49 protein-coding genes, 1 tRNA gene and 1 riboswitch (1 of these 51 running past the window's edge) are annotated in these 57,671 nt (G+C 42.1%); of the genes, 32 read left to right on the top strand and 18 right to left on the bottom strand.

The features are described 5' to 3' along the window. The 11 genes from xylA to WKU26_RS09035 all read left to right on the top strand — a co-directional run. On the top strand, positions 1-1,008 hold the 3' portion of the coding sequence (xylA, locus tag WKU26_RS09085) for a xylose isomerase (protein ID WP_178266141.1). Its footprint begins 309 nt before the window's first position; only the last 1,008 of its 1,317 coding nucleotides appear in the window; its start codon lies beyond the left edge, outside the window; the stop codon is at positions 1,006-1,008. Between the two features lie 110 nt (positions 1,009-1,118). Continuing rightward, positions 1,119-2,606 (top strand): D-xylose transporter XylE, encoded by a 1,488-nt coding sequence (gene xylE, locus WKU26_RS09080; RefSeq protein ID WP_340321735.1) that lies wholly within the window; start codon positions 1,119-1,121, stop codon positions 2,604-2,606. Positions 2,607-3,019: 413 nt separating this feature from the next. Next, a riboswitch (TPP riboswitch) is annotated at positions 3,020-3,118 on the top strand. A gap of 65 nt (positions 3,119-3,183) precedes the next feature. Further along, the gene (gene thiS, locus WKU26_RS09075) at positions 3,184-3,384 is read left to right on the top strand and encodes a sulfur carrier protein ThiS (protein ID WP_178266143.1); all 201 of its coding nucleotides are present in this window, start codon (positions 3,184-3,186) and stop codon (positions 3,382-3,384) included. Positions 3,385-3,390: 6 nt separating this feature from the next. Further along, a complete protein-coding gene (locus tag WKU26_RS09070) occupies positions 3,391-4,011 on the top strand; it encodes a thiamine phosphate synthase (RefSeq protein ID WP_340321734.1) in 621 nt (206 codons plus the stop codon). Positions 4,012-4,083: 72 nt separating this feature from the next. Continuing rightward, the gene (locus tag WKU26_RS09065) at positions 4,084-4,863 is read left to right on the top strand and encodes a thiazole synthase (protein ID WP_178266145.1); all 780 of its coding nucleotides are present in this window, start codon (positions 4,084-4,086) and stop codon (positions 4,861-4,863) included. A 21-nt stretch (positions 4,864-4,884) separates the two neighbouring features. After that, positions 4,885-6,576, top strand: a complete 1,692-nt coding sequence (gene thiC, locus WKU26_RS09060; RefSeq protein ID WP_178266146.1) for a phosphomethylpyrimidine synthase ThiC — start codon at positions 4,885-4,887, stop codon at positions 6,574-6,576. Between the two features lie 38 nt (positions 6,577-6,614). Further along, positions 6,615-7,733: a 2-iminoacetate synthase ThiH gene (gene thiH / locus WKU26_RS09055; protein ID WP_178266147.1), complete on the top strand. Its 1,119-nt coding sequence runs from the start codon at positions 6,615-6,617 to the stop codon at positions 7,731-7,733. A 128-nt stretch (positions 7,734-7,861) separates the two neighbouring features. Then, complete coding sequence (locus WKU26_RS09050; protein WP_178266148.1) at positions 7,862-8,554, top strand: ThiF family adenylyltransferase; 693 nt, start codon at positions 7,862-7,864, stop codon at positions 8,552-8,554. A gap of 44 nt (positions 8,555-8,598) precedes the next feature. Then, positions 8,599-9,207, top strand: a complete 609-nt coding sequence (locus WKU26_RS09045) for a thiamine phosphate synthase (protein WP_340321733.1) — start codon at positions 8,599-8,601, stop codon at positions 9,205-9,207. A 109-nt stretch (positions 9,208-9,316) separates the two neighbouring features. Continuing rightward, positions 9,317-10,255 carry a ribose-phosphate pyrophosphokinase gene (locus WKU26_RS09040; protein WP_178266150.1) on the top strand — a complete coding sequence of 313 codons (939 nt, stop codon included), beginning with the start codon at positions 9,317-9,319 and terminating at the stop codon, positions 10,253-10,255. A 73-nt stretch (positions 10,256-10,328) separates the two neighbouring features. Beyond that, positions 10,329-11,978, top strand: a complete 1,650-nt coding sequence (locus tag WKU26_RS09035; protein ID WP_340321732.1) for a B12-binding domain-containing radical SAM protein — start codon at positions 10,329-10,331, stop codon at positions 11,976-11,978. A gap of 66 nt (positions 11,979-12,044) precedes the next feature. Here WKU26_RS09035 and WKU26_RS09030 read toward each other — a convergent pair whose 3' ends face one another. From WKU26_RS09030 to ileS, 5 genes are all read right to left on the bottom strand, one after another. Further along, positions 12,045-12,389 (bottom strand): hypothetical protein, encoded by a 345-nt coding sequence (locus WKU26_RS09030; protein WP_340321731.1) that lies wholly within the window; start codon positions 12,387-12,389, stop codon positions 12,045-12,047. A 2-nt stretch (positions 12,390-12,391) separates the two neighbouring features. Then, a complete protein-coding gene (locus WKU26_RS09025; protein ID WP_340321730.1) occupies positions 12,392-13,297 on the bottom strand; it encodes a DUF4296 domain-containing protein in 906 nt (301 codons plus the stop codon). Then, positions 13,290-13,934, bottom strand: a complete 645-nt coding sequence (locus tag WKU26_RS09020; RefSeq protein ID WP_178266154.1) for a lipoprotein signal peptidase — start codon at positions 13,932-13,934, stop codon at positions 13,290-13,292. The genes WKU26_RS09025 and WKU26_RS09020 overlap by 8 nt, the downstream gene beginning before the upstream one ends. Positions 13,935-14,051: 117 nt before the next feature. After that, on the bottom strand, positions 14,052-14,432 hold the full coding sequence (locus WKU26_RS09015) for a TraR/DksA family transcriptional regulator (RefSeq protein WP_178266155.1): 381 nt from the start codon (positions 14,430-14,432) through the stop codon (positions 14,052-14,054). Positions 14,433-14,498: 66 nt separating this feature from the next. Further along, positions 14,499-17,987: an isoleucine--tRNA ligase gene (ileS, locus tag WKU26_RS09010; protein WP_340321729.1), complete on the bottom strand. Its 3,489-nt coding sequence runs from the start codon at positions 17,985-17,987 to the stop codon at positions 14,499-14,501. Positions 17,988-18,256: 269 nt separating this feature from the next. On the opposite strand from ileS, the gene WKU26_RS09005 reads away from it, so the two are divergent. Next, positions 18,257-18,328: transfer RNA gene (locus WKU26_RS09005), tRNA-Cys, on the top strand. 298 nt (positions 18,329-18,626) lie between these two features. Here the strand turns inward: WKU26_RS09005 and WKU26_RS09000 are convergent. Together WKU26_RS09000 and WKU26_RS08995 are read right to left on the bottom strand one after the other, a co-directional pair. Next, entirely contained in the window at positions 18,627-19,751 is a 1,125-nt protein-coding gene (locus WKU26_RS09000; protein ID WP_340321728.1) for a glutathionylspermidine synthase family protein, read from the bottom strand. A gap of 15 nt (positions 19,752-19,766) precedes the next feature. Beyond that, a complete protein-coding gene (locus WKU26_RS08995; protein ID WP_269876369.1) occupies positions 19,767-20,108 on the bottom strand; it encodes a hypothetical protein in 342 nt (113 codons plus the stop codon). Between the two features lie 130 nt (positions 20,109-20,238). Here WKU26_RS08995 and rfbA point away from each other — a divergent pair, with 130 nt between their 5' ends. From rfbA to WKU26_RS08960, 7 genes are all read left to right on the top strand, one after another. Further along, on the top strand, positions 20,239-21,120 hold the full coding sequence (gene rfbA, locus WKU26_RS08990; protein ID WP_340321727.1) for a glucose-1-phosphate thymidylyltransferase RfbA: 882 nt from the start codon (positions 20,239-20,241) through the stop codon (positions 21,118-21,120). A 23-nt stretch (positions 21,121-21,143) separates the two neighbouring features. Beyond that, positions 21,144-21,716 carry a dTDP-4-dehydrorhamnose 3,5-epimerase gene (gene rfbC / locus WKU26_RS08985; RefSeq protein ID WP_178266160.1) on the top strand — a complete coding sequence of 191 codons (573 nt, stop codon included), beginning with the start codon at positions 21,144-21,146 and terminating at the stop codon, positions 21,714-21,716. Beyond that, positions 21,713-22,711, top strand: a complete 999-nt coding sequence (locus WKU26_RS08980; RefSeq protein ID WP_269876367.1) for a PhoH family protein — start codon at positions 21,713-21,715, stop codon at positions 22,709-22,711. Before rfbC ends, WKU26_RS08980 begins: the two co-directional genes overlap by 4 nt. A 29-nt stretch (positions 22,712-22,740) precedes the next feature. Continuing rightward, positions 22,741-23,688, top strand: coding sequence for a phosphoribosylaminoimidazolesuccinocarboxamide synthase (locus WKU26_RS08975; protein ID WP_269876366.1), 948 nt, complete (start codon positions 22,741-22,743; stop codon positions 23,686-23,688). A 75-nt stretch (positions 23,689-23,763) separates the two neighbouring features. Continuing rightward, positions 23,764-24,504 (top strand): bifunctional demethylmenaquinone methyltransferase/2-methoxy-6-polyprenyl-1,4-benzoquinol methylase UbiE, encoded by a 741-nt coding sequence (gene ubiE, locus WKU26_RS08970; RefSeq protein ID WP_340321726.1) that lies wholly within the window; start codon positions 23,764-23,766, stop codon positions 24,502-24,504. Between the two features lie 32 nt (positions 24,505-24,536). Next, positions 24,537-25,280 carry a shikimate dehydrogenase family protein gene (locus tag WKU26_RS08965; protein WP_340321725.1) on the top strand — a complete coding sequence of 248 codons (744 nt, stop codon included), beginning with the start codon at positions 24,537-24,539 and terminating at the stop codon, positions 25,278-25,280. A gap of 10 nt (positions 25,281-25,290) precedes the next feature. After that, complete coding sequence (locus WKU26_RS08960) at positions 25,291-26,238, top strand: alpha/beta hydrolase (RefSeq protein ID WP_340321724.1); 948 nt, start codon at positions 25,291-25,293, stop codon at positions 26,236-26,238. Positions 26,239-26,375: 137 nt separating this feature from the next. On the opposite strand, the gene WKU26_RS08955 is transcribed toward WKU26_RS08960, so the two are convergent. Further along, a complete protein-coding gene (locus WKU26_RS08955) occupies positions 26,376-26,747 on the bottom strand; it encodes a DUF3127 domain-containing protein (protein WP_178266440.1) in 372 nt (123 codons plus the stop codon). Between the two features lie 155 nt (positions 26,748-26,902). Between WKU26_RS08955 and dnaN the strand changes: the two genes are divergently transcribed. Genes dnaN through WKU26_RS08925 form a run of 6 tightly spaced genes read left to right on the top strand, consistent with a single transcriptional unit; the run spans position 26,903 to position 34,207 of the window. Continuing rightward, positions 26,903-28,027 (top strand): DNA polymerase III subunit beta, encoded by a 1,125-nt coding sequence (dnaN, locus tag WKU26_RS08950; protein ID WP_340321723.1) that lies wholly within the window; start codon positions 26,903-26,905, stop codon positions 28,025-28,027. A 28-nt stretch (positions 28,028-28,055) separates the two neighbouring features. Further along, complete coding sequence (locus WKU26_RS08945; RefSeq protein WP_338158761.1) at positions 28,056-28,832, top strand: exonuclease domain-containing protein; 777 nt, start codon at positions 28,056-28,058, stop codon at positions 28,830-28,832. Positions 28,833-28,836: 4 nt separating this feature from the next. Further along, positions 28,837-30,030 (top strand): bifunctional phosphopantothenoylcysteine decarboxylase/phosphopantothenate--cysteine ligase CoaBC, encoded by a 1,194-nt coding sequence (gene coaBC / locus WKU26_RS08940; protein WP_340321742.1) that lies wholly within the window; start codon positions 28,837-28,839, stop codon positions 30,028-30,030. 15 nt (positions 30,031-30,045) lie between these two features. Further along, positions 30,046-31,710, top strand: a complete 1,665-nt coding sequence (gene recN / locus WKU26_RS08935) for a DNA repair protein RecN (RefSeq protein ID WP_340321722.1) — start codon at positions 30,046-30,048, stop codon at positions 31,708-31,710. Positions 31,711-31,731: 21 nt separating this feature from the next. Beyond that, positions 31,732-32,487 (top strand): 23S rRNA (guanosine(2251)-2'-O)-methyltransferase RlmB, encoded by a 756-nt coding sequence (gene rlmB / locus WKU26_RS08930; RefSeq protein WP_178266444.1) that lies wholly within the window; start codon positions 31,732-31,734, stop codon positions 32,485-32,487. Positions 32,488-32,506: 19 nt separating this feature from the next. After that, entirely contained in the window at positions 32,507-34,207 is a 1,701-nt protein-coding gene (locus tag WKU26_RS08925) for a tetratricopeptide repeat protein (RefSeq protein WP_340321721.1), read from the top strand. A 399-nt stretch (positions 34,208-34,606) separates the two neighbouring features. On the opposite strand, the gene WKU26_RS08920 is transcribed toward WKU26_RS08925, so the two are convergent. The 7 genes from WKU26_RS08920 to pheT form a co-directional block, all read right to left on the bottom strand. Beyond that, positions 34,607-37,480: a PD-(D/E)XK nuclease family protein gene (locus WKU26_RS08920; protein ID WP_340321720.1), complete on the bottom strand. Its 2,874-nt coding sequence runs from the start codon at positions 37,478-37,480 to the stop codon at positions 34,607-34,609. Between the two features lie 31 nt (positions 37,481-37,511). Further along, on the bottom strand, positions 37,512-40,754 hold the full coding sequence (locus WKU26_RS08915; protein ID WP_340321719.1) for a UvrD-helicase domain-containing protein: 3,243 nt from the start codon (positions 40,752-40,754) through the stop codon (positions 37,512-37,514). Between the two features lie 66 nt (positions 40,755-40,820). After that, the gene (locus WKU26_RS08910) at positions 40,821-41,111 is read right to left on the bottom strand and encodes a hypothetical protein (protein WP_340321718.1); all 291 of its coding nucleotides are present in this window, start codon (positions 41,109-41,111) and stop codon (positions 40,821-40,823) included. Between the two features lie 142 nt (positions 41,112-41,253). Beyond that, positions 41,254-41,499 carry a TIGR03905 family TSCPD domain-containing protein gene (locus WKU26_RS08905; RefSeq protein ID WP_340321717.1) on the bottom strand — a complete coding sequence of 82 codons (246 nt, stop codon included), beginning with the start codon at positions 41,497-41,499 and terminating at the stop codon, positions 41,254-41,256. A gap of 115 nt (positions 41,500-41,614) precedes the next feature. Further along, positions 41,615-42,346: a YebC/PmpR family DNA-binding transcriptional regulator gene (locus tag WKU26_RS08900; RefSeq protein ID WP_340321716.1), complete on the bottom strand. Its 732-nt coding sequence runs from the start codon at positions 42,344-42,346 to the stop codon at positions 41,615-41,617. 24 nt (positions 42,347-42,370) lie between these two features. After that, positions 42,371-42,610 carry a hypothetical protein gene (locus WKU26_RS08895; protein ID WP_340321715.1) on the bottom strand — a complete coding sequence of 80 codons (240 nt, stop codon included), beginning with the start codon at positions 42,608-42,610 and terminating at the stop codon, positions 42,371-42,373. Positions 42,611-42,624: 14 nt separating this feature from the next. Further along, positions 42,625-45,087 carry a phenylalanine--tRNA ligase subunit beta gene (gene pheT, locus WKU26_RS08890; protein WP_340321713.1) on the bottom strand — a complete coding sequence of 821 codons (2,463 nt, stop codon included), beginning with the start codon at positions 45,085-45,087 and terminating at the stop codon, positions 42,625-42,627. A 249-nt stretch (positions 45,088-45,336) separates the two neighbouring features. On the opposite strand from pheT, the gene WKU26_RS08885 reads away from it, so the two are divergent. Further along, entirely contained in the window at positions 45,337-46,305 is a 969-nt protein-coding gene (locus WKU26_RS08885) for an alpha/beta hydrolase (RefSeq protein WP_340321711.1), read from the top strand. Positions 46,306-47,115: 810 nt separating this feature from the next. On the opposite strand, the gene dnaB is transcribed toward WKU26_RS08885, so the two are convergent. Continuing rightward, complete coding sequence (gene dnaB / locus WKU26_RS08880) at positions 47,116-48,675, bottom strand: replicative DNA helicase (RefSeq protein WP_340321710.1); 1,560 nt, start codon at positions 48,673-48,675, stop codon at positions 47,116-47,118. 43 nt (positions 48,676-48,718) lie between these two features. Further along, entirely contained in the window at positions 48,719-49,195 is a 477-nt protein-coding gene (locus WKU26_RS08875; protein WP_178266471.1) for a DUF456 family protein, read from the bottom strand. Positions 49,196-49,307: 112 nt separating this feature from the next. On the opposite strand from WKU26_RS08875, the gene ispE reads away from it, so the two are divergent. Together ispE and WKU26_RS08865 are read left to right on the top strand one after the other, a co-directional pair. After that, positions 49,308-50,129: a 4-(cytidine 5'-diphospho)-2-C-methyl-D-erythritol kinase gene (gene ispE, locus WKU26_RS08870; protein WP_269876349.1), complete on the top strand. Its 822-nt coding sequence runs from the start codon at positions 49,308-49,310 to the stop codon at positions 50,127-50,129. A gap of 5 nt (positions 50,130-50,134) precedes the next feature. Continuing rightward, on the top strand, positions 50,135-51,805 hold the full coding sequence (locus tag WKU26_RS08865) for an RluA family pseudouridine synthase (protein ID WP_340321709.1): 1,671 nt from the start codon (positions 50,135-50,137) through the stop codon (positions 51,803-51,805). Positions 51,806-51,866: 61 nt separating this feature from the next. Here the strand turns inward: WKU26_RS08865 and WKU26_RS08860 are convergent, their stop codons facing one another. Beyond that, a complete protein-coding gene (locus WKU26_RS08860) occupies positions 51,867-54,830 on the bottom strand; it encodes an AsmA family protein (RefSeq protein WP_340321708.1) in 2,964 nt (987 codons plus the stop codon). A gap of 270 nt (positions 54,831-55,100) precedes the next feature. Here WKU26_RS08860 and WKU26_RS08855 point away from each other — a divergent pair, with 270 nt between their 5' ends. The 4 genes from WKU26_RS08855 to WKU26_RS08840 all read left to right on the top strand — a co-directional run. Next, the gene (locus WKU26_RS08855; protein WP_340321707.1) at positions 55,101-55,493 is read left to right on the top strand and encodes a DUF2721 domain-containing protein; all 393 of its coding nucleotides are present in this window, start codon (positions 55,101-55,103) and stop codon (positions 55,491-55,493) included. Between the two features lie 99 nt (positions 55,494-55,592). Next, positions 55,593-55,997: a hypothetical protein gene (locus WKU26_RS08850; RefSeq protein ID WP_340321706.1), complete on the top strand. Its 405-nt coding sequence runs from the start codon at positions 55,593-55,595 to the stop codon at positions 55,995-55,997. Next, entirely contained in the window at positions 55,994-57,295 is a 1,302-nt protein-coding gene (locus tag WKU26_RS08845) for a DUF3440 domain-containing protein (protein ID WP_340321705.1), read from the top strand. Before WKU26_RS08850 ends, WKU26_RS08845 begins: the two co-directional genes overlap by 4 nt. After that, positions 57,286-57,671, top strand: a 386-nt coding sequence (locus WKU26_RS08840; RefSeq protein ID WP_340321704.1) for an IbrB-like domain-containing protein, incomplete at its 3' end; no start/stop codon positions are given. The genes WKU26_RS08845 and WKU26_RS08840, both read left to right, overlap by 10 nt.

Below are 57,671 nucleotides of genomic sequence, written 5' to 3'. Positions count from 1 at the left end.
GATGTAGACTTGTGCGATGAAGCAGAAACCATCGAAGAATACGAACAGAATCTCAAGGAAATAGTTGCTTATGCGAAGAAGAAACAGGAAGAAACCGGTATCAAACTTCTTTGGGGTACTGCCAATGTATTCGGCCATGCCCGTTATATGAACGGAGCTGCAACCAACCCTGATTTTGATGTAGTGGCACGTGCAGCCGTTCAGATAAAAAATGCAATCGATGCCACCATTGAGCTGGGCGGTACCAACTATGTATTCTGGGGCGGACGTGAAGGTTATATGTCGCTTCTGAATACTGACCAGAAACGTGAAAAAGAACATCTTGCACAGATGCTGAAAATGGCGCGCGACTATGCACGCAGCAAAGGCTTTACAGGAACATTCCTTGTAGAACCCAAACCAATGGAACCAATGAAACATCAGTATGATGTAGATACAGAAACTGTGATTGGCTTCTTGAAAGCACACGGTCTTGACAAAGATTTCAAGGTAAATATCGAAGTTAATCATGCTACATTGGCCGGACATACTTTCGAACATGAATTGGCTGTAGCAGTAGACAATGGTATGCTGGGTTCTATTGATGCCAACCGTGGCGACTATCAGAACGGATGGGATACAGACCAGTTCCCTATCGATAACTTCGAACTCATTCAAGCTATGATGCAGATTATCCGCGCTGGTGGTTTGGGTAATGGCGGTACCAACTTTGATGCAAAAACACGCCGCAACTCTACCGACTTGGAAGATATTTTCATCGCTCACATTGCGGGAATGGATGCAATGGCCCGTGCTTTGGAAAATGCAGCCCGTCTGCTCGAAGAATCTCCTTACAAGAAGATGCTGGCAGACCGTTATGCTTCCTTCGACAGTGGTAAAGGAAAAGAATTCGAAGAAGGAAAACTTTCTTTGGAAGATGTCGTTGCTTATGCCAAGACTGCAGGTGAACCTAAACAGACAAGTGGTAAACAAGAGTTATACGAAGCAATTGTAAATATGTATTGCTAATTCTCTTGATTTTATTATACCGTATCAGGTATCGTCGGTATATATCATTTACAGACTGATCTCTTTCAGTAATATGTACCGGCGTTTACCTTTTTAACAATCTTATAACTATGAATGACGCAAAGAAAAGTAAAACATATCTTTTTTCCATTGTAATGGTAGCCGTATTGGGAGGCTTGCTGTTTGGATACGACACCGCGGTGATTTCCGGAGCCGAAAAAGGCTTGCAGGCATTCTTCATGGGAGCAGACGATTTTGTTTATACAGATACATGGCATGGCATTACTTCATCCAGTGCTCTTTTGGGATGTATCATAGGTAGTGCCATTTCGGGTTGTCTGGCTTCCCGTTATGGCAGAAAGCAGTCGTTGTTTCTGGCAGGTATCATGTTCTTTCTGTCGGCTTTAGGTTCATACTATCCCGAGTTTCTTTTTTTCTCGTATGGAGAACCTTCTTACTCTTTATTGCTGGCTTTCAATTTCTACCGTATATTGGGCGGTGTAGGTGTCGGACTGGCCTCTGCTCTTTGTCCGATGTATATTGCCGAAGTTGCTCCAAGTAATATCCGAGGTACATTGGTTTCGTGGAATCAATTCGCTATCATCTTCGGACAGCTGGTAGTTTATTTCGTCAATTTTATCATTCTTGGTGATAATGTTAATCCTGTTGTCGAAGTGGTAGAAGGAGTAAACAAGGTTATCAATCCGGATGCAGCAGCATGGGCTATCGAAACCGGATGGAGACAGATGTTTGTAAGCGAAGCAGTACCTGCCGGACTTTTTACTATCTTGATTCTGTTTGTACCTAAAACACCACGTTATCTGGTAATGTCGGGACATGATGAAGAGGCACTGACTGTATTGACGAAAATCAATGGCCGTGAGCGTGCCAAGCAAATTCTGGCCGATATCAAGGGTACCGTACAGACTAAGACAGAACGACTCTTTACTTACGGATGGTTGGTAATATTTATTGGCATTATGCTGAGTGTATTCCAGCAGGTAGTGGGTATCAATGCTGTATTATATTTTGCTCCACGTATTTTCGAAAGCATGAATATCGGCAATCCGATGGTACAAACAGTCTTCATGGGGGTTGTTAATATTTTATTTACACTGTTGGCTGTGTTTACCGTAGAGAAATTAGGACGTAAGCCTTTGCTGATCTGTGGTTCTATCGGTATGGCTGTAGGAGCCTTAGGTGTTGCTTTCAGCAATCTGGCTACAGGAATTTCTCCACTAATACCGGTGATCAGTATTATGATTTACAGCGCATCTTTCATGTTCAGCTGGGGTCCGATATGCTGGGTACTTATTTCTGAAATCTTCCCCAATACAGTGCGTGGTACAGCTGTTGCCATAGCCGTAGCTTTTCAGTGGATATTCAATTTCATTGTATCGTCTACCTTCCTGCCGATGTATAATATGAGCGCAGGCGATATGGGTGAAAAATTCGGACATATTTTTGTATACGGCCTATATGGTGTGATTTGTATTATAGCAGCCGTATTTGTCTGGAAACTGGTTCCCGAAACCAAAGGAAAGACATTGGAAGACATGACTCGTTTGTGGAAAGACAGACAAAAACAAAATAAGTAGAAGCTAAGCGGAAAAAGATTTTGTTATTCAGGTAAAATAGTACAGATACCGATACTCCTTTTGGGTGGAGTTTATCGGTATCTGTTTTTTATAGGCTGTCTCTGCAATAAAATGGATGTACTATACAGATACAGCATGTTTGTTGTTCTATTCATCTTTTGTATCCGACGACGTCGGATATAAAAACGGCGACGTTGGCTCGTCAACCGACGTCGGCAATTATACAGCCGACGACGCTGGCTGCAGACTATGATTCATTCCGAAAACTTCCGATAATTTTATTTCTTTAAAAACAAATAGCCTGCAGCAGATGATACTGCCAACTACACTACAGAACCGTATCGAAACCTTTCGTTGAAATATGATTATTCGCTTTTTTATCTCAAACTTTTCGTATACCTTTGCGATTAAGAAGTAAAACAAAGGGGTGCCCAACCAGATGACGGGCTGAGATTATACCCTACGAACCTGATTTGGTTAATGCCAACGGAGGGATTGTTGTTCGATTATATCTTTTTTATATCCGTTTTCCGGAAGTTCCTTCTTTGTATTACTTTAATTTTTAAAATGTATCGACATGAAGATTATAGTAAACAACAAAGAGGTAGATCTTATTCAAGGCAATACCATTGCCGATCTTGCCCGTCAACTTGAATTACCTTTACAGGGAGTAGCCATTGCGCTACACAACCGTATGATTCCTCGTGCCCAGTGGGAGGAACAGGTGCTCCAGCCGGGAGACAGTCTGGTTATCATTAAAGCAGCATGCGGGGGGTAACAGGATATGAAACTACAATTCATCACTCATTTTACAGACCGGTATTCTTATTTCGATTCGGCACGGATGGCACTCGAAGGTGGATGCCGTTGGATTCAGTTGCGCATGAAAGATGCTTCGCCCGAAGAACTCGAGTATGAAGCCAGACGTGTGCAGGCTTTATGTCGTGAATACGGGGCTACTTTTATTATAGACGACCATGTAGAACTGGTAAAAAAACTTGAAGCAGATGGCGTGCATCTGGGTAAGAACGATATGCCGATAGCCGAAGCCCGCAAGATATTGGGAAATGACTTTATCATCGGTGGAACAGCGAATACCTTCGAAGATGTGCAGATGCATCATGCGGCAGGTGCCAATTACATAGGATGTGGTCCTTTCCGTTTTACTACAACGAAAAAGAATCTGAGTCCGGTATTGGGTCTGGAAGGATACCGCAACATTCTGAATCGGATGAAAGAGGCTGATATCCAATTGCCTGTTGTGGCCATTGGTGGAATCACCTACGAAGATATACCGGAAATCATGCAGACAGGAGTCTCGGGTATTGCATTAAGCGGTACCATTTTGCGTGCCGACAATCCGGTAGAAGAAACACGCCGTATTTTGGAACTTCTCCCTGAATGATGAAGGGACAGCGTTTTCTCTTTATGTGTATGTACAGTAGAATTATTACAGAAAAAATTAAATCAAGATAAAATGGAAAAACTGATTATCGCAGGAAAAGAATTTAACTCCCGCTTGTTCCTGGGAACTGGAAAATTCAACTCCAATCAATTGATGGAAGAAGCTATTCTGGCTTCAGGTACAGAAATGGTAACTGTAGCTATGAAACGTATCGAATTGGAAGATAAAGAGGACGATATGCTTCGTCATATTGTTCACCCACATATCCAACTGTTGCCTAATACTTCTGGCGTACGTACAGCCGAAGAAGCTGTATTTGCTGCACAGATGGCTCGCGAGGCCTTCGGAACCAACTGGCTGAAACTGGAAATCCATCCAGACCCGCGTTATTTGTTGCCCGATTCTACAGAAACCTTGCGTGCTACAGAAGAACTGGTCAAATTAGGCTTTGTGGTACTCCCCTACTGCCAGGCTGACCCTACATTGTGCAAACGTCTGGAAGAAGCCGGTGCGGCAACTGTGATGCCGCTTGCTGCTCCAATCGGTAGCAACAAGGGATTGCAGACACGCGATTTTCTACGCATCATCATCGAGCAGAGTAATGTTCCTGTTGTAGTCGATGCCGGTATCGGTGCGCCAAGCCATGCTGCCGAAGCAATGGAAATGGGTGCAGCGGCTTGTCTGGTGAATACAGCCATTGCTGTAGCCGGAAATCCGGTTGAAATGGCTAAGGCATTCAGCGAAGCGGTAATAGCCGGCCGTCGTGCCTACGAAGCCGGACTGGGTATCCAAAGTATTGACTTCACCGCATCAGCGTCATCTCCTCTGACTGCGTTCTTAAACGAAAAATAATCTATTTAGCAAACCACAATTATGGAAAAAGATAAAAAAGCATATGCTCATGCAGAGAAAGCCTACATGCAGGGAACAATGTATCCTTTCGTACGTGTAGGTATGCAGAAGGTCAACCTGACTCCTACTGTCACTATCGAAAACGGAGAAAAGGTGATTACTCCGAATGCACCTGTGTATATATACGATACAAGCGGTCCGTTCAGCGATCCGTCGATAAAGATTGACCTGAAGAAAGGTTTGCCGCGAATGAGAGAGGAATGGATTACTTCCCGCGGTGATGTGGAGCAACTTCCTTCCATCACATCCGAATATGGCAAGAAACGTCGTGACGACAAATCGTTGGATCATTTGCGTTTCGAACATATCGCTTTGCCTTATCGGGCTAAAGAAGGAAAATGCTGTACACAGATGTATTATGCCAAACAGGGTATTGTAACTCCGGAAATGGAGTATGTAGCCATTCGCGAAAACATGAATTGCCGCGAACTGGGAATCGAAACTTACATTACACCGGAGTTTGTACGCGATGAGATTGCTGCCGGCCGTGCCGTGCTTCCTGCCAACATCAACCATCCGGAAAGCGAACCGATGATTATCGGACGTGCTTTCCTTGTAAAAATCAATACCAATATCGGTAATTCGGCAACCACCTCAAGCATCGACGAAGAAGTGGATAAAGCGGTATGGAGCTGCAAATGGGGCGGTGATACGCTGATGGATCTTTCTACAGGAGATAACATTCACGAAACACGCGAATGGATTGTACGCAACTGCCCGGTGCCGGTAGGTACAGTACCTATTTATCAGGCACTCGAAAAGGTAAACGGACGTGTAGAAGACTTGACTTGGGAGATTTATCGTGATACGCTGATTGAGCAGTGTGAGCAGGGTGTAGACTACTTCACCATTCATGCAGGTATCCGTCTGCACAATGTACACTTAGCCGACAAACGTCTTTGCGGTATTGTGAGCCGTGGGGGCTCTATCATGAGCAAGTGGTGTCTTGTACATAATCAGGAATCTTTCCTTTACGAACATTTTGATGATATTTGCGACATCCTGGCCCGTTACGACGTGGCTGTATCACTGGGCGACGGGTTGCGTCCCGGTTCTATTGCCGACGCCAACGACGAAGCACAGTTCGCCGAACTGGATACCATGGGCGAACTGGTGGTACGTGCATGGGAAAAGAATGTACAGGCATTCATCGAAGGTCCGGGTCATGTACCTTTGCATAAAATCCAGGAAAACATGCAGCGCCAGATTGAGAAATGCCATAACGCACCTTTCTATACTCTGGGCCCGCTGGTTACAGACATTGCTCCGGGATACGACCATATCACTTCGGCCATTGGAGCTGCACAAATCGGATGGCTGGGAACTGCCATGCTTTGCTACGTGACTCCGAAAGAACATCTCGGACTTCCTAACCGTGAAGATGTACGCACAGGAGTCATCACATACAAGATTGCAGCTCATGCGGCCGATCTTGCCAAAGGACATCCGGGGGCACAGGTCAGAGACAATGCCTTGTCGAAAGCGCGTTACGAATTCCGCTGGAGAGACCAGTTCCATCTGTCACTCGACCCGGACCGTGCTTTGGAATATTTCAACGAAGGCCGTCATACCGATGGAGAATATTGTACCATGTGTGGACCGAACTTCTGCGCCATGAAACTTTCACGCGATTTAAAGGAAGTAAACCGGTAATAAACTACACGACATTGACTGTAAACTAAAATTACATTATGTTTTCAGAAGAATTAGAAAAAATAAGTTGGGATGACACTACCCATGCCATCTATTCGAAAACAGAAGCCGACGTACGTCGTGCTTTAACAAAAGAGCGCTGTGACATTGACGACTTCATGGCGCTGATATCACCTGCGGCAGAACCGTATCTGGAGATTATGGCACAACTCAGCCGCAAATATACCGAAGAGCGTTTTGGTAAGACCATGTCGCTCTTTATCCCTTTGTATTTGACAAACTCATGCACCAATTCGTGTGTATATTGTGGTTTTCACATCAGTAACCCGATGGCTCGTACCATTCTTACACCCGAAGAGATAGAGAATGAATATCGTGCCATCAAGAAACTGGGCCCTTTTGAGAATCTGTTGCTGGTGACTGGAGAGAATCCTGCAAAAGCAGGTGTTCCTTATCTGGCTCGTGCACTTGATCTGGCGAAGCCTTATTTCTCAAACCTCAAGATAGAGGTGATGCCGCTTAAGGCAGAAGAATATGCCGAATTGGTTAATCATGGGCTGAATGGAGTCATTTGTTTCCAGGAAACATACAATCGCGACCGCTATCGTATTTATCATCCGCGTGGTATGAAATCAAAATTTGAATGGCGTGTAGATGGATTCGACCGTATGGGACAGGCTGGTGTACACTCTATAGGTATGGGAGTATTGATTGGTCTGGAAGACTGGCGTACTGATGTTACAATGATGGCTCGTCACTTGCGTTATCTGCAGAAGCATTACTGGAAGACCAAATACAGTGTAAACTTCCCTCGTATGCGTCCGGCAGAAAACGAAGGCTTCCAGCCCAATGTCATCATGAGCGACCGCGAACTGGCACAGGTGACTTTTGCAATGCGTATCTTCGACCACGATGTGGATATCTCCTACTCTACCCGCGAACCGGCGAACATCCGTGACAATATGGCGACATTGGGGGTAACTACAATGAGTGCAGAGAGCAAGACCGAACCCGGAGGTTATTATACTTATCCGCAGGCATTGGAACAATTCCACATTAGTGACGACCGTACTGCTGTAGAAGTAGAAAGTGCCTTGCGTAAGTTAGGACGTGAACCGGTATGGAAGGATTGGGATGCTTCCTTCGACCGTTTCTAACTGCTTGAAATTTACAGTTTATCAGAAGCGGGGATTATCTGCCAATACAGAATCTCCGCTTTTAATCTGTTTTCTATGCAGTCGGAAAGACTGTTTATGTAATACTAATACCAGTATAAAGATTGATTATGGAACGATATAATCGTCAGATGATTCTCCCTGAGATAGGAGAAGAAGGACAAGAAAAATTAAGACAGGCCCGTGTCTTAATTGTAGGTGTCGGAGGACTGGGAAGCCCTGTCGCGCTTTACCTGGCTGGAGCAGGAGTAGGCACACTGGGCGTGATAGACGACGATGTAGTAAGCGTAAGTAATCTTCAGCGTCAGGTGCTCTATACGGAGCATGAAGTCGGTATGTCCAAGGCACTACAAGCATGTACACGCTTGAAAGCACTGAACAGCAATATTCAGGTAAAAGCCTATCCGGAACGTCTTACTTCACACAATGCACTTCAAATTTTCTCCGATTACGATATCATTGTAGACGGATGCGATAATTTTGCAACCCGTTATCTGATTAATGATACGTGTGTACAGTTGGGAAAAATCTATGTATATGGTGCCATCCGTGCTTTCGACGGGCAAGTATCTGTATTCAATTATCAGGGAGGAAAGACCTATCGCGACCTTTTCCCCGATGAACAAGAGATGCTTTCCATGCCTGCCCCTCCCAAAGGAGTCTTAGGAGTTACTCCCGGACTGGTAGGATGCGCCGAAGCCAATGAAGTCGTAAAGATTATTTGCGGTTATGGTGAAGTTCTGAGCGGAAAGCTATGGCAAATCGACCTGAAGACACTTGAAAGCTATTTAATTTTGTTGTAAAGATTGGGATTATTACTACCTTTGCGCCACAATTTAGATTTCCAATGAAATTAATATTAATAACAACGCCTACATACTTCGTAGAAGAAGACAAAATTATTACCTCTCTCTTTGAAGAAGGACTGGATATTCTTCATTTGCGTAAACCTGATACAGCCCCGGTTTATGCAGAACGATTGTTGACACTGATTCCTGAAAAATACAGAAAAAGAATCGTTGTGCACGGTCATTTCTACCTAAAGGATGAATATGGGTTGAAAGGAATTCATATAAACCATCGTAATCCTACCCCTCCTCTTAATTATTCAGGGCATATCAGTACTTCCTGTCATTCTATTCAGGAGGTAGAGGAGCGGAAAAAAGATTTTAATTACGTATTTCTCAGTCCTATATTCGACAGTATTTCCAAAGAAGGTTATAAATCGAATTATACACCAGAAGAGATCAGAAAGGCGGTCAAGGCCGATATTATTGATCAACGGGTAATAGCTTTGGGAGGTATAAATGAAGACAATATCCTGCAAATAAAAGATTTTGGATTTGGAGGAGTTGCTGTACTTGGTGATATCTGGAATAAGTTTAATCCCAATGTCGACTTTAATTATCAGGAGTTGATTACGCATTTTAGAAAACTAAAACGATTGGCAGATTAATTATACATGAAGGAATCGTTTAAAGTTTTCTAATTAACATTTGTATGACTTAAAGAAATGGCGTAACTTTGCAGAAAAATTAAGGAAATTATATCTATTATAATATACAATGAGCGAAACATCACCTTTTAAAGTATTTTCGGGTACAAACTCGAGATACCTCGCAGAGAAAATTTGTAATAGTTTAGGCTGCCCGCTGGGTAACATGAACATTACTCATTTTGCAGACGGCGAATTTGCCGTATCGTACGAAGAATCAATTCGTGGTCAACATGTATTCTTGGTTCAGTCTACGTTCCCTAATTCAGACAACCTGATGGAATTGTTGCTGATGATTGACGCTGCCAAGCGTGCATCTGCAAAAAGTATCATCGCTGTAATTCCTTATTTCGGATGGGCTCGTCAGGACCGTAAAGACAAACCACGTGTCTCAATTGGTGCTAAATTGGTTGCTAACTTGCTGAGCGTAGCAGGTATCGACCGTCTGATTACTATGGACTTGCATGCAGATCAGATTCAGGGATTCTTTGATATTCCTGTAGACCACTTGTACGGATCTACCATTTTTGCTCCATATATTCAGTCGCTGAATTTGGAGAACCTGGTAATTGCAACTCCAGACGTAGGTGGTTCTAAGCGTGCCAGCACTTATGCCAAGTATTTGGATGTACCTTTGGTATTGTGCCACAAAACTCGTGAAAAAGCAAACGTTGTAGCTTCTATGCAGATTATCGGAGATGTAAAAGATAAGAATGTAATTTTGATCGATGATATGGTAGATACTGCAGGTACTATTACAAAAGCTGCCGACATCATGAAAGAAGCCGGAGCAACATCTGTACGTGCAATTGCTACTCACTGTGTGATGTCAGGTCCTGCTTCAGAACGTGTGCAGAACTCACAGTTGGAAGAAATGGTATTTACAGACAGTATTCCTTATTCAAACCGTTGCGCAAAAGTTAAACAGCTTTCTATCGCAGATATGTTTGCTGAAACTATTCGCCGCGTGATGACAAACGAATCTATCAGCTCACAGTACTTACTGTAATAGCTTATCACTAATATAGGGATTTGTTGGAGTCTTATGGCTTCGACAAATCCTTTTTTCTTTTTATACGAATATGAAAATACTCTGGCTTGACTTGAACAGCTCTTACGCACACTCCTCTCTTGCGCTTCCTGCAATCCATGCACAGGTTGCGAATAACACTGCATGGGAATGGGATATTGTTTCGGCTACTATTAATGAAAATCCTGGTATGATAGCAGGAGAAATTTATCGTCGGCATCCCGATATTGTAGCTGCTACTTGTTGGCTGTTCAATCACGAAATGCTTTTACACATTCTTTCAAGGGTCAAAGCGCTGATACCGGAATGTTGCATTGCATTGGGAGGTCCGGAGTTTTTGGGAGATAATGAAGATTTTCTTCGCCGGAATTCTTTTGTAGATTGTGTATTCCGGGGCGAAGGCGAAGAAGTAGTACCGCAATGGCTGATGTGTTGGAACAGGCCGGAAGAATGGGCTTCTATTTCCGGTATATGTTACCTCGATTCTTTGCATGTATATAGAGACAATGGTTTGGCGAAGGTTTTGGCATTTGATACATTGGTTAATCCGGAACAAAGCCGTTTTTTCAATTGGGAGAAACCCTTTGTGCAGCTGGAAACTACACGAGGATGTTTTAATACGTGTGCATTCTGTGTCAGTGGAGGGGAAAAACCGGTCAGAAACCTGTCTGTAGAAGCAATTGGACGCCGTATTGAAGAAATTCATCGGCACGGAATAAAGAATATCCGGGTATTGGATCGTACTTTTAATTATAATATTCGTCATGCCAAAGCATTGCTGAATTTGTTTTGTCAATATCCTGATATACACTTTCATTTAGAAATTCATCCGGCGCTTCTTTCTGATGCTTTGAAAGAAGAGTTAAAACAAATGCCCTACGGATTACTTCATCTGGAAGCAGGTATACAAAGTTTACGTCAGGAGGTGTTGACAACAAGCCGCCGTGCCGGTAAATTGGAAGATGCTTTAGAAGGATTAAAATTTTTATGTTCGTTGCCTCAGATGGAAACGCATGCCGATTTGATAGCCGGCCTTCCGCTTTATCGCCTGGACGAAATATTTGAAGATGTACGTACACTTGCCGAATATGGAGCTGGAGAAATACAACTTGAATCATTGAAACTGTTGCCGGGAACAGAAATGCGGGCAAGAGCAGCAGAATTGGGTATTTGTTACTCTCCTCTTCCACCGTATGAGGTATTACAAACTAATGAAATCAGTGCGGATGAACTTCAGATTGCACGTTTGCTTTCCAGATTGCTGGACGGATTTTATAATGCGAAAGTCTGGCAACCGGTTGCCCGTAGGTTAATTGTTGAACAGCCTGATTTCCTTCACCGCTTTCTAACGCATCTTACTGCCATCGGTGTTATTGACCAACCTCTTGGACTGGAGAGACGTGGAGTGATTCTATATGAATTCTGTAAAGCTGAGTATCCCCAATACGAAAATGCTGTCAGTCTTGCCTGGATAGAAGGTGGTATGTCATTGAAAAAACAGCCGGCATCACGAGTTCGTACCAAACATGTGTATCCTATTTCCGACTGGGAAACCGTGTACGGAGAATATCGGGAAGGAATGCGTTTGTGCCTATTGCCTGCTACAGAAGATACCCCTGTTTCATATTGGTTTGGATTCGATACAGAAACTCAGCAAACCAAACCTCTTTTTAAGGCTTTTTCCTATCAGATAAAGGAGTAAATAAAAAAGAATCCCGACATTGATCTGTACATTTCATATGTATAAATTCAATGTCGGGATTCTTTTCTATATAGACTTGCATACTATCACATGCGTATCTGAAGTAAATTCCATTTCAGAAACATTGAAAGGAGTCACCCAATAGGCTCTTTTAGGCCTCTCCTTTCCTCCTGATTGGATGAGAGATGCAATACGTTCTTTAAAATGAGAAAAGCTCTCATCCGGAAGAATTTTGGGCAATTCCAAAGGAGATAGTATTATAAGATCTCCCAGCCATTCGGTATAATGTATTTCCTCAGAAAAGGAATACATTTTTAATACATATCCTTGTTCGTCCAACTCCACGACCTGCTGTGAAGAAATTTTTCCGCTTTCCGCATCATATACCCGGTGTGTAGCTATCTTTCTCATTCTTATTCTACACTCTCCATTTTCTGGAGTTTCATTGGTTTCATTTTTTCAGATGCTTTTTGCTTTACTTCTTTATTGCTTTCTTGCATTTCAATTGATTTCGCTGCAATCTTTTCAACTTCCTTTGGCTTTTTGTCAGTGCTTTCTTTGCCTGTATCATGATAGCGCATCAGTCGAATTTGATTCAACAATACACTTCCTTTCGAATTCTGTCCGGCAGTGTAATAAATAAAACCACTGATGCTTTTTATGTTATAAGCAGAATCCGGTTGCAAATACAAGCGTTGTGTTCCCGAACCCGACACTGTTTGGGTCAATCCCTGTACACTATCGTTGTCGAAGTAAAAGTTAAGAGCCATGACAGCCTTGTCTGTAGCTGCTTGAGACATAAAATGAAAATCAGCCATCAATGCAATTGCATCTTTAGGTTTGAAAGTTGTATCAGCCTTCAAGTCGAATGTCACCTTGTTAGTAAGCGGTGAAGCGGACAGCCAATATAAAGAACGATCCTGCCAGATGTCTACAGTATCTCCCGACAGGAAAACAGCAGTCTGTGTTCCTTGCCGATTACCCTGTGCTTTCAGTTGTAGCTCTGAAGCTTCAAAGCGCTGTTGCAAATTCTGGTAAATAGTTGCTAATTCTTTGCTATTTCGAGTATACCATACCATGGAAGAGTCGAATTCTGCCTCTGTGACATGATGTTTCTCAAAGACATATTTCAAATATGCCCCCTTTTTATAGTGATCGGAATAAGGCAAATCATTAGCGACCGTAGATGCCAAATGGTAATCATATAACAGATTTTCCATTGCATCCGGCTGAATGATGTCTTTAGGAACTTTTTTCCCGCAGCTGATCATTCCTGTCAACAGGGCCAGCATAGCAATCTGACTGATACGTTTATTCATTCTCTTTGTCTTCGTTAGCGTTTATACCTTTGCTCAAGTAGTTGCTGTAAAAGATCAGCATTGCAATCATACCACAGCTGATAGCAGCATCAGCAAAATTGAAGATAGGACTGAAGAAGATAAAGCGGTCTCCTCCTACCAACGGCATCCAATCGGGCCAGAATGTATCAATAATTGGGAAATAGAACATATCTACTACTTTCCCATGTAACCAGTCTGCATATCCTTCTCCCAAAGGTACCCAGGTAGCAATTTCGGAAGGCGTACTGGCACTGAATATTTCTCCATAAAATACACAGTCGATGATATTGCCCAATGCACCGGCAAGAATCAGTGACAGACAGACAATAAATCCTGTTTTTACATAACGATGAACTTTGATTATTTTATGAAGATACCAGGTAATAGCTATTACGGCAACAATGCGGAATAAAGTAAGAAATAGTTTAGATATGACTTCAAGTCCAAAAGCCATTCCGCTGTTCTCTACAAATTTTATTTGAAACCAATCTGCAATGTGTATGTCTTCGTACAGATACATATTGGTTTTTACTGCAATTTTGATAATCTGGTCAATGACCAATACCGCTATTACGATTAGGGTTGCCAGACGTCCTTGTGTCAGAAATTTCCTCATACGTTCTTTTTAAATTGACAATTGACAATTGATAATTAAACAATCCACAATCAAGCCATACCTCTTGTCTGCATGGAAATTGCCAACTGTCTATTATCAATTGTCAATTTAAAAATATTATCTCTTTCCTTGCTGCTTTGCTTCAATGCTTAATGTAGCATGTGGTACAGCACGAAGTCTTTCAGCAGGAATCAATTTACCGGTTTCACGGCAAATTCCATAAGTTTTGTTTTCAATTCTCACCAGTGCGGCACGCAAATTCTGAATGAATTTAAGTTGTCGTGCAGCCAGACGAGTCGTTTCTTCTTTCGACAATGTATTTGCACCTTCTTCCAATACTTTATAGGTAGGTGATGTGTCATCAGTGTCATTGCCGTCTGTGTTCATTATACTCCCTTTCAGTTTCTCGTAGTCGCGTTCAGCCAATTGAAGCTTTTCCATAATAATGGCACGGAACTCCTCAAGTTCTGCGTCAGAGTATCTCGTTTTTTCAGCCATAGTAATTAGGTTTTAAAATTAATAATAGTATTCACTCAGTCCGAAGACTGAGTGAATAGGTTCATATCACAACTTTGTCACTTTTACAAATAATGAGAAGTCATCGAAGTTCAGTTCTGTTCCTTCTGCAACTTCATCTGCCAGTTCCAGTGAATTTGCTAAAACTTGGTTGCAAATATAATTATTATATTCATTTACCGCATCGTCTGTTTTTGAATTTTTAGATAAAGTGATATTTATCTTATCTGTTATTTCAAAACCGTTGCTCTTGCGGATATTCTGAATACGGTTAACCAGTTCACGGGCAATACCTTCGCGGCGCAATTCATCGGTAACAGTTACTTCCAAAGCTACAGTAAGTGTGCCTTCGTTGGCAACCAGCCAGCCCGGAATATCTTCACTGAAGATTTCTACATCAGCTGCTTCTACGGTAGCTTCTCCACCTTCGAGTGCGAATGTATACTGACCGTTCTTTTCCAATTCAGCAATAGCTTCCTGTGACATTCCTGCAACAGCAGCAGCTACGGCTTTCATCTGTTTGCCAAACTTCGGACCCAGCTTCTTGAAGTCACATTTCACTTTCTTCACCAACATGCCCGATGCTCCTTCTTCGAAACGGATTTCTTTCACATTGACTTCACTCATGATCAGATCTTTTACAGCTTCGATATGAAGTTTCTGTGCTTCATCGATAACCGGAATCATAATACACTGCAGTGGCTGACGAACTTTGATATTTACTTTACGGCGTAAAGCCAATACCATAGAAGTTACATCTTGAGCCATTTGCATACGTGCTTCCAATTCCTTATTAATAAGTGATTCGTCGGCTACCGGGAAGTTGGCAAGGTGTACAGATACCACATTGTCGCGTCCTGTTGCAGCAATCAGATCCATATAAAGACGGTCTGCATAGAACGGAGCAATAGGAGCCATCAGTTTGGCTACTGTTTCGAGGCAGGTATACAATGTCTGGTAAGCAGACAATTTATCTGTTGACATGCTGCTTCCCCAGAAACGTTTACGGTTCAGACGTACGTACCAGTTACTCAAGTTATCGTTTACGAAGTCATTGATCAGACGGCCTGCTTTTGTCGGTTCATAATCGTTGTAGCAAGCATCTACATCCTTAATCAATGAGTTTAGTAATGACAGAATCCAACGGTCGATTTCCGGACGTTCAGCCATCGGTACTTCCTCTTCTGCATAGCAGAATCCGTCTACATTGGCATACAATGCAAAGAATGAATATGTATTGTATAAGGTACCGAAGAATTTACGACGAACTTCGTCTACTCCTTCCTTGTCGAACTTCAAGTTATCCCAAGGTGAAGAGTTAGTAATCATATACCAACGGAGCGGATCTGAACCGAATTTCTCGATAGTTTCGAATGGATCGACTGCGTTACCCAAACGTTTCGACATCTTGTTACCGTTCTTGTCGAGTACCAATCCGTTAGAGATTACATTTTTATAAGCTACGCTGTCGAATACCATAGTAGCAATTGCATGCAGAGTAAAGAACCATCCACGAGTCTGGTCAACACCTTCCGCGATGAAATCGGCCGGATAATAAGAGCGGTTGTCTACGATTTCCTTGTTTTCGAACGGATAGTGCAGCTGCGCATACGGCATAGCTCCTGAATCGAACCATACATCGATAAGGTCGGTTTCACGCTTCATCGGTTTACCAGAAGCAGATACCAATACGATATCGTCTACATACGGACGATGCAAGTCAATCTTTTCGTAATTTTCTTTATCGTATTGTCCGGGCACAAATCCCAGTTTCTTATATGGGTTTTCTGTCATGAAACCGGCTGCAACCGATTTTTCTATTTCATTGTACAATTCTTCTACAGAACCGATACAGATTTCTTCACCTTCTTCGCTACGCCAGATAGGAAGCGGAGTTCCCCAATAGCGCGAACGGCTCAAGTTCCAGTCGTTCAGGTTTTCCAGCCATTTGCCGAAACGTCCTGTTCCTGTAGATTCCGGTTTCCAGTTGATTGTTTTGTTCAATTCAATCATGCGTTCCTTGGCAGCAGTAGAACGGATAAACCAACTGTCGAGCGGATAATACAATACAGGTTTATCTGTACGCCAGCAGTGTGGGTAGTTGTGTACATGCTTTTCGATCTTGAATGCCTGATTGTTCTGCTTCATCATCATGCAGATGTATACATCCAATGATTCTGCAGCCTGTGCAGCTTTTTCATCGTATTTACCATCTACAGTGAACTGAGGATCGTATGCATTCTTCACCCAACGTCCCTGGTATTCTGTATATTTTTCTACATCTACGCATTCTTTAACAAAGGCGTCATCCAGTTCTTCGATGAGATAGAATTTACCAGTCAAATCGACCATCGGACGGGTTTCTCCCTTCTTATTAATCATAAACAAAGAAGGAATGCCCGCTGCACGTGCTACATTGGCGTCATCGGCACCAAAAGTCGGTGCAATGTGTACGATACCTGTACCGTCTTCAGTAGTTACATAATCACCCAGAATTACGCGGAATGCTTTGTCTGCAGCTTCCTTCCAGCTTCCGTCTTCAGTAGCTTCTACCGGTTTAACCCATGGAATCAGCTGTTCATACTGCATACCTTCCAAATCTGTACCTTTGTATTCGCCTACCACTTTGAACGGAATCAGCTTATCGCCCGGTTTATAGTCTTCCAAAGCCAGTTCTTCTGCCTTTTTATTGAAGTGAGCGTACAACAATGGTTTGGCAAGAACGACAGTCATCTTTTCGCCGGTATATCCATTGTAAGTCTGTACAGCTACATAATCGATTTTCGGTCCTACACACAATGCAGTATTTGAAGGCAGTGTCCAAGGAGTAGTGGTCCATGCGATGAAATAAGGAGTTCCCCATTCTGCCATTTCAGGTTTCGGGTTCTTCATTTTGAACTGACCTACTACAGTCAGATCTTTTACATCGCGGTAGCAACCCGGCTGATTCAACTCGTGTGAACTAAGTCCGGTACCTGCTGCCGGAGAATAAGGCTGGATAGTATATCCTTTATACAGCAGACCTTTGTTGTACAGCTGTTTCAGCAACCACCACAAAGTTTCAATGTAACGGTTGTCGTAAGTAATATAAGGATTGTCAAGATCTACCCAATATCCCATTTTATGAGTAAGGTCTGTCCACTCTTTTGTAAATTTCATGACATCTGTACGGCAGTGTTTGTTGTAATCTGCCACAGAAATCGTCTTTCCGATATCCTCTTTGGTAATACCTAAAGCTTTTTCTACACCCAGTTCTACTGGCAATCCGTGAGTATCCCATCCTGCTTTACGTTTTACCTGAAAACCTTTCATGGTTTTAAAACGGCAGAATGTATCTTTAATGGTACGAGCCATTACGTGGTGAATACCCGGCATACCATTGGCAGAAGGAGGACCTTCGTAGAAAACAAATGAAGGATGACCTTCACGTTCTGTCATACTTTTAGAGAATACGTCATTCTCATCCCATTTCTTCAGAACTTCTTTATTGACTTCTGATAAATTGAGCTGTGAATATTCTGTGAATTTCTTACTCATAGTTATGTTATTTTTATTAAGTTCTTTACATATAAGGGTGCAACATCCTTAAATTTAGGCTGCAAATTTAAAAGAAAAATAGATATAAGGAAAACAAAACGAAGAGTATTACGTAAATAAGATTTAAAACAGGGTTACTTATGCTCAAATTGTAGGCAAAAAGCAGATAAAACAGGAAAAAACGTCTTGAAAGATTTTTTTTCGTTCAAAGTATTGCAGGTTTCAAAAATAGTCGTACCTTTGCAAGCGAAATCAAGAAAACAAGTATTGGTTCCTTGGATGAGTGGCTTAGTCAGCGGTCTGCAAAACCGTGTACGGCGGTTCGAATCCGCCAGGAACCTCGAAAGGCAAGTGTCTGCGACGCTTGCCTTTTTTTATTTTATTGCATAAATGGCATAATGGAATAGGAACAAAAGATGATGGTAAGCGTCGGAAGTTTTAATCATCGCCGTCGGTTGCGCAGACAACGCTGTTGGCTGTATAGCCGGCGATGTCAATTATACATCCGACGTCGTCGGATAGAATAAACGAATAGAATCATGAATCTACGGCTATGACATAGTTAAGCCATCATCCAGCAGTTGAAATCTGCCAGATAATGGCTAATCTGTTTTTCAGATAAGATTCCGTGACTTAGATTTATCCAATAATATGCGGAATAAACTCCGAAAGGTTATCGGTAATTTCCGTACTGTTTTCCCGAATACCCAATCCGGCTGGTTCCCCTCCTATCACCCACGAGCCCAATACAGGGAAACGGCCTCCATACATGGTAGGTTTTACATACTCTTGGTAAACATATGCTCCGTTGTTATATTCTCCTTCTGTTTCTTTGATGATAGCTTGCTCATTCCATTCACGGATATCAACAATACTTACATTATGTCCTTCTCTGGAATATACGGGCTTCTTACAGAACACTCCACTCTGCGGACGGGATAAGTAACATGGTAATACATAGGGAGAATCCGGGAACAATTCAAACAATACACTCAGGATGGCTTTGTTCGACATAATCAGTTTCCATATAGGTTCTATCCATGTTGTTTCTGCCAAACACCCATCCGGACTCTCATCTACCATCCATTCCCACGGATAAAGTTTGAAACATTGTTTTATCACCTCTCCGCTTGGGTCGTAAAAACGTCCTTCTTGCAAATCCATGTCATTAATATCCAGAACGCGGGTAGAGAAACCTGCTTCCATGGCAGTGCTTGCCAGATATTGCAACGTTCCGGTATCTTCATGTTCATCCAGCACACCTGCGAAGTGAATATCGCTGCCCGCGGGAAAAATATCTTTCCACGATTGAACAAGACCTTCATGGATGCCATTATACTGATCGTTTTCGGGGAACATATCCTCTTTCCACTGCCATTGTATCACAGAAGCTTCGAGCAGGGAGGTCGGTGTATCAGCATTAAATTCCAAAATTTTAGGAATGCCGTTCTCATCCAACAGAAAATCAAAGCGTCCGTATAAACTCAGCTCATCTCTATCCCAGGATTCTTTGATACGTGCACACACCTGAGGAGGTATCCGAAGGATGCGTTCCATAAACTCCGGCTTTTCCTCAATAATATATTGTGCCGCTTCACAATACATCCGATAAGCTTCTGCTGTTGCTTTTTCTATTGCTTCTATTTCATTCGGATTAAATCGGTAATATGCTTCTTCCCTCCAATAGTTTCCGTGAAAATCAAATCCCAAGGCCTCTATTTTATTCTTATAATCAGAACGGGGTATTGCGTTTAGTCTTTCCATATCATTCTTTATTTATCATCCATATACACCGAAAGAACGATGTTTACTTCCAAACACTTTACCACTCGATTTCGAAGAGGGTTTTATATTTACTTTTGAAGGAGGATTGACGCGGGCTCCATTGGCATCTGTCCACGAATTTGAGCTTGGATAATAATAATGTGTAGTAGTCAAGCCATTGAAAGGTGAAGGCATCAGTGCCCAACGCATCAACATGGCATTGTAAATCCAGCTATTCCCCTGACTGTCTTTATATTCTTCCTGATCTTTAGGATTCTCTGGTAGCTCTGTTTTTTGCGTGCACCCGGCAAGAGCCATCAGACACATAGCAGCCATCAGAAATTGTCGTTTGTTCATATTTTTGGTACTTAAGTTCAGGATGCAAATATATGGGAATCTTTAGAAGTATACTATTTTCGATAGGAAAACTTTGTCAGTACACAAAAAAACTCTTACTTTGTAGACCAAAATCTCTAATGAAGTAAACATGAAAGGTATTGTTTTAGCCGGTGGCTCAGGAACACGACTTTATCCTATTACCAAAGGGGTATCCAAACAGCTTTTACCAATCTTTGATAAGCCAATGATTTATTATCCCATTTCGGTACTGATGCTTGCCGGTATACGTGAGATATTAATCATTTCTACTCCAAATGATTTGCCTAATTTCGAACGCCTGCTGGGAGATGGAAGCGATTTAGGGGTAAAATTTGAATACGCAGAACAACCTTCACCAGACGGATTGGCACAGGCTTTTCTCATTGGTGAGAAGTTTATAGGAACCGATTCTGTGTGTTTAGTCTTGGGCGACAATATTTTTCAAGGGAACGGGTTTACTGAAATGCTGAAAGAGGCCGTTCGTACTGCAGAAAAAGAAGATAAGGCTACTGTCTTTGGTTATTGGGTGAGCGATCCGGAACGATATGGTGTTGCCGATTTTGATGATGAAGGAAATTGTCTTTCTATTGAAGAAAAACCAACTTGTCCAAAATCGAACTATGCAGTAACCGGTCTGTATTTTTATCCTAATAAGGTAATTGAGGTAGCAAAAGGTATTAAGCCTTCAGCACGTGGAGAATTGGAAATAACGACTGTAAACCAAATTTTTCTCGCTGAAGAAAAGCTGAAAGTGCAGACATTGGGAAGAGGGTTTGCCTGGCTGGATACAGGTACGCACGATTCATTGGCCGAAGCTGCTACTTATATTGAAGTGATTGAAAAACGGCAGGGCTTGAAAATTGCTTGTCTGGAAGATATTGCTTTTCGTCAGGGATGGATTTCTGCAGATAAAGTACGCGAATTGGCATTGCCTATGCAAAAGAATCCATATGGACAATATTTATTGAAACTCATAGAAGAAGTAAAATAAGCCGATAGAGGACATTGATTATAATGGAAATTATAAAAACTGAAATAAAAGACGTATTGATTATAAAGCCGAGAATATTCGAAGATGCTCGCGGGTATTTTTTTGAATCTTTCTCGGAACGAGATTTTAATACTCAAGTACGGAATATACATTTTGTACAAGATAATGAGAGCAAATCAAGCTATGGAGTATTGAGAGGATTGCATTTCCAGAAACCACCTTTTGCACAAAGCAAACTGGTACGTGTCATAAAGGGAGCAGTGCTGGATGTGGCTGTAGATATTCGTAAAGGCTCTCCTACTTTTGGAAAACATGTAGCCGTAGAATTAAGCGAAGATAATCATCTTCAGTTTTTTATACCAAGGGGATTTGCCCACGGATTCAGTGTACTGACTGATGAAGTTATTTTCCAATATAAATGCGACAATTTTTATGCACCACAAAGTGAAGGAGCCATTGCCTGGAATGATCCGGCTTTAGGAATAGACTGGCGCATACCTTCCGACAAAGTTATCTTGTCTGAAAAAGATAAGCATCATCCGTTTTTAGAAGATGCCGAATGGCTGTTTGATTATAATGAAGATTTATACAAATGATTGAGAAACATATTGTATTAGAAGATATAGACCCTGTTATTTTTTACGGTATCAACAATACCAATATACAAATGATAAAGGCCTTGTTCCCTAAACTGAGAGTGGTAGCACGAGGCAATGTCATTAAAGTAATGGGTGATGAAGAAGAAATGTGTGCATTCGAAGAGGCAATTCTTGCACTGGAAAAATATTGTGTGCAATACAATTCGCTGAACGAAGAAGTTATACTGGATATCGTTAAGGGTAAAAAGCCACAGACAGAAACAAACAACGATGTAATTGTATATAGTGTGACCGGAAAGCCCATTACTTCCCGCAGCGCCAATCAGCAAAAGCTTGTAAAAGAGTTCGACAAGAACGATATGATTTTTGCAATTGGTCCGGCAGGTTCCGGTAAAACTTATACGGCCATTGCACTGGCTGTGCGTGCCTTAAAGAATAAGGAAATAAAGAAAATCATTCTCAGCCGTCCGGCTGTAGAAGCGGGAGAAAAGTTAGGTTTTCTTCCCGGTGATATGAAAGACAAAATCGACCCCTATCTGCAACCTCTGTACGATGCATTGCAAGACATGATTCCAGCGGCAAAACTGAAAGAATATATGGAATTGAATATCATTCAGATAGCCCCTCTTGCATTTATGCGTGGACGTACACTCAACGATGCGGTAGTCATTCTGGATGAAGCACAAAACACTACCACTCAGCAGATTAAAATGTTTCTTACCCGTATGGGTATGAATACCAAGATGATTGTGACTGGAGATATGACACAGATCGACTTGCCTTCTTCACAAACATCGGGTCTTGTACAGGCTATGAAAATTCTGAAGGGTGTGAAAGGTATCAGTTTCATTGAACTGAACAAAAAGGATATTGTTCGCCATAAGCTGGTAACCCGTATTGTAGAAGCATACGAGAAGTTTGAGGAAAAAGAAAAGGCGGAACGCGTCAAAACTAAAGTGAAAACAACTACAACTGAAGAACCCAATAAATAATCTTATTCATAACTAAACAATAAAAGGATATGAGCAAAGCATTAACAAAAACAGATTACAATTTTCCTGGTCAGAAAAGTGTCTATCATGGAAAAGTACGCGATGTGTATAACATCAATGATGAAAAGCTGGTAATGGTAGCAACCGACCGTATCTCTGCATTCGATGTCGTATTGCCTGAAGGCATACCTTATAAAGGACAAATGCTGAATCAGATTGCAGCTAAGTTCCTGGATGCAACAACAGATATCTGTCCTAACTGGAAACTGGCAACTCCAGACCCTATGGTTACAGTGGGAGTTATGTGTAAAGGTTTTCCTGTAGAAATGATTGTTCGTGGCTACTTGTGTGGTAGCGCATGGCGTGCTTACAGAAGTGGTGTACGTGAAATTTGTGGCGTAACTCTTCCTGAAGGTATGCGTGAAAATGAGAAATTCCCTCATCCTATCATTACTCCGACCACAAAAGCTGAAATGGGCTTGCATGATGAAGATATTTCTAAAGAAGAAATTCTTGCTCAGGGACTGGCTACTCCGGAAGAATACGAATTGCTGGAGAAATATACTTTGGCTTTGTTCGAACGTGGTACTCAGATGGCTGCAGAACGTGGATTGATTTTGGTAGATACTAAATATGAATTCGGTAAGCACAATGGAGAAATTTATTTGATGGACGAAATTCATACACCAGATTCAAGCCGTTACTTCTATTCAGAAGGATATCAAGACCGTTTCGAAAAAGGTGAACCTCAGAAACAGTTGTCTAAAGAGTTTGTACGCGAATGGTTGATGGCAAACGGTTTCCAGGGTAAAGAAGGTCAGCAAGTTCCTGAAATGACTCCGGAAATTGTAAATTCTATCAGCGAACGCTACATCGAATTGTATGAGCACATCACAGGCGAAACTTTTGTAAAGGCAGATACTGATAGCATTGCAGCACGTATCGAAAAGAACGTAACCGAATATCTTACAAAATAAATCTGTTTTTAATATGCAGGGGGTAAGGCCATACTGCTTTATCCTCTGCATTTGTCTTATTAAATCTCTTTATCCATGTCTCAGTATCCACAAGAAAAAATCAAACCTTATAATGAAGACGAAAGCAAAGCCGTACAAGTAGAAAAGATGTTCGACACCATTGCTCCTGCATACGATAACTTGAACCATATGCTTTCCTTAGGCATCGACAAAAGCTGGCGTAAGAAGGCGATTAACCGACTGAGACCTTTCCATCCGCAACATATGATGGATGTAGCTACCGGAACTGGAGACTTTGCTATACAAGCCTGCCGTATATTGCAGCCTCAGGAGCTTATCGGGACGGATATATCGGAGGGTATGATGAATGTAGGGCGTGAAAAAGTAAAGCGGGAAAAACTGGACCGGCAAATTTCGTTTGCTAAAGAAGACTGTACTGCTTTATCTTTCTCCGACAATCGTTTCGACGCTATTACCGTGGCATTTGGTATCCGAAATTTTGAAAATCTGGATCAAGGGTTGAAAGAAATGTATCGTGTATTGGTGCCGGGGGGACATTTGGTTATTCTTGAATTGTCTGAACCTGAATGGTTCCCAATGAAACAGTTGTATGCCTTATACTCCAAAATTGTGATACCAACTTTGGGTAAACTTTTCTCTAAGGACAAAAGTGCCTATACTTATCTTCCCGAGTCTATCAAAGCATTCCCTCAAGGAGAAGTAATGCAGAAAATCATCCGTAAAGCAGGATTCAGTCAGGTAGAATTCAAACGGTTGACAATGGGAACTTGTACACTTTATTTTGCAACCAAATAATATTTTGTTTCTTTTTAAAGTTTAATACAGCGATGAAAAAATACGGTTTAATCGGCTATCCGCTTGGACATTCTTTCTCAAGAAATTTCTTTAATGAAAAGTTTGCATCCGAAAAGATTAATGCCGAATATGTTAATTTCGAGATTCCTACTATCAACGACTTTCCCAAGATCATTGCCGAGAATCCGGATTTAGCTGGACTTAATGTGACTATCCCTTATAAAGAACAAGTGATTCCGTATCTGGATGAATTAGACTCGGATGCTGCCGGAATTGGAGCTGTCAATGTCATCAAACTAAAACTTGTAAACGGAAAGCGTAAATTGATTGGTTATAATTCTGATGTGATTGGATTTACTCGTTCAATAGAACCGTTATTGGAGCCCTATCATACTAAAGCGTTAATATTGGGTACCGGAGGAGCTTCGAAAGCTGTATATCACGGATTGAAGAAATTAGGATTGGAATGTCTTTTTGTATCAAGAGGACGACATAATGAAACTACCATTACTTACGAGGAACTGACTCCGGAATTAATGGAAGAGTATAAGGTCATTGTGAATTGTACTCCCGTAGGTATGTATCCTAAGGCCGATGAATATCCGCATATTCCTTATCACTGTCTTACTCCCAAGCATTTGCTATATGACTTGCTTTATAATCCAGACACAACTCTTTTTATGAGAAAAGGAACTGAACAAGGTGCTGTAGTAAAGAACGGTCTTGAAATGTTGCTTCTGCAAGCTTTTGGAGCATGGGAAATCTGGAATCAATAACAGAACATCTATGAATAAAAAACGAATTGGAGTTATCGGTATAATCGTACTGGTAGTCTTGGGAAGTATAATTGGTGGAAGTCTTTATATGATTGATTACTCCCTACGCCCCATCAACCGGGGAAAAGATATGGAAGGATCTATGCAATATATGAAACAGACCTATCCTCATATCACCCCCTGGATAGACAGCTTGCAGCAGCATCATGCTCTGCGTGATACTTTTATTACAGCTCCGGATGGTATCCGTCTGCATGCTTTTTACGCATACGCTTCCCGTCCTACCCGACATACGGCAGTGATTGTTCATGGGTATACAGATAATGCGATCCGCATGTTTCATATAGGTTATCTTTACAATCACTCACTCGACTATAATATCTTGTTGCCCGATTTGCGCTATACAGGATTAAGTGAAGGCGATGCCATACAAATGGGATGGCTAGACCGTAAGGATGTAATACAATGGATTGATACAGCTCCTTCCCTCTTCGGCGATTCGCTGAAAGCTGTAGTACACGGTATTTCAATGGGTGCTGCTACCACTATGATGGTATCTGGAGAGCCACTGCCCGATTATATATCTTGTTTTGTAGAAGACTGTGGATACACCAGCGTATGGGATCAGTTCAAAAAAGAATTAAAGTCACAATTTGGTCTTCCTGCATTTCCTTTGCTATATACGGCAAGTATCTTGTGTGATTGGCAGAATGGTTGGAATTTCCATGAAGCATCTGCACTCCGACAGGTAGAAAAATGCCAGAAACCAATGTTGTTTATTCACGGTGATAAAGATGATTACGTTCCTACGTGGATGGTCTATGAAGTCTATAAAGCCAAGCCGGAACCTAAGGATTTGTGGATTGTTCCTCAGACAGCTCATGCCGAGTCTTATCTGAACGAGCCTGAAGAATATACTCATCGTGTTCGTTCCTTTGTAGAAAAATATATAGATTAGCAATCAGGCTTTCTCTTAAGTCGTAACTTTTCTAGTTGTAATTGGAATAGAAAAACAGGTGAAAGCAAGAAGCGTGTGTAAAAGTTGAAAAGGTCAATTTTTACACACGCTTCTTGCTTTTATACAGACTGATTTTATTAGAACGGCAGATCGTCCTTTTCGTCAGTTGCTGCAAAATCTACTGGAGCCGCATTCATTGGAGGGAAAGGTGCATCCATTGGCGGAACTTGAGGAGCTACTCCTACACGTTCTACTTTCCATGCACGGATACTGTTGAACCAGCGTCCCTGCCACTCACGGGCATCAATATCAAAAGAAACATTCAGCTCTTCGCCAATCTGAATATTAAACTGCTGTATTTTATCAGCACCAAACACATCAAAACACATTCTGCGCGGATACTGGTCGTGCGTTTCAATTACATACTCTTGTACTTTCCATTCATTACCGTTTTTGGAAACTCCTCCTCTCGGTTCGAGAACAGCGATCACTTTTCCTGCTAATTCCATTGTCTAAATATATTTTAATTCGGTCACGAAATTAAGCTTTTCCTAAGAAGTACACTAATTTTTTAAAAGCTTTTTGCGCCGCTTATATAATCTTTTCGTAACTTTGGCAGTTAAATAACGGATTCCGAATTAAATATTATAAATATAAAAACACTATGAAGTTTATTGTTTCAAGTACCGCATTATTCAGCCACTTGCAGGCTATCAGTCGTGTAATCAACTCTAAAAACTCATTGCCAATATTGGATTGTTTTCTGCTTGAGCTGCAGGACGGAACTTTGTCTATGACTGCATCTGATAACGAAACGACTCTTTCTACTTCAATCGAAGTCAATGAATACGAAGAGGATGGACGCTTTGCCGTTTCTTCAAAGACATTGCTGGAAGCTCTGAAGGAAATTCCCGAACAGCCTCTGACTTTCCAGGTTGATATGAGCAACTTGGAAATCAATGTGCAATATCAGAACGGTAAATATAGTCTGATGGGGCAGAGTGCCGACGAATATCCGCAGGCACAAGAGCTGGGTGCTAATGCTGTACAGGTAACAATGGGAGCTGATGTACTTATGGCAGGGGTTAATCGCAGTATTTTTGCTACTGCTGATGATGAACTCCGCCCAGTAATGAACGGTATTTATTTCGATATCACTACCGAAGACATCACTTTGGTCGCATCCGATGGGCATAAGTTGGTTCGTTGTAAGACTTTTGCGGTGCAGGGTACAGAAAAAGCTGCTTTTATTCTTCCTAAAAAACCAGCCAACTTACTGAAAAACCTGCTTCCTAAAGAACAGGGCGATGTACAGATTGGATTCGACGACCGTAACGCTACTTTTACATTGGAAAACTATCGCATGGTATGTCGTCTCATTGAAGGACGTTACCCTAACTACAATTCAGTGATTCCGCAAAACAATCCGCACAAGGCTATCATCGACCGTGCTGCATTTATCAGTGCATTGCGTCGTGTTTCTGTCTTCTCTTCTCAAGCAAGCAGTTTGATTAAGTTAAGTCTTTCTGCCAACTTAATGAAGATTTCGGCACAGGATATCGACTTCTCAACTTCGGCAGAAGAAACAATTATCAGCCAGTACGACGGTAGCGCAATGAGCATTGGCTTCAAATCGTCATTCCTGATTGATATACTGAACAATATTTCTTCTCAGAATGTCATTATCGAGTTGGCCGATCCTTCACGTGCAGGAGTTATCGTACCGGAGGAACAGGATGAAAATGAAGACTTGCTGATGTTGCTGATGCCTATGATGCTGAATGATTAATAATTCGGAGATTTGAAAAATTTTAAAGATGAAACTGAACTTAAAGAATCCTCTGGTATTTTTCGATTTGGAAACTACCGGAACAAATATAAACACCGATCGCATTGTTGAAATCTGCTATCTGAAAGTATATCCTAACGGAAATGAAGAAGCAAAGACATTGCGTATCAATCCGGAAATGCATATTCCGGAAGCATCGTCTGCTGTACATGGTATTTTCGATGCCGATGTAGTAGACTGCCCTACTTTCAAGGAAGTGGCCAAAGACATTGCTAAAGACATTGAGGGAGCTGATATCGCCGGTTTCAATTCCAATCGTTTTGATGTACCGGTACTGGTAGAAGAGTTTCTCCGTGCTGGTATTGATATCGATCTTACCAAGCGTAAATTTGTCGACGTACAGGTTATCTACCATAAACTTGAGCAGCGTACTCTTTCGGCTGCCTATAAGTTTTATTGCGGCAAGAACTTAGAAGACGCTCATACTGCTGAAGCCGATACACGTGCCACTTATGAAGTTTTGAAGGCACAGCTCGACCATTATCCTGAAGTATTGGAAAACGATATCAATTTTTTGTCTGAATATTCTACTTACAGCAAAAATGTAGACTTTGCCGGACGCATAGTGTACGATGATAAGGGAGTGGAAGTATTCAATTTTGGGAAATACAAAGGTATACCGGTAAGTGAAGTTTTGTTGCGTGATCCGGGATATTACGGCTGGATAATGAATGGAGACTTTACCCTGAATACAAAAAATGTTCTGACAAAAATCAGATTACGTGAAAACGGTCTGACCAAATAATATGATGAAAGGAAAGAAAATAGTATTAGGTATCACAGGTAGTATTGCGGCCTATAAAGCTGCTGTCCTGACAAGAGGGCTAATTAAAAAAGGTGCGGAAGTACAGATTGTCATTACTCCGGCAGGTAAAGAGTTTATCACTCCTATTACCCTGTCTGCCCTAACCAGCAAACCGGTCATCAGTGAATTCTTTTCACAGCGTGATGGAACATGGCACAGCCATGTAGACTTGGGATTATGGGCTGATGCCATGATTGTTGCTCCAGCTACAGCTTCTACCATCGGAAAGATGGCACATGGTATTGCCGACAATATGCTTGTCACTACATACCTGTCGATGAAAGCACCTGTATTCGTAGCTCCGGCAATGGATCTCGATATGTTTGCTCATCCTTCCACCCAGCACAATCTAGACATTCTCCGTTCATATGGTAATCATATTATCGAGCCTGCAGCAGGCGAACTGGCTAGCCATCTGATTGGAAAAGGTCGTATGGAAGAGCCTGAAAAGATAATTGAAATATTAGAACAATTCTTTGCTTCGCGTCAGGATCTGCTGGGACGAAAGGTGGTCATTACAGCAGGACCAACTTACGAAAAGATTGACCCGGTACGTTTTATCGGCAATTACTCATCGGGAAAGATGGGATATGCACTGGCTGAAGAGTGCGCAGAGAGAGGAGCTGAAGTTACATTGATCAGTGGCCCTGTCGGCTTGAATCCAGTACATCCTAATATTCATCGCATCAGTGTAGAAAGTGCTGCGCAGATGCATCAGGCAGCAATCTCTTCTTTTTCGTCTGCTGATGCAGGTATTTTGTGTGCTGCTGTAGCCGATTTCACCCCCGAAGAATGTAGCAATCAGAAAATCAAGCGTGGAGAGGATGATCTGGTAATCCGTCTGAAACCTACACACGATATTGCATCCGAACTGGGTAAGATGAAAACAGAAAATCAGCGCCTTGTCGGTTTTGCTCTTGAAACAAACGATGAAATTGCTCATGCTCAATCAAAACTGGAACGTAAGAATCTTGATTTCATTGTAATGAACTCACTGAACGATGCTGGTGCCGGTTTTCGTTGCGATACTAATAAGATCTCTATTATCGATGCTCAAGGCATTACCTCCTATTCACTTAAACCGAAAAAAGAAGTTGCCAAAGACATTGTAGACAAACTGGTGTCGCTATTCAGATAAACAGATATACTGACTATGTTACAATCTATTCATATACAAAATTATGCTTTAATCGATCGGCTCGACATCGATTTTACTTCCGGTTTCTCTGTTATTACAGGCGAGACCGGTGCGGGAAAGTCTATTATATTAGGAGCCATCGGGCTGCTGCTTGGACAACGTGCCGATGTGAAAGCAATCAAAAACGGGGCTTCCAAATGTGTGGTAGAAGCCAAATTCCGTATTGCCACTTACGACATGGAAGCATTCTTTGAGGAGAACGAAATTGAATATGAACCGGAAGAGTGTATCATTCGCCGGGAATTGTCGGCCAATGGAAAAAGCCGTGCTTTCATCAACGATACACCGGCTTCTCTTGCACAAATGAAAGTGTTGGGCGAACGATTGATAGATGTACATAGCCAACACCAGAATTTGTTGCTCAATAAAGAAGGGTTTCAGTTGAATATTCTCGATATATTGGCACAAGATGATAAAGAGCTTTCCGACTATCACCGACTGTATACTGACTATAAACAGGTAAGCCGAGAACTTGAAGAATTTATTGCTCAAGCTGAGAAAAGCCGCCAGGACGAAGATTATATCCGTTTCCAACTTGAACAGTTAGAAGATGCCGACCTGAAAGAAGATGAGCAAACTTCTTTGGAACAGGAAGCGGAAACTCTAAGTCACGCAGAAGATATAAAGGCAGGACTTTATAAAGCCAGTCAACTGATAGACGGTGATGAAAGCGGAAGTCTGTCCTTAGTTAAGGAAGCGATGCAGACACTCCAGAGTGTATCGCGGGTATATACCCCGTCACAAGAATGGGGAGAACGGCTGAACAGTTGCTACATCGAACTGAAAGACATCTCCCGTGAAATATCCGGTGCTCAAGAGGAAATTGAATTTAACCCAGCCCGATTGGATTTCGTAAACGAACGGTTGAATCTCATTTACAATCTGCAGCAGAAACACCGGGTAGATTCAGTAGAAGCATTGATTGAACTGACAGACAAATATCGCAATCAGTTGAACACCATTACCTCTTTTGATGAAACCATTGTCAAACTGAATAAGCGGAAAGAAGACTTGTACGCACAAGTGCTGGCACAAGCTGCCGTCCTTACCGAATGCCGTAGTCGTTCGGCTCGTCAGATTGAAGAACAAATGCAAGCATTACTTATTCCATTGGGTATGCCTAATGTCCGTTTTGCTGTAGAAATGACTACACGCAAAGAGCCGGATGCCAAAGGAATGGATAGTGTAACTTTCCTCTTCTCGGCCAACAAAAACGGGACACTTCAGAATGTAGCATCCATTGCATCGGGTGGAGAAATTGCCCGTGTCATGCTTTCATTAAAAGCAATGATTGCCGGTGCTGTGAAACTCCCCACCATCATTTTCGATGAAATTGACACAGGTGTATCTGGTTCCATCGCCGAAAAGATGGCACTCATTATGCAGGATATGGGAAAGCAGAACCGTCAGGTAATCAGCATTACCCATTTGCCGCAAATTGCTGCCCGTGGTATCGCACATTACAAGGTATATAAAGAAGATACGGAAACCGGTACGAACAGCCACATCCGTTTGCTTACCCGTGAAGAACGTGTTCGCGAAATAGCCAATATGCTAAGTGGCTCTACCCTTACAGAAGCAGCTCTTAATAATGCGCGGGCACTTTTAGGATTTAATTAGAAATAACTTTAACAGGAAGATATGATAGAAAAAAATGAAATGATATTTGGCGTTAGAGCCGTCATTGAGGCTATACAGGCCGGAAAAGAAATAGACAAGGTACTTGTGAAGAAAGATATTCAGAGCGACCTGTCGAAAGAACTCTTTGCTGTACTGAAAGAAACTTTTATTCCTGTACAGCGTGTGCCGGTAGAACGCATCAACCGCATTACCAAGAAAAACCATCAGGGAGTAGTAGCTTTTATCTCTCCTATTACTTATCAGCGCACAGAAGATATTGTTCCTTTCCTGTTCGAACAGGGTAAGAATCCTCTGCTTATCATGTTGGACGGACTGACCGATGTGAGAAACTTCGGAGCCATTGCACGTACATGCGAATGCGCCGGAGTAGATGCCATCATCATTCCTTCTAAAAATAGTGTCAGCGTAAATGCCGATGCCATCAAGACTTCGGCAGGAGCACTACATACTATTCCTGTATGTCGCGAAAACAATTTGACTAATACTATCAAATTCCTGAAAGAAAGCGGATTCAAGATTGTAGCTGCTACCGAAAAAGGAGATTACGACTATACAAAAGCCGAATATAAAGACCCTACCTGTATTATTATGGGAGCTGAAGATACTGGCGTGCCTTACGAACATCTGGCTTTGTGCGACGAATGGATTAAGATCCCATTGTTCGGTTCAATCGAATCACTGAATGTATCGGTTGCTGCAGGTATTCTGATTTATGAAGCTGTAAAACAGCGTGGATTTGATAACGAAGCACAGTAATATTTTACAACTATTCACCATGAAAAAGATATATCTTCTTCTTATCGGAGGATTCTGCTTCCAGACGATGTTTGCCCAAAGTCTGCCCAAATGGGCCAATAAGGCAAAGAAAGCTGTTTTCTCTGTTGTTACTTATAATAAAGACAATAAGATTCTGAACACAGGAAATGGTTTTTACATCGATGAAAGCGGAACAGCTGTATCCGATTACACCTTGTTTAAAGGTGCTCATCATGCCGTAGTGGTTACAGCCGATGGCAAGGAACTCCCGGTAAAATGCATTATGGGAGCAAACGATCTTTACGATGTGGTCAAGTTCAAGACCGAAACAGATAAAAAGACTGTAGCACTTCAACCTGCTTCACAGGCAGTGCCTCAAGGAGCTACTGTATATCTTCTTCCCTATTCTACCCAGAAAGCAGTCAACGGACAGAGCGGAAGTGTAGAAAAGGTAGACACCATCGGAAACAATGCATATTATTATACCATACAGATGCAGACTGGTGATAAAACTGTAAGCTGTCCCATAATGAATGCTGAAGGAGAAGTCTTAGGACTTATCCAGAAAAATGCCGATGCAGAAAGCAAAGTAAGCTATGCCGTAGGTATCAGTTATGTTTCTTCACTCAGCATCAATGCACTTTCCGGCAACGATTATACTTTAAATTCCATAGGTATCAAGAAAGGATTGCCTGAAGACGAATCACAAGCTCTGGTTTACTTATATATGATGTCTTCTCAGCTTAATCGGGAGCAATATCTGGAGTTGCTGAACGACTTTATTACACAGTATCCTCGCAATATGGAAGGGTATCAGCGTCGTGCAGCTTTGTATATGGAATATCGTGATGATACCCACAATGCTTTGGCAACACAAGATTTAGAACACATGCTGGAGGTAGCCTCCAAGCCTGATGAAGCTCATTTCAACATTGCCAAGTTGCTTTATAACTATCAGATTAATCTGAACGGAGCACAAGCTTATGCCAGTTGGACATACGAACGTGCTTTAGAAGAAATCAACAAAGCTCTTGAAATAGCACAGGAGGGCGTGTATTACCAGGTACAGGGCGATATCTATTTCGCTATGCAAAAATATGCCGAAGCTTACGCAAGTTATGAAAAGGTAAACCAATCTTCTATGGCATCGGCTGCCACATTCTATGCAGCTGCGAAAACGAAAGAACTGATTAAAGATGTAGACAAGAATGAAGTCATTGCATTAATGGATAGTGCTGTAGCCCGATTCAACGAACCTTATGGCAAGGATGCAGCTCCTTATCTGTACGAGCGTGCCCGTATGAAGAACGAACTGAAGAAATACCGCGAAGCCGTAATCGACTACAATCACTTCTACGATGCCATGATGGGACAGGTTTCTGCTGAATTTTATCTGATACGTGAACAGGCAGAAATGCAGTGCCGTATGTATCAGCAGGCCATCAACGATATCAACAAGGCTGTAGAACTTGAACCCAAGAACGTAGATTTGTGGATTGAAAAGGGAGGCGTACATTTGCGTGTCAATCAGGCAGAAGAAGCAATGAAGGCACTTCGTACGGCTCTTTCTCTCGATCCGAAAAATGCACCGGCTTACCGTATGTTAGGTTATTGCCAAGTACAGCAGAAAAACACTAAAGAAGGTATAGCCAATTTGCAGAAAGCTAAAGAACTGGGTGACACCGTTGCTGATGAATTATTGAAGAAGTACAATAAATAATTTTGATGATATTTATAGAATAAGCCGGGCATTGCAGTCCGGCTTATTTTGTATATATATCCTCATCTGCTTTTTAAGAGACGACTATTTAACATCGGGATTTTCATATTTAGGACTATTATTTTCCTTTAAAGAGAACCATGAGTTTTACCTTACCCGTACATCGGTTTACGCGACTATTCACGTGAGCTAACGTGACTATTCACGTAAGCCAACGCGATTAGTCACGTTAGCTCACGTGAATAGTCGCGTTTTTTAGTACATATACCATATATAAAAGTCCCACGGAAAAAAAAAGAGCTATTAAAAGAAAGACAAATTCAAGAGAGAAAAAATATCATCTTACATATTATAAAGTGTAATCGCACACCTTATAACATGTAAGATGATTGGTAGAAGTTACTTCTTACACAAATCCTTATAATCACAATACAAACATTTTTCCGGTATTTCGGTCTGACGGAAAGGAATATCCGGATGGAAGATTTCTTCCAACAGTTCTTTTAATCTTCCTCTGAATTCTTCTTCATGTTGTGCAAAGTCGGTTACTTCTTCTTTGCTCTTACGCGGTTCTCCCATACGTACTATCGGAGAATAATCGGCAGAAGCAGCACGGTGTATATAGAGCAGAGCCGGTGCTACTTTACGGGAATCGTTCTTTTCACGCAACTGCTTACAAATGAGTGAAGCATAAAGAAAAGTCTGGAAGATGTAATTAGAGCGTTTCTTGTCGGGTACGAAAAGTGACTCTACATTAGCAGGAATATCTGCATCTCCCCCTGTCTTGTAGTCTACAATACGCAAAACATTATCTTTGGCATCCATACGGTCGATAATTCCTCCAATACGCGAACGGATTATTCCTTTTGGAGTCTGTATTTCTGTAGGTTCGAAGACCGGATATTCCGATGCTACAAAAGTAAACGGAGCATGGCGCAGGTCGTTTCGCAACAACTGGCGAATGTATTTTACGATAACGGCAGAATTAATGAGCTGTACTCCGTTGTATTCCGGCTTTTCATCGGGTTTTACATGAAAGAAAAGGCGTTTAAACGCATCATCTACATAATTCTGCACACGGATTTCATCTTTCAGCAGAGCCTCGATAGCATCTTTGTTTATCACCTTTCCGTGCGTAGTCAAATCTTTGTAAATATGCTCTGCCGCATCGTGGAAAATGGTTCCAAACGTAGCCGAATCGATTTCACCGGTTACTTCATCAGGCAAGGAGAGTCTGGCTACGGCACGATAATAAAACTTTAGAGGACAATCCAAATAGTAATTCAAAGCAGAAGGAGAAAGTACGGCCTTGGGATTGACCCGAACATCGAACAAGCTCTGCATACGTTTCATGACTTCCGGTGTCTTTTCTACCACAATAGGCTGAGAACCTTGAGGCGACTGTGCTGCTTCCAGATGGGCACGTTTTACGGTATACCCCCACTCGATAAGGAACTGGAGCATGAAACGCGACAATTCTCCGCGGTTAATGCCATCGGTAGCAGTATTATACATCATGGTTACTTTTTCGGCACGCTGTATCATACGATAGAAATAGTAAGCATAAACCGCAATCTTGTGTTCGATGGTAGTCATACCAAAGGCTTTTCTCAAGTTGTAGGGAATGAAAGACGAATCGCCTCCTGATTTGGGAAGCTGTCCTTCGTTGACAGAAAGCAATACCAGATGACGAAAATCGAGGTTACGGGTTTCCAATACCCCCATTACCTGCATACCGATAGCTGGTTCGCCATGGAAAGGAATGCTAGCCGTAGCCAATACACGAGTAAGCAAACGTTTTAGTGTAGGAAATTGAACGGTTAGTTCACCACTTTCTACTAAGGTATGGAAACGATTGACCAACGTGTAAGCTTTGAACAATGATTCGCGATACAACTGATCGAAGGCCGCTCCTGCCCCACTTCCCTGCTTGTTGTATAATGCCGCTACTTGCTTCAAAGCCTCTCCCAAGAGTGTACACAAACCTAAATTGGTTGTCTGAGGTTCGAACAGCAGTTCCAGTACTGCATCTTTCTTCAGCTCCGAAGGAAGTGGATAAAAACGATTGTCATGAATCAAAGTCTTTTCAAGTTCCTCTGCCATAGCAGACAATTGCCGGGTATACGAGTGGCGCAACAGACTGAGGACTTCGGCAAAACGGTATCTGCCATTGGTTGCATTGTATCCTGCCACATGAAGCTCCATCAGCGAATTGATGAAACTATATGCCGGAGTCTGCGACAAAGGAAATCCCATCGTAATGTTGATGTGACGAATATTGTCTGGCAAAGCATGCAGCACAGGCTGCAACAAGGCTTCGTTGCACAATACTACAGCGGTTTCTTTTTCCTGTTCGGTAAGATTTTCCCGAATCCACTGAGGCAGATAACGTACCTGACCGTTCTCTGTAGGCGACTCGATGAAGGTTACCTCTTTAGGATGATTCAGATGGTCGAAGAAGGAAGCCGGCAACTCTGAAGGAAAATCACGAAGATTGCGACGGATAAATTCTCCTGCTTCATGCGGAGTTTTATTCAAATAGAATACATCGTAATCCCAGTAGAACCAAGCTTTTCCTGCAGCATTCAACTTTTCGAACAGACGGTGCTCTACTTTGTTCAAGACGTTGAATCCCACAAATACATATTTTTTGTAAGAAAGCTGTTCAATATCTAATTCATCGATTACACGACGATAGAGCATTCCTTCGTATGCCAATTTCTGACCGGCCAACAATGCCCTATACTGCGTATAGATATCGCCCAGCACATCCCAAAGGGAAATAAAGCGTTGTTTAAGCTCCGTTACCTGATTGATAGAGAAATTCTTGAAGAACTGACTGATGGCCTCTTTCTGTCCTTCTTCAAGAAAATCGTAATCATCCATCAAAGCATTCAGATCTTTCAGGTTACTGAACAGGGCCTTCGTGTCCACCAGGTTCTTGTCGGCATCATCGAAATCGCCAATCAGCATTTCTCCCCAGAAATAAAATTCGTCCAGCGTTTCCTTGCTACCCGTCACCTCTCGGAAGATTTTATATAAATCGCATACCAGTTTTACCGGATCGCCCACGGTCCAGTCGGACGACTGGCGGAAAAGTTCGCTGATACTGACATAAGAAGGCGACCAAAGAGGACGGTCGGCTTCCTTGGCCAGATATTCGTCAAAGAACAATCCGGCACGCTTATTGGGAAAGACCACGGCTACATCTGTAAAATCACCACCGGTCTTCTGATATAAATCGTGTGCTACTTGCTGTAAAAAAGTTTCCATACGCATTCCGTTCTTTTTATACTTTTCTTTATCAGATGGCTTCCAGTTCGTTGGCAAATACATACCATAAATAGCCTTCCACATGGGTATATCCCATAGAAATAAGCAAGTCCATATATTCGCGCACCTGACGATTGTAAATATCTTTTTTCTTACCAAACTTGAAATCAATGACTACAACCTTGTCTTTCTTCATCATAACACGGTCCGGACGACGGGTCTGTACCTTTCCGTCAGCATCGGTATAGATAATGGCACATTCGTTGTATAGTTTCCACTCACCGTTGTACCATTCTCTGACACGCGGATTATGCAAAGCCCATGCAGCCAGTTTACGGATTTGCTCTTCCTGTTCTGCCGATTCGATAATGCCTTCGAAACGAAGTCGTTCAATGGCTTGCGGAAGATCGCTCTCCTGCCCGATAGAAGCAAAAAGGTGATGCAACAATTGTCCCTGACGAATGTAACGGCTTTCCTTGTCTTCTTCTTCATCGCCTCGTATGAAATCGGCTGAACGGTTGGATTGTTTGAACTCCACTTCTGTTTCCAAAGATTCGATAGTGATGGGAAGGGCTTCGGCTTCGGTAGTCAGACGGTTGGCAGACGTAGTTTTTTTCTTCGAAGTATCCGACAGGCAAAGTGTACCATATTCATAGATTTCCTCTCCTTCTATGGAAGAATCATCCTCTTCTTCTCCAGCAGATGTAGCAGCAGAGGAAGAAAAAAGCGATACCTGAGGCAATGCTTCGGAAAGAAGTCCGGATACCGTTCCACGCTGATTGGCTTTTCCCCAGATGATAAGGTTTTTACAAGCACGTGTAAATGCTACGTAAAGCAGATTCAGGTTGTCTACCCAAAGTTGCAAACGTTCTTCCCGGTAACTGTTCCTGTAAATGGATTCTGCCATATTTGCCGAATAGTTTACCGGAACAAGATCAAGCTCGTTGAAAGGAGGAAGATCGGTTTCATCGCCTGTACCGGCTACCGAACACCAGATAAGATGATTGTTGGTTTCGTTCTCCATCTTCCAGTCACAGAATGGAATCAGTACCGTATGATATTCCAATCCCTTCGATTTGTGGATAGAAAGAATACGGATACCGTCAATTTCTCCGGAAGGAATGGTTTTCTCGTGCAATTTTTCATCCCAATGCGCAATAAATGCCGTCAGTTCCGAAGAATTGTTCTGCAGATAATCGGTTACCGCATCATAGAAAGCACAGAGATAAGCTCCCTGATCTTTTATCTCTTGCAAATTGAAAAGGAGGAAGAGTTTCTCCAGCAGTTCGTAAAGAGGCATAAGTCGTAATACAGCGATTTGTAACATAAATCCTGCCGGAAGATAATCTTCAATCCGGTTAAGCAGGACAGTATTCAGGTCGACTGATTTATGCAATACTTCCTGCTGATAGGATACCGCCAGACGCGCTTGAGCAATACGGTCGTCGGGAGTAACGAGATAGCGCAAGGCATCAATCATCATGCATACAGCAAGTGAGGCATCCAGACGAAAGGCTTCGTCGGATACAATACGATACGGAGTATATTTATCAAAATAATCGGCTACAGCTGGAATAGCTTTGTTCTTTCTCACCAGAATGGCAATATCGTTTACTTGCACCCCTTGTCCTACCAATGTGTCCACTTCACGGGCCAGTTCTTCCAGCATACGGTCTGCATAAGGATGCTCCTTGCTATCAGCCAGAAAACTGATTTTGATGTATCCTTCTTCGGCTTTCTTGGCAGTTTGCTGGCAGACATCGCTATACGCATTCATCAGTTGGGTACAAGGCTCTCCCGATTCTTCCTCATAGCGGTCGTTCAGCACCTGGCAGGCTGCTGTAAATAATTCGTTATTAAAACGGATGATGTTGGCTTCGCTACGCCAATTGGTAGCAAGTGTACATTCCTGGGTACGAAAAGCCGGGTCTTTATCCAAATTCGCCAAGATACGCCAGTCACCGCTTCGCCAACGATAAATACTTTGTTTGATATCGCCCACAATCAAACTCCCCTCCTTCTTCGACAAACTTTCCTGTAAAAGCAGACGGAAGTTTTCCCATTGCATACGTGAAGTATCCTGAAACTCATCAATCATCACCGTATCGATAGTGGTTCCTATTTTCTCGTATACAAACGAAGCATCTCCCTCCCGAATCAGGCTATGCAACAGATTGTTGGTATCCGAGAGCAAAAAACGATTGTGTTCCTGATTCTGCAAGCGTACTTCATCGTCGATATGAGCCAGCAGACGAAGATTATTGAGATGGCGGAGCGAAAGATCACAGGAATTGACTATCAGATTGTTGCGAACACGGAATTTTTCTGCTTCTCCCAATAGAGGAATCAGTTCATTCGCAGCAAGTGAACGGATAGTATCCCGATAAGAAGATGTTTTGGTTGTCCAGTTATCCTCGCTTTCAAGACATTTTTCTACCGTAGCATTGCGAATATCATTCGCCAGATATCCGTTCGAAAGCTTGTTAAAGTAACTTCCTATCCCTCTCGAACCATTCTTCAGATCGGCCGGACTCAGGCCGTTTGCTTCCAGCAAACCAATGAACTGTTCGCTGAATCCTTTCATCTGTTCTAACGCTTCTTCGCGAAGGTCCTGTAACTGCTTGCGGTAATGAGGAATGAACTGAGGGTCGGCCAATTTTTTACGGAGTCCTTTTCCTTTCTCCAGGTATTCTTCATCGAAGATGTTCCGACCAAAATTCTTGATTTCTCCCGATACATTCCAACGCTTGTCATCGGCTATTCGCTCTTCAATATACTCTAAAAGCCAATACAATACCGGTGAACGGCGATCCAACTTTTCGATAAGAGTATCTACCGCATCACTCAGCACTTCCGCATTATTCAGTTCTACCGAAAGATTGGCACCCAACTCCAGTTCGCGGGCCAGATTACGCATAACCGACTGGAAAAAAGAGTCGATGGTTTCGATGCGGAAGCGGCTATAATCGTGAATAATATAGTGCAAGGCTTCATCTGCCGCCTGTCTCACTTCTGCTTCGGTCTTCGAAGTACGGCGAACGATTTCCTGCAAATAATTATCCGAACCTTTGTCTTTTGTAGCAATACCGTACAGCTGACTTAAAATACGGTCTTTCATTTCCGTAGTAGCTTTGTTGGTAAAGGTTACGGCCAATATTTTGCGATAAGCGTGAGGATCTTGTATGAGTTGAGTTATGAATTGTATAGCCAGCGTAAAGGTCTTTCCAGAACCTGCCGAGGCCTTATAAACTAATAATCGGGGATCTTGCTCCATATCTTTCTGTGTAAATTAGCTGAACACAAAGATAAGAAACCTTCGGGAATATATACAGACTTCCCTTCAAACAATTAGAAGAATAAATGCAGCAAGAAGTAGTATGACCAGTAAAATAGCACCGAGGAAAATCAAAGTAAAACGGAAGAAATGCTTCCTTTCTGCAGACTCCCGGATTTGAGTCTGATGCATAATTTCCGATAAATCTTCGGAAGTGATATCAGGTAAAGGTGAGGCTTCTTTTACCGACAGCAGACGTTGGTGTATGGTATGCAAGCGCTCCTTGCTTACCTTACGGAGTTCACGGTTCTCTTTGTCCCGACGAAGCATATCGTTGATACAGCCTAAGGTTCCCATTGTAAAAAGAGTGTAAGGTTATTTCTTAAAGATAAGCAATAAATAACGTCACTCCAAACTACACTCGTTAAAATATCTTGGCTTATAATCACAGCTATACTTCTTCGGGACTTATCAAAACCTGTATATGGCCAAAAGAATATTACTTTTCGAGCATGTGCAATGCTTTACAAAGCTGATCAGGACACGAAGTAGGGCGACCTCCGCAGCGGATTCCCTCCAGACGACTAATCACATCCTCTACCGTCATTCCTTTTACCAAAGCACTGATGCCTTGCAGATTGCCATTACATCCTCCAATGAAATGTACCTCCTGTACTACACCATTTTCTACTTCCACTTCAATCAGTTTACTGCATGTACCTTGAGTAGTATAATTGATTCGCATATTAATCAGAATAAAAAGTGTAAAATAAAAGAAACTGTAGCAGAACAAAAGCAGCAAGGCACTTGTCCTGATACAGTTCCTACTTTGTCTTATTATCGTTCAGACACAGAAAAGATTATTCTTCTTCCGGTTTCATGTTTGTATACACGGTCTGTACGTCGTCGAACTCTTCCAGACGTTCAATCATCTTGTCGATAGTTTCACGCTGTTCCGGAGTTACATCTTTCAAGTCGTTCGGTACATAAGTAAATTCACCACCGACATCTTCGAAACCACATTCTTCCAGGTGCTTCTGGATCAAAGAGTAGCTCTTCGGATCACCGTAGATAGTGATTGTACCTTCTTCTGTATCTTCATCGAATTCATCTTCCACGTTGTAGTCAATCAAGTCGAGAATCAGTTCTTCCATATCCAGTCCGTCTTTCTTCTTGAAAGTGAACACACACTTATGGTCGAACAAGAAAGCCAGTGAACCTGTAGTACCTAAGTTACCACCAAACTTGTTGAATACAGAACGAACATCAGCAACTGTACGTGTAGTATTATCGGTCAATGTATCTACAAATACAGCTACTCCATGAGGACCGTATCCTTCGTAAGTCATGCTCTTGTATTCGCTCTGGTCTTTACCCATTGCGTTTTTGATAGCACGTTCAATGTTATCCTTCGGCATGTTTTCACGCTTACAAGTAGCGATTACCGAACGCAATGTCGGGTTATTTTCCGGTTCCGGACCGCCTGCTTTTACCGCAATAGCGATTTGTTTACCCAGACGTGTAAAGGTCTTTGCCATGTGACCCCATCTTTTCATTTTGGCAGCTTTTCTATATTCAAACGCTCTTCCCATTGGATAGTATATTTTAGTTTATTTTTAATGAAATTTCTTGTCTTTATTCTTTTCCAGCTTTCTACATTTCACGAAGGCCAGACAAGCGATAGTTGCGCATACTAATCCACCGGCTATTGCCAGGATATTCCTCCAGGTCTCATTGGCAGAAAAGTAATACAATACTTTGCCCGCCTGTACCGTGAGAAGAAAGAACAGCACAAAAGCAGCTGTATATTTCCTTTTCTCCTTGATATGATAGTCCGGTTTGATTTCGGTACGCATAAAGTTTTTCTTTTTTATCGCAAAACAGCTCCCAGCTTATTCTGCAAGTTGGCAATAAGTTTCTGCATTACCTTGTCAATCTGCTTATCATTCAAGGTTGCATTTTCATCCTGAAGCATAAAGCTTACAGCATAGCTCTTCTTGCCCGCTTCCAGATTCTTGCCTTCGTATACATCGAACAGTTCTACGCTCTTCAATAATTTCTTATCTGTTTCGTAAGCTATCTTTTCGATTTCGGCAAACTGTACACCTTTGTCTATCAGCAGAGCGAGGTCGCGTTTTACGGCCGGGAACTTCGATATTTCGCGGAAAGAAACCGTATTGCCCTTGATAGCTTTCATCAGTTCCTTCCAGTTCAAATCGGCATAATATACTTCGTTGTCAATATCGAATGCCTTCTGAATCTTCTTGCAAACTATACCGAAAGTAGCCAGCAACTTACCGCCACGGGTATGTACTGAAATGGCTACTGAATAAATATCATCAGTCAAGTTTCCAAATACCAGTCCTCCGAAGTTTACACCCAAACGACGGAAGATATTCAGCACATGAGCCTTCAGTTCGTATACAGACATGTTTTCATCGGCATGTGCCCATGAGTTGCTTACACGTTTACCGGTCATCCACAAACCTAAGTGCAACTCTTCCGAGTAAGCAGCCAATACTTTTTCAGGATTTCTTTTCTCTGCATTGAAGTGATAGCAGTTACCGAATTCAAAGAACTTCAGATCGGCATTCTTGCGGTTGGCATTATGCTGGATGCTTTCCAAACCACCAAAGAGCAGTGTGGCACGCATTACATTCAAGTCGTTGCTCAACGGGTTCATCAGACGAACCAGATTTTCCGGCTTGTAAGTTTCCAGTCCTTCATAATAAGCAGCACCGGTAAGAGAGTTGTTCAGAATTTCATTGAAGCCACAACCTACCAGCTGTTCTGATACCAGATTCTGAAGTTTTACCGACTTGTCTACATCGCCTTTTACGCTCAGGCTTGATTTTACAGAAGTAGGAATCTCTACATTATTATATCCGTAAATACGGAGAATATCTTCTACCACATCACACGGACGCTGTACATCCACACGATAAGGAGGAACAAGCAGAGACAAACCTGTTTCTGTTTCTTCTGCAATCTTCATCTCCAGGCTGGTTACGATGCTTTTTACAGTTTCCTTCGGAATCTCCTTACCAATCAGCGAATTGACATAAGCATATTCCAAATCTACCTTAAAGTCAGCAATCGGAGTCGGGTATACATCCTTGATTTCCGAAGCAATTTCTCCTCCGGCAAGTTCTTTCACCAGCAATGCAGCTTCTTTGAGTGCATAAATAGCACCATTCGGATCCACACCACGTTCGAAACGGAAAGACGAGTCAGTACTCAATCCGTGACGACGCGCGGTCTTACGCACCCAAGTAGGATGGAAGTAAGCACTTTCAAGGAATACATCCTTGGTTGTTTCTGTGGTACCGGAATCCAATCCTCCGAATACACCGGCAATACACATCGGTTCTTCAGTATTGCAAATCATCAGGTCGCGTTCTGAAAGTGTACGCTCTACTTCGTCCAAAGTCACAAACTTGGTACCTTCAGCACAAGTCTTCACTACAATCTTGCCACCTTTAATCTTGTCGGCATCGAAGCAGTGCATAGGCTGTCCGTACGCATGAAGGATATAGTTGGTAATATCCACAATGTTGTTGATAGGACGTACACCGATAAGACGGAGTTTGTTCTGCAACCATTCAGGACTTTCCTTTACGGTTACGTTCTTGATGGATACACCTGCATAGCGCGGACATGCTTCTGCATTTTCCACTACCACATCAATATCCATGTCATGGTTATCTACCTTGAAAGCTTCTACAGACGGACGCTTCAAAGTAGCCTGATGACCATTCTGACGCAACCACGCATAAAGGTCGCGAGCTACACCATAGTGAGAACAAGCATCTGCACGGTTTGGAGTGATGTCTACTTCCAGTACATAGTCGCTCTTGATGTTATAATAGTCTTTTGCCAAAGTACCGGGAACCACATCGTCCGGTAATACAATGATACCTTCGTGACTTGTACCAATACCAATTTCATCTTCAGCACAAATCATACCGTTCGATTCTACTCCGCGAAGTTTTGATTTCTTAATGGTAAAACATTCATCGCCATCGTAGAGCTTTGTTCCCAGCGTAGCTACTACTACTTTCTGTCCGGCAGCTACATTGGCTGCACCACACACAATCTGTACAGGTTCTCCCTGTCCCAGATTTACAGTAGTAATATGCATATGGTCGGAATTAGGATGCGGTTCGCAAGTCAGGACCTCACCTATTACGAGGCCTTCCAATCCTCCTTTTATCGATTGAACTTCTTCTACTCCACCTGTCTCCAGTCCGATGGAGGTCAGTGCGGCTGCCACTTCATCAGGTGTCAAATTAAAGTCTACATACTCTTTCAGCCAGTTATAAGAGATATTCATATATATATCATTTTTATAGTTCGCAGAATGTTGCGCAAATTTAATATAAATATTTGGGATAAAAGAGAAAGCCGAAAATAATTTATTCCCCCTTTATCGGAACTGTACAAATGAAACACAGGAAAATTTTTATCCGTAAACATTTCATAACATAAATGGCAATATACGGTAATCTTTTGGCTTTATACGGAAAAAAGAAGTGTCTGCCTCATGATACTTTTGCAGCAAACAAACCAATATAAATACAGTATGAATAATAAAACAATTTTAATGGGTATTGGTGCATGTTGCTTCTCTTTGGCTGTGAATGCACAGAATGGCCCGAGAAACAACAGCAAAAACTTTCCTGAAGCAAATCCCACAAACAAGAAAGTACAACTGTTCGAACAGAAAGAGGAGATATACAAGCTGAACTATACAAAAGATGTGGTATACGCAACCAAAGACGGTGTAGATTTAAAACTTCAGATTGTATCGCCTGCTCCTTACGAAAAATCAGACAAACTGTTTCCCTGTGTACTCTATGTAAGAGGGTCTGCATGGATGAAACAGAATCTGTATACAGATGTTCCTCAGATTTCGGCACTGGCCAAACGCGGATATGTAGTAGCTATCGTAGAGTACCGCTCTTCGGACATCGCTGTATTTCCGGCACAACGGAATGATGCTATCTCTGCTATAAATTTCATGAGAGACAATGCAGCCAAATACCATATCGACTCCAACAATATTTTTGTATGGGGAAGTTCATCGGGAGCACATACTGCACTGTTTACCGGACTGTATCTAAAGTCGGCAGAGGAAAAGAATGATTCTTTACCGGAAATCAACGGTATTATCGCGTACTTTCCGCCAACCGATGTATTGCATCTGAAAGACGATCCTACAGCTGCATCGAAAGGTGATGCCAATAGTCCCGAAGGCCTTCTTATCGGTAAAGTAGCTGTTTGGGATGCACCGGAAAAGGCCAAAGAAGCCAGTCCGTTGTATTACATAAAAGACAATAAGCAGATGCCACCTGTATTCCTTGCGCATGGAACAAAAGACAGAGTGGTTCCTTTTTCACAAGCCGACTTGCTTGCCAACGAACTGGAAAAGAATGGATGCGAATATGAATTTTATGCGCTCAGAAATGCCGACCATGGCAGTTGGCAATTTTGGACAGAAGATATGTTGGATAAAGTAGAAGCCTTTATCGTAAAACATCTCAAGAAATAAACCGATTTTCCTTCTGTCTATTTCCCCCTCTTCCGCCGGTATAACCCACACCTATCCGGCGGATTTTTTATTTTGTCAAAATGATATTGCTCTGTCTTTCCTGCAAATGGCAAATATCCTGAATAAAGTATTATCAAAATGTCAATTTACCCCCTATAAAAACCACCTTTTTTGAGTACAGATACAGAGATGCTCAAAAAAACAAGGCTTTTTCAGGAGTAAAAAAATTCAAAAAGAAAGGACTTTTATTCAATTCGTTATCTTTTCTACTAAATTTCACAGGAGAGGAACCTCATATGTTACCTCAAAGGTATTAATCAATACATTTTCACACTTAAAAGAAGATGTATTTTTTGCCTGAAAACACATCTTGACAGATTAAAATTTCTAAAAAATTATACTCCAAGCTCCTTTTTTTTGCGCAATTAATACCGAATGCAAACGCGACTAGTACCGTAAGCAAACGATACAAGTCGCATCGGGCATCGATACTTGTATCGGAAGGCGATGTGACAAGGTAAAAAAGAGGGATATATAGCGTCCTTTTTCATGCTGTAAAGCATAAAATAAAGTTGTTTTACTAGTCTTTGGAGGCAATTATCTCCATCAAACCCACCCTTTCTTTTCAAAATACGAGTTAGCCTAAATGTTGAAACCGACAAATTATGACAATTAAATAAAGAATTTTCAAACAAAATGATAATGCATACAATCCTCTTTTATACAATTCCATCCCTTTAAAAAAAGAAAGCCCTACCGGTGCATGTCAGCACAACCGGCAAGGCTTTTTATAGAGAAAAGATTCAATCATCAGAACGGAACCTCGGGGATAGGTCCGCCAAACGGATTTTCCTGAGGAATCATATCTGCCGGAGGAGGAGGCACACTGCCCTGTCCGCCTCCATTGTTCATCTTCGAGCGGAGTACCGGAGCTGCTGCATTTTCTCCGGGCATCGGCACAATCATCTCGTCGTCCGGATTCTGGAAACGTGCATATTCTCCGCGGAAGCGCAGCAACACATCGCCCACCGCACCGTTACGGTGCTTGGCTATGATAATCTCGGCCATACCGCGCAAATCGTTTCCACGTTCGTCGGTATATATCTTGTAGTATTCCGGACGGTGAATGAAGCATACCATATCGGCATCCTGCTCGATGGCTCCCGATTCACGAAGGTCGCTCAGCTGCGGACGTTTTCCGTCTATACCTTCACGGTTTTCTACACCACGGTTCAACTGACTCAGGGCAATAATCGGAATGTTCAACTCCTTGGCAAGTCCTTTCAACGAACGCGAAATGGTGCTGACTTCTTCCTGACGGCTACCGAAAGACATTCCGCTGGCATTCATCAGCTGGAGGTAGTCGATGATGATAATCTTTACCCCGTGTTCGCGCACCAGACGGCGTGCCTTTGTACGAAGTTCGAACACGGAAAGAGAAGGCGTATCGTCGACGTACAACGGTGCGTCGTACAATTCCTTTATCTTATAGTCGAGCTGTCCCCACTCGTAAGGTGCAAGCTGTCCGCTCTTGATTTTTTCGCCCGGAATTTCGCAGACGTTCACAATCAGACGGTTGACCAGCTGCACGTTGCTCATTTCAAGCGAGAACAGAGCTACGGGCACCTGATTGTTGACCGCCATATTCTTGGCCATGGAAAGAACGAAAGCCGTCTTACCCATCGCCGGACGTGCCGCGATAATGATAAGGTCGGAGTTCTGCCAGCCGGAAGTCATCTTATCCAGCTGATGGAAACCGCTGGACAATCCGCTCAAACCGTCGGTACGTGCTGCCGCTTTCTGAAGCATTTCATACGCCTCTTGAATGACAGGATTAATCTGCGTATAATCCTTCTTCATGTTCTGCTGGGAAATCTCGAAGAGCTTGCCTTCGGCTTCCTGCATCAGGTCGTCTACATCCTGCGTTTCGTCGAATGCCTTGGTCTGTATATTGCTGGTAAAGGAAATCAGTTCACGAGCCAGAAACTTTTGCGCGATGATACGGGCATGATACTCGATATGTGCCGATGATGCGACCTTTCCACTCAGCTGGGTTACATAGAAAGCACCTCCCACCTCGTCCAGGTCGCCCCTGGTGCGGAGCTGTTCGGTTACGGTAAGGATATCGATAGGCTTCTGCTGGATAGCCAGGTCGGTAATGGCTGCATAAATCAGCTGATGGCGGTGTTCGTAAAAAGACTCCGGACGGAGTATCTCACTCACCAGCGAATAGGCGTCTTTCTCAATCATCAATGCACCCAGCACCGCTTCTTCCAGTTCGGGAGCCTGCGGCTGGAGATGCCCATATTCGTCTACAGGCTTCGTTTTTGCAGCCTTTGGGACGCGTGTCGTTCTTCTCGTTTCTGCCATTTAGGGTATTTTTTATTAAATAGGGGCACAAAGATACATACTTTTACCAAAGTGAAGTAAAAAAGACCACGATAAAATAAGCGCAAAGTATCACTTTCAGTATCGTTCCGAACAGGAATCCCAGGAGCGAACCGATACCCGATTTCAGGGCTACAGACAATCCTTTGTCTCCCAGCAGTTCTCCAATCATCGCTCCGAGAAATGGGCCGAGCAGAAGCCCGTAAGGCAGGAAAAACAGTCCGATGATGGATCCGGCAAAAGCACCCCAGCTCCCCCATTTGGTGCCACCGCTATATTTGCTGCCCCACATCGGAATAAGATAGTCGAGCAGAAGTGAGAGTGCAACCAGTCCCAGCCAGACGAGCAACTGGGAAGTAGAGAACTGAACCCGGTCTGTAAAATGCAATAACAACAAACCTACATACGAAACCGGAGGACCGGGCAAGGCCGGAAGCACACATCCCAGAAAGCCTGTCAGCAGACAGATTATACTTAATACAATTAAAATAATATCCATAATTTAAGTATTTCATTAAATGGTTGATACGCAAAGTTACAGAGAATTTTAAACACAAAAAAGAGTTAATTCAAAACTTTATCGTATATTTGAACAACCTAAAAATACTATAATTATGATTACATTTCCTAATGCAAAGATAAATCTCGGACTTCATATTGTAGAAAAACGTCCGGATGGTTACCACAATCTGGAAACAGTTTTCTATCCTATAAACCTGCAAGATGCACTCGAAGTAAAAGTGCTTGAAAATAGTGAACAGCCTTACAAACTTCATGTCAGCGGTACTGCCATTGAAGGTAATGCGGAAGACAATCTTGTCGTGAAAGCCTATCAGATGCTGAAGGCCGACTTTCCGATGCCGCCGATAGACATTCATCTCTTCAAACATATCCCTACCGGTGCCGGTTTAGGGGGTGGCTCGGCCGATTGTGCCTTCATGTTGAAATTGCTGAATGAAAAGTTCAATTTGAACCTGACCGCTGAAGCATTGGAAACATACGCAGCCCGACTGGGTGCCGATTGTGCTTTCTTTGTCCGTAATACTCCTGTTTTTGCATCGGGTATCGGAAATGTATTCGAACCCATTGACCTTTCCTTGAAAGGATATCACATCGTGCTTATAAAACCGGATATCCATGTGTCTACGAAAGATGCCTATGCAGGTGTTACTCCAAAACGTCCGGAGGTTTCGTTGAAAGAGGTAATCCGTCAGCCTTTGGAAACATGGAAAGAATGTCTGAAAAACGACTTTGAAAGCAGCATCTTCACACGTTTTCCGGAGATTGCAGCCATCAAGGATAAACTCTATGACCTGGGAGCTGTGTATGCTGCCATGAGCGGTTCCGGCTCTGCCGTATATGGTATTTTCAAGAACCCGATAGAAAACGTAGACGAAAAATTCGGAGGTTGCTTCTGTCGTCAGCGCGAATTGTAATCACAATGGAGTGTACTGATAAAATCCATTTCTTTGCGACAGATGTGTGGCCTGCCCCACCCGAAGAATTCACTTATCCGTTTCATTATACCCCTCACCCTCTCACCGAACTTGCCGCACAGGAGGTAGAACGCTATTTGGAAACACAGTCCGAATGGCAGGAAGAACTGAAAAAAGGGAAAATGTTCGGGGTACTGATAGTCCGTACCCCTGAAGGTAGAACGGGATATTTGGCGGCTTTTTCGGGTAATCTGGCAGGACGGAATCTGCATGATTTCTTTGTGCCTCCGGTGTACGATTTGCTATGTCCGGACGGAGTTTTCCGAAAAGGTGAGCAGCGTATTTCGGACATCAACGCACGTATCCGGCAGATGGAAGCAAGTGATGAATATCGAATCTGCCGCCGGCAAGTGGAAGAAGTGCAGGCATCTGCCACCGCACAACTTGCTGCTGCCAAACAAGCCTTGAAAGAGGCAAAGGCCATCCGACAGGCAAAACGGAATACTGTACTTGATGAAGCGGAACTGGAAGCGCTGGTCCGGGAAAGCCAGTTCCAGAAAGCAGAGTTAAAACGCCTGGAAAGACGATTGAAGCAGGAAGTAGAGGAAAAGACAAGGGCTCTGAACAATATTGAACAAACGATAGCAGCTTTGAAGGAAGAACGCAAGAAATCTTCGGCTGAACTTCAACGCTGGATATTCGGGCAGTTTCAGATGCTGAATGCAAATGGGGAGAAAAAAGATTTGTGTGAAATTTTCAAAGATACCCCACAGGGTACACCTCCCGCCGGTGCAGGAGAATGTGCCTTGCCCAAGCTCTTGCAATATGCTTACCAGAACCACTTGCATCCGCTTGCTATGGGAGAATTTTGGTGGGGTATGTCACCCAAAGACGAGATACGGCATCACGGACATTTCTATCCTTCGTGTAAAGGAAAATGCGAACCGATACTGAAACACATGTTAGTAGGACTGAAGGTGGAAAAGAATCCGCTCGACGAGAATGTACATAGCCAGACTCCACTGGATATTGTGTATGAGGACGAATGGATAGTTGTGGTAAACAAGCCAGCCGGTATGCTTTCTGTTCCGGGCAAAAACGATCTGGACTCCGTCAGCCAGCGGTTAAGTGAATATCTTCCCCATGCTACCGGTCCGCTCATTGTGCATCGGCTCGACATGGCTACATCGGGATTGCTGCTTGCAGCTAAAAGCAAGGAAATACACCAGCAATTGCAGGCTTTGTTTGAAACACGGAATATCCGCAAACGATATACAGCCATACTGGACGGTATACTTCCTCTTGATGAGGGCGTAATTGATTTACCTCTTTGTCTGAATCCATCGGACCGCCCCCGGCAGATGGTAGATTATACGTATGGGAAGCCTGCCATCACACGGTATAAGGTAAACAAGAGAGAAAACGAGAGAACTTACGTTGATTTCTTTCCACAAACCGGACGTACCCATCAGTTACGGGTACATTCGGCACATCCTCTGGGCTTGAATTGCCCGATTACCGGGGACGAACTGTATGGACGAAAATCGGCGAGACTGTATCTGCATGCGGCCGAATTATCGTTCGTACACCCTGTGACGGGTAAACTTCTTACCATTCAGAAAGAAGCTGATTTCCCTTCTTTTCCCTCCGGTGATTTTTCATCCCAATTGCCATAAAAAAATCCTGATAGTGTAACAGAACATTACACTATCAGGATTTTTTTATCATTCTATCCCATTACCTTCTCATGATACGCCTGAAATCGTCTACAATCTGACGTCCCATATTGACTCGGGTACTATCCACTTTACGGATTTCTACCGGAGTAACAGCATCCTTGTATTTGGCTTTTCCTATCTTGAATTTCATTTTATCCATGTTTCCGGTAATGGTCACTCCGGCCTTGAATGGGAGCGGAGATTTCAATATCGATATATGATAATTAAAGTTCATATCAAGATCTTGTGTACCTCCTACGGCCGCCTTATACCGGTCTATTTGTACAAGGAAAGGATATACGGTAACGTATCCGTCTTTTACCGTAATATTTACAGCAATGCTATCGAATACATTCTTTTCCTTATTCTTGAACATCAGCTTTTTGGAAATCTCGGTAAATGTTTCTCCATCCATCAGTACAAGACTATCTCCCTTGATATGAATAGCGGAACGGAGACTCGGAATCCTGACATTTAAGTTTGAATCGAGTACGGCTTCGGCCGCCGCATCAAAATCGACAACTCCCTTGAAGGAACGGAGCATCGGCACAATGGTATCCAAAGAAGGAACAAAATCGACCAGTTTGCTGACGTCCACATCGCGCAATTTAAAGTCGAATCCGGCATATCCTCTTTTCTTTTCTTTGGCACGATATACCAAGGTTGCATTCATCTGGGCATCCATCCCGCGCATGCTGACTTCCTTCAAATGAACGGCCTGGTTGCGGATATCAATATCGCCTTGTACATTTTCGAATACCATACTCTCATATTTTACTTTATCGAGTTTTACATCCAGTTCGAAATCGATATTTTCAGGAATCACAAACAACTGAATGCTGGAGTCTACCGTATCATTTTCTACCTGAAGCGTATCTTCCGGAAAATTTAACGAATTGATGAGCTGGTTACAATCCAGATTTCGTGATGCTATACTCAATTTGGCATGTATGGTTTTATTCTTTTTCAACGATTCATACAAATTGTATACAGCCCCACTTGCCGTCAGATTGGAACGTCCTATACGAACCTTAGCCTTACGCAACGTAATTGTTCTATCACCAAGCGTAACCGCAGTTTTACGTATCCGGATAGGCAAAGCAAACTCCGGTGTGGATACAGACAAACGGTTGAATCCGATAATTCCTTTCGGTGCCCAAAGTGAATCGCGGAGTTTCTCGGCTTTAATGGCAAATCCTGCCTTGTCCATTCCCATCTTCATGGCTCCCAAGCGGCAGAATAAAGTATCCGACTCCAAATTAAGTCCTATTTTAGGCATGGCCGGATTCAATTCTCCGGGCTGTAAGCGAAGAGTAGACTTTGCTTTACGGCAGAAAACCTTAATGGAATCTCCCATCACTGCTTTCAACTGGCTCATATCCAACTTACATTCCATATCCATAATGCGTGTGGTATCTTGCGGATTAGTCGATTTTACGGTGGCCGTCAGCTTTTTTAATTCAGAAGAAATATTGTTGGAATTCAAAACCATCTTTGTTACCTCGATACGTGCAGCCAGATTATCCTTTCCTATAAATGCAAGTTTTGCATCGCTGGTAAATTCAAAATTCCGGCTTGTATCACGCAAGGCAAGTCCCGTCATATTCAGTTTACCTCCAATCTTTATACGGCCCAAATCCTGACGAAGAATGGACGACAAACGACACTTCAGACGTAAGTCGGCATCGACTTTTCCTTCAATGGTAACTCCCTCCTGCAAAGGGAAAGTTTGAGCAAGGGCGGTCATATCGATGGTAGAACGGGTATTCAATGTAATATCCGGATCACCCAATAAATCCTGTATTTTTGCATCGGCAAGGATATCGGTGTGAGCTCCCTGAAAATGAAAAATCTTTAAATCGGCAAAAGAAGGAGTCTTTTTTGTCAAATCTACTGCCCCATAAAAATCAGCCGTCAGATTATCTATTCCATAGGGCAACTTGTCGTATTTAGCAGAAGCATCCTTTATCTGTGCCTTTATTGTAACCAAAGGAGTCTGCTCTTTTCCATAAAATCCTTTTATATCTCCTTCTAGCAAAACCTCTCCTTTCGCAGTCATTTCTTCCCGTTTCAAGACACTTTCCGGTATCATATCAAACACCGTCTTTAAAGAAGGAGCATGCAGGCCATAATGTACATTTACATCAATTGCCTTCTGAACCGTATCCCTTTTCAACGTACCCGATAAATCAAGTGCGACTCCATTTACGGTTAATCCTGCTTTTTTTACCGTCAAAGTACGGATGGCTCTATTCAATTCAAGATCTGCCTGAAGCTTAGTAGCGACTTTATTGACCAGTAACTGTCCGTCTTGCCAGAATAAGATATTGTCGTTGCTAAACTCCATGTCCAAAGCTGAATAACCTTTTTTTAAGGAAGCACTCAACTTGAGATTCGCATTGGTCAGACGAGTATAAACACGTGTATCACGGTCGTCAAAAATTACATTAGCTTGTTTCAGAGAAATACGTCTGATGTTAATTTCATCGGCTATCGGTCCGGACGATTTGGATAGTGTATCGGCAGATACTGTAGTAGTATCACTTTTCATAATGTCCCAATTCGCAATGCCATCTTTCCCTTTATAAGCATATATTGAAGCACCTTTCAAACCCAGATAATGAAGGTTTATCTTATTATCCAACAAATAATCAATCGGTTTTACTACCACTACACACTTGTCGAAGGTTATCAAAGAGTCTGTTTTTTGCCAAAGTGTATCTCGTATGCTCTTAGACACTAATGTCCCCTCCGTAAGCTTCAATCCGAAACGTGGAAAAGTCGAAAAAAACGTAAGTTCTACACTCTTCATCTCCAACTTGGCATTCAGAGTCTGATTGGCAGTACGCAATACGATTGGAGTCAGTTTTTCCGGAGTGAAAAACCAATTCACAGCTACCGTAATAAGTAGCACGATAACAAGCAGTAATGTTCCTAAGGAAATACTGGTTACCTTGACTATCTTTTTCATTCTTCTGTTCATATTCTTTACTTAAACGCTTATGCAAAGATAAAAAAAGGCGAGTGTAGAGGCAAACGGAAAACCAAGTTTTCAAATTTGACCTATACAAGCCGCCTCCTATCTTCTGAAAATATAGCGAAAGGCGAGTATAATATCAAGCCATAAACTTGCTTTTGAGCAAAGGAAATACTAAACTTCACCCTCTCTTATCTAAAGATAACAAAACAAAAAACATTTTTTATGAGTTAAATGTTTTACTTTGTAAATGAAACAATATAAACTTTATCTCACATGGACGAATTGACACTTACTACTCCTACCCTTCTGTTTTCGGCCGTATCATTAATTCTATTGGCCTATACAAACCGTTTCCTTTCTTATGCACAGTTGGTCAGGATTTTAAAAGAACAATATGTACAACAACATTCGGAGGTAACTGCTGCACAAATCGACAACTTACGTAAGCGCTTGTATCTGACAAGAGCCATGCAAGTTCTGGGCATATCCAGTTTGTTCTTTTGCGTGATATCCATGTTCCTTATTTATATTAATCTACACGAACTCTCTGTTTATATTTTCGGACTTGCCTTACTCCTGCTGATAGCATCTTTAGGTATATCTATATGGGAAATACACATATCTGTAAAAGCGTTGGAAATACATTTGAAAGATATGGAAAAATAATAATCAGAATCTATTTATACCTGTTTTTCAGAATAAATACACATAAATACATCTTTTTATTATATTTTTGTCTCAAAAGCAAATATTATTTAATAAACAATGATACAAATCATCCGATTGGACGGTTTAGATAAAAAACTCTATCCACTGATAGGACCACTTGTTATGAATCCTGAGGTGTTGCGCTTCAACAACAATTATCCATTTAAAACAGGGGAACAATACAAATGGTATATTGCGGTATCACAGAAGGAGGTTTTAGGATTTATTCCTGTAGAATATCGGAAACAGGAATGGATAATTAATAATTATTATGCCTGTCCGGACAAAGAAAATGAAATACTTTCAACACTAGTTAAAGCGGTAATCAAAGAATGGGAGCAGGAAAGTTCCATTTCTCTGTCTGCCGTAGTACAAACCAGACATTTGACAATGTTTACGGAAGAAGATTTTGAAATAACTAAAAATTGGAAAATCTATTGCAAAATGAAAAAACAAATATGATTACTCATGTAAACGACAAGAAAAATGTATACGAATTAGCTCAAGAACGTTTAGACATCATCTTCAAGGAGTTCGATAACATCTATATATCCTTCTCCGGAGGAAAAGACAGTGGGGTTTTACTGAATCTTTGCTTGGATTATATGCGAAAACATCAAATTAAGCGTAAGATAGGTCTTTTCCATATGGATTATGAGGTACAATATAAAATGACTATCGAATATATAGACCGCATCATTGAACAAAATAAAGATTTACTGGAGGTGTATCGTGTTTGTCTGCCTTTCCGGGTTGCGACTTGTACTTCCATGTATCAGTCATTTTGGAGACCTTGGGAAGCTGAGAAAAAAGAGTTGTGGGTACGCTCCATGCCCAAAGGAGCCATGACAATAAACGATTTTCCTGATTTTAATCCGCAATGGTGGGATTATGATTTCCAGCTATATTTTGCCCAATGGCTACATCGGAAAAAAGAAGCTACACGTACCTGTTGCCTTGTAGGTATACGAACGCAAGAAAGTTTCAACCGCTGGAGATGTATCTTTCAAAATCCGAAAACGATTTTGTATCATAAATACATCTGGACCTGTAAACTACAGAACGATGTATACAATGCTTATCCCATCTATGATTGGAAAACAACAGATATTTGGATAGCGAATGGAAAATTTAAATGGGATTACAATAATCTTTATAATCTGTATTACAAAGCCGGAGTAAGCTTGGAAAGACAACGTGTAGCCAGCCCTTTTATTGGTGAAGCGATTGAAAGCCTGGCTTTATATAAAGCCATTGATCCGGATACATGGGGAAAAATGATTGGCCGTATTAATGGGGTCAATTTCTCAAGTATTTATGGAAGCACACATGCTATGGCTCGACAAAAAATCAAACTTCCCGAAGGTTATACATGGAAAAAATTCATGTATTTCCTTCTTTCTACATTACCAGAAAAAACGAGAAACGGATATTTAAGAAGACTTGATGTAAGTATTAGGTTCTGGAGAACAAAGGGAGGATGCTTAGATGATGAAGTTATCAAGAAGCTGATTGATGCAAAAATCCCCATTGAAGTCGGAGATAAAAGTAATTATCGCACACATAAGCGCCCTGTACGTATGGAGTATCAAGATGATATTGACATACCGGAATTCAGAGAACTCCCATCTTATAAACGTATGTGTATCTGTATACTACGGAATGATCATGCATGTAAATATATGGGATTCTCACCCACGAAAGAAGAAATCAGCAGAAAAAACAGAATAATGGAAACATATAAAAATATATGGAGATAAAAGACGAATATAAGAGTCCGGTTTACAATGTACGAGCCATACCGGTAGAAAAAGTGGTTGCCAATGATTATAACCCTAATGTAGTGGCACCTCCAGAAATGAAATTACTGGAATTATCAATATGGGAAGATGGTTTTACAATGCCATGTGTTTGTTATTACGACAAAGAAAATGATAAATATATTTTAGTCGATGGATTTCACAGATATACGGTATTGAAGACCTCACAACGAATTTATGAAAGGGAAAGAGGATTATTGCCGGTCGTAGTTATCGAAAAAGATTTATCAAACCGCATGGGATCTACTATTCGTCACAATCGGGCACGAGGTACACATAATATTGAATTAATGTCGCATATTGTCGCAGAATTAGA

The sequence above is a fragment of the Phocaeicola sp. HCN-40430 genome (assembly GCF_037890285.1).
Taxonomy (GTDB): Bacteria; Bacteroidota; Bacteroidia; order Bacteroidales; family Bacteroidaceae; genus Phocaeicola; species Phocaeicola acetigenes.
The sequence above is the reverse complement of the archived record's forward strand: the minus strand, read 5'-3'. Positions and strand labels throughout refer to the sequence as shown.

Coding starts and splice junctions, on each gene's coding strand:
- WKU26_RS09025 (WP_340321730.1), bottom strand. CDS start 13,297: ATGAATAAACGTATCAGTCAGATTGCTATGCTGGCCCTGTTGACAGGA.
- WKU26_RS09000 (WP_340321728.1), bottom strand. CDS start 19,751: ATGGAAAGACTAAACGCAATACCCCGTTCTGATTATAAGAATAAAATA.
- rfbA (WP_340321727.1), top strand. CDS start 20,239: ATGAAAGGTATTGTTTTAGCCGGTGGCTCAGGAACACGACTTTATCCT.
- pheT (WP_340321713.1), bottom strand. CDS start 45,087: ATGAATATCTCTTATAACTGGCTGAAAGAGTATGTAGACTTTAATTTG.
- rlmB (WP_178266444.1), top strand. CDS start 31,732: ATGATAGAAAAAAATGAAATGATATTTGGCGTTAGAGCCGTCATTGAG.
- WKU26_RS09035 (WP_340321732.1), top strand. CDS start 10,329: ATGAAAATACTCTGGCTTGACTTGAACAGCTCTTACGCACACTCCTCT.
- WKU26_RS08855 (WP_340321707.1), top strand. CDS start 55,101: ATGGACGAATTGACACTTACTACTCCTACCCTTCTGTTTTCGGCCGTA.
- WKU26_RS08960 (WP_340321724.1), top strand. CDS start 25,291: ATGAATAAAAAACGAATTGGAGTTATCGGTATAATCGTACTGGTAGTC.
- WKU26_RS08885 (WP_340321711.1), top strand. CDS start 45,337: ATGAATAATAAAACAATTTTAATGGGTATTGGTGCATGTTGCTTCTCT.
- WKU26_RS08860 (WP_340321708.1), bottom strand. CDS start 54,830: ATGAACAGAAGAATGAAAAAGATAGTCAAGGTAACCAGTATTTCCTTA.
- dnaB (WP_340321710.1), bottom strand. CDS start 48,675: ATGGCAGAAACGAGAAGAACGACACGCGTCCCAAAGGCTGCAAAAACG.
- WKU26_RS09070 (WP_340321734.1), top strand. CDS start 3,391: ATGAAACTACAATTCATCACTCATTTTACAGACCGGTATTCTTATTTC.
- WKU26_RS08915 (WP_340321719.1), bottom strand. CDS start 40,754: ATGGAGCAAGATCCCCGATTATTAGTTTATAAGGCCTCGGCAGGTTCT.
- WKU26_RS08980 (WP_269876367.1), top strand. CDS start 21,713: ATGATTGAGAAACATATTGTATTAGAAGATATAGACCCTGTTATTTTT.
- xylE (WP_340321735.1), top strand. CDS start 1,119: ATGAATGACGCAAAGAAAAGTAAAACATATCTTTTTTCCATTGTAATG.
- recN (WP_340321722.1), top strand. CDS start 30,046: ATGTTACAATCTATTCATATACAAAATTATGCTTTAATCGATCGGCTC.
- coaBC (WP_340321742.1), top strand. CDS start 28,837: ATGAAAGGAAAGAAAATAGTATTAGGTATCACAGGTAGTATTGCGGCC.
- WKU26_RS08945 (WP_338158761.1), top strand. CDS start 28,056: ATGAAACTGAACTTAAAGAATCCTCTGGTATTTTTCGATTTGGAAACT.
- WKU26_RS08845 (WP_340321705.1), top strand. CDS start 55,994: ATGATTACTCATGTAAACGACAAGAAAAATGTATACGAATTAGCTCAA.
- WKU26_RS08965 (WP_340321725.1), top strand. CDS start 24,537: ATGAAAAAATACGGTTTAATCGGCTATCCGCTTGGACATTCTTTCTCA.
- WKU26_RS08895 (WP_340321715.1), bottom strand. CDS start 42,610: ATGCGTACCGAAATCAAACCGGACTATCATATCAAGGAGAAAAGGAAA.
- WKU26_RS08920 (WP_340321720.1), bottom strand. CDS start 37,480: ATGGAAACTTTTTTACAGCAAGTAGCACACGATTTATATCAGAAGACC.
- WKU26_RS09050 (WP_178266148.1), top strand. CDS start 7,862: ATGGAACGATATAATCGTCAGATGATTCTCCCTGAGATAGGAGAAGAA.
- WKU26_RS09065 (WP_178266145.1), top strand. CDS start 4,084: ATGGAAAAACTGATTATCGCAGGAAAAGAATTTAACTCCCGCTTGTTC.
- thiH (WP_178266147.1), top strand. CDS start 6,615: ATGTTTTCAGAAGAATTAGAAAAAATAAGTTGGGATGACACTACCCAT.
- WKU26_RS08865 (WP_340321709.1), top strand. CDS start 50,135: ATGGAGTGTACTGATAAAATCCATTTCTTTGCGACAGATGTGTGGCCT.
- WKU26_RS08975 (WP_269876366.1), top strand. CDS start 22,741: ATGAGCAAAGCATTAACAAAAACAGATTACAATTTTCCTGGTCAGAAA.
- WKU26_RS08910 (WP_340321718.1), bottom strand. CDS start 41,111: ATGGGAACCTTAGGCTGTATCAACGATATGCTTCGTCGGGACAAAGAG.
- WKU26_RS09045 (WP_340321733.1), top strand. CDS start 8,599: ATGAAATTAATATTAATAACAACGCCTACATACTTCGTAGAAGAAGAC.
- ubiE (WP_340321726.1), top strand. CDS start 23,764: ATGTCTCAGTATCCACAAGAAAAAATCAAACCTTATAATGAAGACGAA.
- WKU26_RS09015 (WP_178266155.1), bottom strand. CDS start 14,432: ATGGCTGAAAAAACGAGATACTCTGACGCAGAACTTGAGGAGTTCCGT.
- WKU26_RS08995 (WP_269876369.1), bottom strand. CDS start 20,108: ATGAACAAACGACAATTTCTGATGGCTGCTATGTGTCTGATGGCTCTT.
- thiS (WP_178266143.1), top strand. CDS start 3,184: ATGAAGATTATAGTAAACAACAAAGAGGTAGATCTTATTCAAGGCAAT.
- WKU26_RS08955 (WP_178266440.1), bottom strand. CDS start 26,747: ATGGAATTAGCAGGAAAAGTGATCGCTGTTCTCGAACCGAGAGGAGGA.
- WKU26_RS09020 (WP_178266154.1), bottom strand. CDS start 13,934: ATGAGGAAATTTCTGACACAAGGACGTCTGGCAACCCTAATCGTAATA.
- ileS (WP_340321729.1), bottom strand. CDS start 17,987: ATGAGTAAGAAATTCACAGAATATTCACAGCTCAATTTATCAGAAGTC.
- ispE (WP_269876349.1), top strand. CDS start 49,308: ATGATTACATTTCCTAATGCAAAGATAAATCTCGGACTTCATATTGTA.
- WKU26_RS09030 (WP_340321731.1), bottom strand. CDS start 12,389: ATGAGAAAGATAGCTACACACCGGGTATATGATGCGGAAAGCGGAAAA.
- WKU26_RS09040 (WP_178266150.1), top strand. CDS start 9,317: ATGAGCGAAACATCACCTTTTAAAGTATTTTCGGGTACAAACTCGAGA.
- WKU26_RS08905 (WP_340321717.1), bottom strand. CDS start 41,499: ATGCGAATCAATTATACTACTCAAGGTACATGCAGTAAACTGATTGAA.
- WKU26_RS08925 (WP_340321721.1), top strand. CDS start 32,507: ATGAAAAAGATATATCTTCTTCTTATCGGAGGATTCTGCTTCCAGACG.
- dnaN (WP_340321723.1), top strand. CDS start 26,903: ATGAAGTTTATTGTTTCAAGTACCGCATTATTCAGCCACTTGCAGGCT.
- thiC (WP_178266146.1), top strand. CDS start 4,885: ATGGAAAAAGATAAAAAAGCATATGCTCATGCAGAGAAAGCCTACATG.
- WKU26_RS08850 (WP_340321706.1), top strand. CDS start 55,593: ATGATACAAATCATCCGATTGGACGGTTTAGATAAAAAACTCTATCCA.
- rfbC (WP_178266160.1), top strand. CDS start 21,144: ATGGAAATTATAAAAACTGAAATAAAAGACGTATTGATTATAAAGCCG.
- WKU26_RS08900 (WP_340321716.1), bottom strand. CDS start 42,346: ATGGGAAGAGCGTTTGAATATAGAAAAGCTGCCAAAATGAAAAGATGG.